This is a genomic window from Streptomyces sp. NPDC031274, from assembly GCF_055570235.1.
In genome coordinates this window covers 1-49,538 of record NZ_JBVIHP010000043.1, presented here as the reverse complement: position 1 = coordinate 49,538, position 49,538 = coordinate 1, and the positions used below count along the sequence as shown (strand labels likewise).

The following is a 49,538-nucleotide window of genomic DNA, read 5'->3' as shown; positions in this document are numbered from 1 at the left end:
AACGTCTACTACTGGGCCGACGGCACCCAGATGGTGAGTACCGGTGAGGTGAACCGGCAGAACGTACGGCTCTCCGAGATTCCCGATGCCGTCGAGAACGCCGTCATCGCCGCCGAGAACGACACCTTCTACAGCGACTCCGGCGTCTCGCCCAAGGGCCTCGCCCGCGCCGCCGTCAACATGGTCCGCGGCCAGGAGACGCAGGGCGGCTCCACCATCACCCAGCAGTACGTGAAGAACACGTACCTCTCCCAGGACCAGACGGTGACGCGGAAGGTCAAGGAGTTCGTCATCGCGTTGAAGGTGGACCGGAAGAAGAGCAAGGAGGAGATCCTCCAGGGGTACCTCAACACCAGTTGGTTCGGGCGTGGCGCCTACGGCATCGAAGCCGCCGCCCATGCCTATTACGGCATCCCGGCCAAGGAGTTGAATGCCAGTCAGGGGGCCGCTCTTGCCGCCCTGTTGAAAGGTGCCGAGCAGTACGATCCCTCCGCGAGCCGCGCCAATCACCGACGTTCCGTGGCCCGTTGGAAGTGGATTCTCGACCGGCAGGTCAAGGCCGGACTCATGGAGCGCGACGAGCGCGAGAAGTTCACGGACTACCCCGAGCCCCACAAGCAGTCCCGGGCCACCAGCCTCGGCGGGCAGACCGGCTATCTCGTCGACGTCGCGAACAGGTACATCAAGCAGAACACCTCGCTCACCGACAAGGACCTCGCCCACGGCGGATACAAGATCCACACCACCTTCGACAAGGACAGGATGCGGCGCCTGAAGGGCGCGGTCGAGCGCGTCCTGGACCGCGACATCGACCCCAAGAAGCGCGTCGCCGACAAGGGGGTGCAGGTGGGCGCCGCCTCCGTGCGGCCGACCGACGGCGCCATCGTCGCCCTGTATGGGGGCGCCGACGCCACCAAGCACTTCACCAACAACGCCGACACTTCCGGCGTCCCCGTCGGCTCCGCCTTCAAGCCCTTCGTCCTGGCCTCCGCCCTCGATCACGGCATCGGTACAGGGGCGTCGGGCGGGCGCGGCAAGTGGTGGCAGCCGGTGTCGGCGAGCAGTTTCTACGACGACAGCGGCCATCTGCTGGGTTCCGTGACGCCCAAGCGCGCTGTAGGCCCCGGCTCCGGCAGTGGCAGTGGCAGTGGCAGTGGCTCCGACGATGGCCGCCCGGACGGCACCAGTCACCCCACCCTGGGCCAGGCCCTGGCGAAGGGCGGCAACGCCACCTACACACGCCTCGGCAAGGAAGTCGGCTGGGAGCAGGTGCGGCGCACCGCCGTCTCCTCCGGGCTGCTCGACGCCAGCATGGCGCGCCTGGACAAGACCTTCCCCATCGGTACGTCGACACCCAGCGCGATCCGCATGGCAGGCGCCTACAGCACCTTCGCCAACCGCGGTCTGCGACACGACCCCTACTCGGTGACCAAGGTCGTCAAGGACGACGAGAACGTCGACGGGCTCGCGCGGCCTGGTGTGCGGCGCGCGTTGGATCCGGATACGGCCGATGAGGTCGCCGACGCGATGCGGGGTGTCGGCATGTCAGCGGTCGATCAGCCGGTCGTCGCCGGACGCACCGGCGATCAGGACCGTCTCCGCTCGGCCTGGTTCACCGCCACCACCGAACATTCGTCGACCGCCGTGACGATGTTCCGCACCACTCCGGACAAGCCGGAGCTGCTGCCCATGTCGGGCGTGGGCGGCAAGAGTTCGCAGCACGGGAACGTCTTTCCGGTACGGATCTGGCGGGACTACGTGAAGGACGAGCCAGCCGGGACGGCGACGGTGGCAGCGCGGGGGAAGGGGAAGGGGGAGAGGAAGGGGAATGAGTACCTGAAGGAGCCCGCCGTGCCCGGCAGTTAGCGTTCTTCGACCACGCCGACGAGGAAGCCCTGCGCGTTCGCCGCATGGGCCGCATGGGCCGCATGGGCCGCAAAGCCTGGCTGCCCGCCTTCAGGGACGCCACCTTGTTCAAGACCGCGTACGACGCCTACGGCCTGCGCCGCAACGAGACCCGGATGGTGGATCTCACCGACTTCGGCCGCAACCCGGAGGGACGGGAGTTCGGCGAGTACGGCGAGTACGGCGAGTACGGCACCGTGCTTGCCGGATCACTTGCGAAGTCGAGAACGGTACTCGCCCGGGGCCGCGCCTCGGGCACGTCTGAAGGCACGGCTGAAAGCGTGCGGAGATCCGTATCCGACCGCGCCGGAGATCGACTCGACCGGCTCATCGGTATCGCGGAGCCGGACGGACGCCAGGTCGATGCGCCACTGCGTCACGTACGCGCCCGGCGTCTGTCCGAGGGCGGACCGGAAACGCCTGGACAGCGTCGCCCGGGAGACGCTCGTCGCGGCGGCCAGGGTCTCCGTGGTCCAGGGGTGTTCCGGTTGGGCGTGGACACAGGCCAGAGCGTCGCGCACGACCGGATCACGCATCGCTCCCAGCCATGAGCCGGACTGCTCCTGCGGGTGGCGGGCCAGCCAGGCGCGTACGAACTGGACGAGCAGAAGGTCGACGATGCTGTTGATGGCGGCGGTGGTGCCGATCTGCGGCTGTGCGAGCTCAGCAGCGAGAAGTTCGACGGTCCTTCTGAGCTGCGCGTTCTCCCGGGCTGTGACGTGCATCGGCCGAGCCAGGGAAGTAAGCACCGGTGTGCGTACCTCCGGGTCCTGCTCATAGTGCAGGACGATCACTTCCGTCTGCACCGGCGCCGAGCCCAGCCGCAGGGCCCGGCCATCGCCAAAAGCCCGGGCCGCCGCCTCACGGTCGCAGGAACCCATCGTCACGCCGGCGCCGCCGGCTACCCCGTGTGCGGTGCCCGGCGACACCAGGACGGCGTCTCCGGCCTGCACCTGAAGAGGTTTCTCGCCTGGGACGTGGAGCCACATGGTGCCGCGGGACACCACGTGCAGTGCCGCTCCTGGATAGGAGTCCAGCCACAGGCCCCAGGTTCCTCCGGCCTTCAGCATGACCCCGAGCGCCCCACGCGCACCCGAAACACGCAAGACCTCCGCCAGCACATCCATGGGTCCATTCTCGTCCACCGCCGCGAACCGCCCACCGACGGACCACGGACCACAGCCCACAGCCCACAGCCGACGGACCACGGCCGACGGCGCATGTGTCCTCGTCCACAGCTTCAGGCCACGTCAAGAACGACCTTTCCGTGCACCTTCCGCGCGAACAGCGCCTGGACGGCGTCGTCCACGCCCTTCCAGTCGCCTCGCAGTCCGACCGGTGCCGAGAGCCTCCCGGCGGCCATGAGGCCCAGCAGGTCCGTCAGCTCCCCGCCGGTCGGTGTCATGTCGCCGTACGTGGCGATGCTGCGGGGCTCACCGAAGCCGAACAAGGCCCCTGCCGGGAAGGTGGTTTCCTGTCCCGAGGAGTAACCGACCAGGTGGATGGTGCCGCCCTCGGCGAGGGAACTCCACGCCTGGGCCACCAGCGGCCCGCCGACCGTGTCCAGCACGAGGTCGAACCGGTCCCCGGTCTCGGCCAGATCGGCCAGATCGGCCAGGTCGGCCAGGTCGGTCAGGACCCTGTCGGCGCCGAGTTCACGGAGTCCGGCGGCCCGCTCCGGCGAACCGACGAGTGCCGTCACCCGGGCACCCGCCAGCGCCGCCAGTTGGACGGCGAAGTGCCCCACGCCCCCGCTGGCGCCGGTGATCAGCACGTCGCGCGCCAGCAGGGAACGCTTGCGCAGCACCCGGAATGCGGTGACCCCGGCGATCCCCAGCGCGGCGGCGTCGGCCAGGTCCACGCCCTTGGGGACGGTGCCGAGCGAGGCGGGGCTGACTGCCACCCGCTCCGCCCACGCGTGGGGAGCCATTCCCACGGCGACGCGCGTACCTTCGGGCGGCCCCGAGCCGTCGGATGCGGCGCGCACCACGATGCCGGCCGCGTCGTGACCGTGCACAGCGCCGGCCGGCCACTGGTGCACGTAATTCAGCTCTCCGAAGTTGAGACCGATGTGCCGTATCTCCACCAGCGCCTCACCGGTGGACGGTACGGGCTCATCGACATCGGCGAACCGGATGGGCCCGGCCTCACTGTGATCCACCACAAGGGCGCGCATAGGGGGTGTGTTTCCTTCTCTCGTGGATGTGCCTGAACACTCGGCGCGGCAACAGATCGAGTGCGCGAATGCCGCACTGCCGCCTCCCTGGAACCCTTTCGCAGGACCAGGACAGCGACCAGCTCCGAGAGAATCAATCAGTTGACGATCTGTGTCAGTGCGGCTCTCGGCACGTCGGGCCCTGCGCCCACCCGGTGGATGACGTTGTGCCGGGCAGAAACCTGGAGCCCCGAGCAGCCGATGCTGAAACCGCTGCCCGAGGTTCACGAGACCAACAGAGGTTCAAAGGTGGGCTCCCAAGACTCATAGCCGCTCATCCTCAGGTCCCTTCCCCAACCACCGGCCTGCTGCCATCGTTCCGCTATGTATCCCTATGGGCCGCCGCCCGGGCCACCACCCCGCATCGACTCGGGGCAACTACGGCCCCGGGTGCGGTGGTTCGTCGTCGCGGGAGTCATCGCGGCGGTCTGCGTGGGCATCGGCATCGCCAGCTTCGTGCTGACGTTCACCGCGGCGGTGCACTCCGTCGACGACAGCGAGGCGTTCACGAGCGGGCAGTCCGTCACGCTGCGCATGGGACCCGATGACGACGCCGCCATCTACGTGCGCAATCCCGTCGTCGCTCGTGCGCACTGCGAAGTCGTCTTAGGGCCCTACGGTGCCGCGCCCCGCGTGACCACGCCCGACAGCAGCTTCAGCGTGACCAGGGGCAGCGTCGAGTGGGAGCGCGTGTTCGTGCTCAAGGCGGACACGGCCGCGGACTACCGCGTGAAGTGCGACGACCCGCGCGGCGCCCTCACCTTCGCGCCCGGCGACGACGCCGACTTCGCGTCCTTCGTCGGCGGCATCGTCGTGACCGTGGTCGTGCCGCTCCTCGGCCTCCTCGCGGGCAGCGGCATCGCGATCATCGTCTTCGTACGACGCGGCAGGCACCGCCGGTGGCTGGAGGCGCAGGCCTACTACGGCTGACGCCCGGCTGCCCTCGTCCTGCGCGCAGCTAGTGCCACAGCTAGCGCGCGCTCTCCCGCATCTCCTCCGGGCAGGCCGTGCCGCGTGGCAGTTGGTAGGGGGCGGCGAGGCGGTAGACCCCGGGGCCCGGGGCCAGGAGTTCGGTCCACTTGTCGCCCTCGGCGTCCTCCTCGGCCTCCATCAGGCAGCCGTTGAGGTTGTCGAACTTCTTGGGGGTGTTCTCGTCGAGCTCCCGCTGCCGCTTTGACGCGTCGGTCTCCTTCGGCCCCTCAAGGCCCTTGCCCTCGGCGTCGACGATGCTGAGCCACGGCGAGTACGGGACGCGGATCAGGACGCGGCCCGCCTTCTTCACCTCGATCGTCATCCCGCCCGCCTCGGCACGGTCGACGACCGCGGGCGGATCGGCCAGCGGAGTCGGGTCGGTGACCTCGTACAGCTGCCAGTTGGAGTCCACCCAGACCTGCTTCAGATACGGCAGGCCCCTCTCGACCAGCTTGGCCTCGCGCTTGCCGCCGTCGCCGTCGGGCTCGCCATTGGGCACCACGACGAAGTGCACGGACCAGCGCTGGAGCCACTCGTGGTAGTTCGCCGAGTTCAGGGTGTCGTCGTAGAAGAGGGGGTTGCGCTCCATGTCCGCCTGGCGGTTCCAGCCGCGGGCGAGGTTCACGTAGGGGGAGAGCGCGGAGGCCTCGCGGTGGCTGCGCGCGGGCACGACCTCGACGCGGCCCTTGTCCGCGCCGACCTCCTGCAGCTCGTTGACGAGCGGCGCGAGCTCACGCGTCCACGAGGCGACGGGCGTCGTGTGCACCGCGTCGTCGCCCGCCTTGAACCCGACCCAGCCGACGAATCCGGCGAGCCCCACGACGATCACGTACCACTTGCGGGTCTTCGGAACGGCGAACGGCAGGGCGGCGAGCAGCACGACCGCCGCGAAGGACATCGCGAGGCGGGTGATGTTGGAGCCGATCTGCGAGTTGATCAGCCAGACACCGAGCACGAAGAGCGCGTACACGACGGTGGTGATCCGCACGGTCTTCCACTGCTTCGGTACGACGTAGAAGATGAACGCGCAGAAGAGCAGGGGCAGCGAGGCCGACCCGAACGACATCGGCTGCGTACCGGAGAACGGGAAGAGCCACGCCGAGATGCCCACGACGACGGCGGGCGCGAGGCCGAGCGCGTACGCGCCGGGGTAGCGCTTGCTGAGGAAGAGCGCGACGGCGACCATGCCCACGAAGAGGCCTGCCACCGGGCTTCCCATGGTCGCGAGCGCGGCGAACGGCGCGGCGACCAGTGCCTTCGCCCACCGCTTGTAACGCCAGCGGTAGGGCCAGCAGAAGACAGCGGCGACGGCCATCAGCGCGAACATCTGGCCGAGGCCGTACGTCACGCGCCCCGACACCGCGTTGCAGAACAGCGCGAAGACACCCGCGAGCGCGGGCCACAGCGGCTGCTTCACCGCGCGGCTGCGGACCAGGATCATCGTGAGCATCGCCGCGGAGATCGTCCCGGCGATCATCATCGTGGTCCGGACGCCGAGCACGGACATCAGATACGGCGATACGACGCTGTACGACACCGGGTGCATCCCGCCGTACCAGGCGAGGTTGTACGCGGAGTCGGGGTGCCGTCCGACGAACTCGGCCCAGGCGTCCTGCGCGGCGAGGTCTCCGCCGCTGTTGGCGAAGATGAAGAACCACAGGACGTGCAGAACGGCCGCGGTGACCGTCGCGATGGTCACGGGGTGCCTCAGGAACCGCATCCACTTGGATTCCCGCTCGGGTACGACAGGTTCGTCCCCGCGCTGGGCAGGCAGCTTTATTCGCGCCCCGGTGCGGGTGCCGCCACCGGTGCCGGAATCAGGATCGGCGTCGTCGGCTCGCGTCGGCTCCGCTGTGGCCACTTGCGGCACTCCCCGTGTCGTTCTGTCCGTCCGGGGGCGTAGGTCGTGGTCGTGGGTCTTGCCGGAGGGTCCGTCCCGGAACACCCCGTCGCCCAGCCCCGGTGTACTGCCCCCGAGCTTGTGACGCTAGCACGCAGGGCCCGGAGGGAGCCGAGGGTGGGGCGCTCTCTCCGGGCCCTGCGTTGTGCTTGTACGTCCTGCTTTTACGTCCTGCTTTGTAGTCGTGCTCGTACTGCCGTGCTTGTACGTCCTGCTCGTACTGCCCTGCTTGTACGTCGGCCAGCGTATGTCTCAGCCGACGCGCTTCAGCTTGGCGCCGAAGCCCGGCTCGCTGAGGTCGCTCTGGAGCGCGACGGGCACCTCCACGGCGCCGTCCTTGCCGTCACCGACGCTCAGCACACCCACTTCGGTGCCTGCCTTCCCCGAGTGCGGAACCGTATCGCCCGCCTTGTCGCCGAGCTTCAGCTTCACGGTCAGGCCCGACCAGCCCGCGGCGGCGACGTCCTTGGTGGCGACGACCGGTGTCGTGCCGCCCAGACCGTCGTCGACGTGACCGACGACGTCGCCCTTCTTCACTATCGTCTTGGCCGTGAGCGCGCCCTGGCCGGCCTCGATGAGCTTGCGGGTGGCCCCGGTGACCTCGTCGATGTTCGCCGTGCCGTTACGCCCGTACTGGCCGAGGGCGGCACCGATGATCGTGCGGGTCTGGCCGCCGACCTTCTTCTCCGCGGCGAAGAGGATGTTGCCGCCCGCCGCGGTGGTGGTGCCGGTCTTGATGCCGATGGCGACCGTCGGGACGAGCCCGAAGAAGTTGTTCTGCTTGTCGCCGTTGAGGTCCTTGTAGCTGGGCTGGCGGGAGATCTCGTTGAAGACCGGGTCCTCCATCGCGGCCCGGCCCAGCTTCACGAGGTCCTCGGCGGTGGAGACGGTCGTCTTGTCGAGGCCGCTCGGGTCCGTGTAGTGGGTGTTCTTCATGCCGAGTTCCTTGGCGGTCTTGTTCATCTTCGCGACGAACTCGTCCTCGGAATCGCTCTTGGTGTCCCAGCGGGCGAGCAGCTTGGCGATGTTGTTCGCGGACGGCAGCATGACCGCCTGGAGCGCCTCGTACTGAGTGATCTTCTGGCCCTCGGAGACCTTGACGACCGACTCGTTCTCCGCCTTGCCCGTCTCGTAGTGCTTCTCCGCCGCGGCGTCGACCGGGATCTTCGGGCCGTTGTTGCCACTCTTCAGCGGGTGGTCACGCAGGACCAGGTAGACCGTCATGACCTTGGCGATGCTCGCGATCGGCACGGGCTTCTGGTCGCCCGACGTCCCGAACGTCCCGATGCCGTTGACGTCCATCGCCGCCTGGCCCTGACTCGGCCACGGCATGGACGGCTTGCCTCCGTCGAAGGAGACGGTCTCCTTCGTGGTCAGCGCGAGGGTCGGCGTCGGCAGCGGGCGCACAGCCTGTACGACCGCAAAGACGATCACCAGGAGCAGCACCAGCGGCGTCCACACCTTGACGCGCCGCACGGTGGTGCGGACCCGGGTCTCGGGCGGCGGCGGGGTGTTGGTCAGCTCGGCGAGAAGGTCGAGCGGGGGCCTCGGCGGCAGGGGCTGCTGGGTGGTGCGCTCGGGGCCCGCATTGCCCGGCGCCTTCGGGGGCGTGGCCGCCTCAGGTGCGGGGGTGGTCGGCTTGGCCGGGGGCTGCGCGCCGCCGCTGGGCGAGGCGCCGTCGAGGGGCTTGAGCGCGACGAACTTGCTGGTGCGCTCGGCTTCACCCTCCGGCTTAGCGGTGGGCTTTGCGGTGGGCTTTGCGCTCGGCTTTGCAGTTGGCTCTGCGGTCGGCTTCGCGGTCGGCTTCGCTTCGGGCTTGGCCTTGTCGGCGGGCTTGTCCTGCGGCTTGTCCTGCGGCTTGTCTTCCGGCTCGGCGGTGCCCTTGCCCTCGGGCTTCTTCGCTCCGGGCTTGTGGTCGCCCAGCTTGAGCATGGTGGTCGGCTGGTCGACGGACTTCGGGGGCGGCGGCGCCTTGAAGACGGCGGTGGCCTGGTCGACTCCGCCGGTGGGGGGTTCGGGGTCCTCGGTCGCGGACTTGCCGTCGGCCGTGTCGGCCGAGTCCTTGGTCTCGGTCGAGTCCTTGGTGTCGGCCGAGGCCTTGGTGTCGCCCTCGGTGGAGTCTGAGTCCTTGGGCTCGTCGGAGTCCTTGGCGGGGCTCTTCGCAGAGTCCTTCGCCGCGCCCCCGCCGACGGCGGGCTTGGCAACGTCGTCAGGCACGGCGTCCTCGGGGCTGTCCGCCACGTCGGCTTCACCGGCGTCACCGGCGTCACCGGCGTCACCGGCGGAAGCGTCCGTGCCCGCAGGCTCGTCGGCCGCACCAGAGCTGTCGGTGCCGTCGGCGCTGTCGGCCGAAGCCGCGTCCCCGTCGTCAGCGTCGTCTGCGTCGCCCGCCGCGCCCGAGTCGCCCGAGTCGCCCGAGTCGCCCGAGCGAACCTCTGCGTCGGCCGGTGCGTCGTCGTCGGAGGAACTGTTCCCGTCGGCAGGCTCCTCGGAGTCGCCGGACCCAGCCGAGCCGTCAGCGTCACCCGCGGCATCGGCATCGGCCTCGCCGGAAGAGCCGCCCTCAGCGTCCTCGTCCGCCGAGGCCACCCACGCCGCCACAGCGGCCCTCAGACGCGCGTCGCCGTTCTTCCCGCCCTTGGGCTCGCTCTCGGCGCTTTCGGCGCTCTCAGCGCCCTGGGAGCCTTCCGCGCCCTCGGTGGAATCCCCGTCCCCGGAATCCCTGGAAGCCTCGGACTCCCCGGAACCGGTGGATTCCCCGGAACCGGCGGCCCCACTCGCCGCCGCCGACGGCGCCGATGACGATGACGACGCCGATGACGACGCCTCCGACACCGCCTTCGTCGAGAAGACCGCCGTCGCCGTGTCCTCCCGCGCCGCGGGGACCTCGCGGGCCACCGCAAGGCGGGGGTCGCGTCCCTCCGGCGTCGGCGCCGGCACTGACGGTTCTGCCCCCGTCGGTTTCCCCGACGACTTCCGTTGCTTCGACCTGTCGGGGGTCTCGCCCGCCACCGATGCCTCCTCGTACGCCATGCCGCTCGCGTTGCCGTTGCGCCAAAACATGGCCGGACCCGCTGTCCGAACCATGTACCAGTGTCCTGTGTGGGGGCTTAACCCCCGTGGTAGACGAGAACGACATACCTACTGGTTCCCGTACTTACCGGTCACGCACTCTCGACAGACCAATGTGAGAGGGGTCACCCTGTCATTCATCCACGCGGGGAGGCATGGATGGGCAGGAGCCGCAGAACAATTCCGGAGGAGCTTCTGCTGCTCGCTTTGGACCCGGCCACGGGTACCACAGCGCAGCCGCAGTCGCTCGACCTCGGTCTGGCCGGAGCACAGCTAGTGGAGCTGGCGCTGGCCGGACGGATAGCCCCAGACGGGGATCGTATCGCCGTGGTGATGCCACGGCCGACCGGAGATCCGACTCTGGACTCCGCACTGGAACTGCTGCGCAGGCGCGGCAGTCCGGTTCGGGCAGTCCACTGGATTGGCGGGCCCCGACTGGGGCTGCGCCAGATTTACCTCGCGCACCTGGAGCGGTGCGGCATGGTGCATGCCGTTTCGGGCCAGATGTGCGGAGTGCTGCCGACGACTCGCTACCAAGCGACGGACACGGCAATCAGCCGGGACATCAGGTCCCGACTGGACAGTGCGATCCGCACCGGCGTCCCGCCGGACCCGCGGACCGCGGCGCTCGCCGCGCTCGCTCACGCAGTGGGACTCGGCAAGCACCTGTACCCCGGCAACGAGGGGCGTTCATCGCGCTCCCGTCTCCGGGACCTGATCAGGCACGACCCGATGGGCGGCCTCGTGGCGCACGCCGTGATGGACGTCCAGAACGGTGTGGCCGCTCAGCCGCGCCGTAGCCCGGCCCCAGCGGGTCCGGGTGGGCCGGGTGGACCAGGCGGACCAGGTGGACCAGTCGGTGGCCGACAGCCGGCCAGGACCGCACCGGAACCCGGCGGGGTCCCGATGCAGCCACGCCGCGGGTCCATGGCACGCGCCGTGGCCTACTGAGCACGATCACGGCTGATCGACCGCAGTAAGAAGCAAGTGGCAAGCAGTAGGCAGTAGGCAGTAAGCAGTAAGCAGTCGACAGCAAGCAGTAGGCAGTCGGCAGCAAGCAGCAAAAGACTCACCGCAGTACGGCAACAGCAACGCCGCACCGCAGTCCCCCAGACCCGGTACGGGAGCCGCTGGGCCGCGCGGGGCACTGGCACCGGAACGTCCGGACGACGACACCGGTACCAACGCCCCGCGCGGCCACACACCTTGGCGCCCCGCAGCCGGGCCGCCCCCTTCACACCAGTCCTCAACGTTCGTCTTCGCGTCGCATCGCGCCTCGCACTTCTCGCGCTTCTCACACTTCACTTCGCACTTCACATCGGCTGTTTCCCAGCGGTACGCGACGCGTAGGTGGCACTCTGCTCAACAGCAGATACGCAAAGTAGAGGCATGTAGTCGGAGGTGCACGTCCCGTGGCGTCCAGTGTCAATCCCACCGTCAGGCGACGCCGTTTGGGCCAGGAGCTCCGCAGGCTCCGCGAGCTCAAGGGCATGACGGCCGAGGAGGTCGCCGAGCGCCTGCTGGTCTCGCAGTCGAAGATCAGCCGCCTCGAGAACGGCCGTCGTTCCATCAGCCAGCGCGATGTACGCGATCTCTGCGGGGTCTACGAGGTCGAGGACCACCGCATCGTCGACTCGCTCATGCAAATGGCCAAGGACTCGCGCCAGCAGGGCTGGTGGCACTCCTTCGGCGACATTCCGTACAGCGTCTACATCGGTCTCGAGACGGACGCGGCATCCCTGCGCGTGTACGACCCACAGGTCGTCCCCGGTCTGCTCCAGACCCGTGCGTACGCGGAGGCCCTCATCACCGGCGCGCTGCCGGAGACCACGCCGACGGACATCGAGAAGCGCGTCCAGGTCCGTGTCCGCCGCCAGGAGCGCATCAACGCCCCGGAGAACCCCCTGCGCCTGTGGACCGTCCTTGACGAGTCCGCGCTGCGCCGCGTGGTCGGCTCCCGGCATCTGATGCGCGAGCAGCTGGAACATCTCGTGGAGCAGTCCCAACTGCCGCACGTGACCGTCCAGGTGATTCCCTTCGAAATGGGCGCGCACCCGGGCCTCAACGGCCAGTACGCGATTCTCGAGTTCCCGGACGCCGCGGATTCCAGCGTGGTCTACATCGAGGGCGTCACGAGCGATCTTTATCTGGAGAAGGCGAACGACGTCCAGCAGTACAGCGTGATGTACGAGCATTTGCGGGCACAGGCCCTGAATGTGGATCAATCACGCCAACTCATCGCAGACATCGCGAAAGAGTACGCGCGCTAGGGCGTACACCGCGTACGCGACCGCCCGCCAGAAAAAAGTTTCGGCACGGTACACCTTTCCCTCGGCGAGGCGGAAGGCCCAGTGGAATATGCCATCCGGTCGAGTGAACGCTCCCTTCACTCGGCGATGTTGGCGAGTAGCGTCATTCACGCCATCAAGCACCACATGTTGGCACAGCCGCTCTCCGCGGTGACCGCAACTCACCCACTGGGCAAACCGGAGTAACCATGGCAATTCATCAGGGCGCTACGAATACATGGGTCAAGTCCTCGTATTCCACGGGAAACGGCGCTTGCGTCGAGGTCAAGTCCCCGATTGCAAGCGCAATTTCCGTCCGGGACTCGAAGGTCATCGCGGGGCCCGTCCTCGCCTTTCCCTCCGACTCATGGCGCGCGTTCGTCTCCGAGGTCGGCCGGGAGACATCACACCTCGGCTGATACGTATCTCCTGCGCGTTCCGCACCTCCTCGCACATCAGCCCCGTCAGCTCCATCAGATCCATCAGCTCCACGGGACCAGCGAGCGCTCAACAACCTCATAAGCAGAACCGATTGAGCCCTCTCGACTGGCCCGCCGTCCCGGCCGAGGGGGCTCGGCCCTACCCATCTCACCCGGATCATCAGCTACCGCAATTGATCGCTAACGCAATTGATCGACGTACAGGTCAGTTCCCGGGACCGTGGGAATGAACGGCGCCACCAGTTCCACCCGCCCGAGGCCGGACTCCGCCACCGCCTCCGCCCGCCCGGCGAAATGCTCCTGCCAGCACTCGCGCGGATCGGCCTGCAGGAACCAGAGCAGCGTAAGCCGCGTATCGACTCCCTCGACCTGCTTCACGTACGTCATACGGTCCCCCGGCAGCGGAGTCGGCCGGAAGATCGTCACCATCGCGGCGGGAGATCCGGCGAGGACGCGCGGCAACTGCTTGGCGCGCAGAAACTCCAGCAACTCAGCTCGCCGCTCACCGGAATAACCCGGATCCCCCGCACCACACGCACCACCGGAATCACCGGATCCGCTCGATTCGACGTCGATGACTTCGAGCACGAGGCCCTGGTAAGGGTGGTCGAGCGCGTGGAAGTCGCGGGGCCCCGCCGCCCCGTCCCGATAGACGGTGGCCTCGTGGTCCTGGAAGGCCGTGAACACGTGCGTGCGGTCCTGGTAGACGCGGCCGTCGCGGTTGAGGCGTTTGTTGATGCCGACGGTCCACTTCATGTGCTCGTCGTAGCGGCCTTCGGTGACCCAGTACGTGGAGAGGTAGCAGCCCGCGGTCACGGGCTGGGCGACCGCTGACTTCTCGGGGTAGCGCAGGAGTTGCAGCTCTCGGGGAGCGACCCAGCGGCGGCCCGCGTACATCCAGGGCATCGCCATCGCGCCGGCGTAGTAGTGGTCGTCCTCGTACCAGCGGTTGTACGCGTACTCGTGGCCCGGGTGCGGCTCGACCATGGTGATCAGGGCGTGGCCCGGACGCACGCCGTAGGGTCCGACGGCGGCCAGCTCGCCGTAGACCTCGCTGCGGGTGTCGTCGGGCGAGTGCTCGCGTGTGTTCTCGCGGGTGTCGTCACTCATGCCTCTCCCCTTCCTCCCTCTTCCTTCCTCCGGTGGACGCCCATACTCTGACGCCCCGTCAGCAAAACTGCCAGAGCCGGGAGGCGCCCCATGCCGTCGCTCCTCGAAGGAAAGACCGTCGTCGTGTCCGGGGTCGGTGCGGGCCTCGGCCATCAGGTGGCGGCGGCCGTGGTGCGCGACGGCGGGCGCGCCGTCCTCGGGGCGCGCACGGAGGCGAACCTCGCCAAGTCGGCCGAGGAGATCGACCCCGAGGGCTCGCGCACGGCGTACCGCGCGACCGACATCACCGACGAGTCCCAGTGCGAGGCCCTGGCGCTCTTGGCGCGCGAGCGCTTCGGCGGGATCGACGCGGTGGTCCATGTCGCCGCCTGGGACAGCCACTTCGGAGGCATCCAGGACGCGGACTTCGCGACCTGGCAGCAGGTCATCAACGTCAATCTGCTCGGCACGCTGCGCATGACCCGGGCCTGCATCCCCGCACTGAAGGAGCGCGGCGGCTCGGTGGTGTTCATCGGCACGCAGTCGGCCGTCGCGGCGCCCTCGCAGGTGCGGCAGGCGGCGTACGCGGCGTCGAAGGGCGCGCTGACGTCGGCGATGTACTCCCTCGCCCACGAGGTGGGTCCGGACCGGATCAGGGTCAACACGGTTCTGCCCGGCTGGATGTGGGGCCCGCCGGTCGAGGCGTACGTCCAGTTCACCGCGCACACCGAGAGCGTGCCGGAGGACGAGGTGCTGGGCCGCCTCGCGGAACGGATGGCGCTGCCGGAGCTGGCCACGGACGGGGATGTGGCGGACGCGGCGGTGTTCCTCGCGTCGGACAGGGCGCGGGCGATCACGGGCCAGTCGCTCCTGGTGAACGCGGGCGAGTTGATGCGGTAGGCGTCGCGCGGGGCGGAACGGTGCGCACGGCGTCGGTCCGCCCGTAGTACTGCGCAACCGGCGCGTCTGGTGGGCAGTCGGCCGGTGATCACCTCTGGTTGGCGGACAGTCGGCCGGTGATCACCTCCGGACGAGACCCGCCCCCCCTGCTTGATTGCGGAGCGGGTGCTCGCCCTCACTGTCAGTCGACGGGGCGGATGGGGATGTCGAGGTAGGACTCGGCGCCGGTCGGGGAGGTGATGTCGATGGTGAACACCGGGGCCGTGGTGGTGTCGTAGGCGAAGAAGGGGTCGTGGGTGTCGATGACCAGCTGGAGCTGGTGGCCCTTGGGCACGACGTAGTCGGCGGGCTGGAGGGGGATGGCCACGGTCACGGCCTCGCCCGTGTGCTCGGCGGTGAAGGAGTAGGGGGCGTGGGTGATGATGTGGGCCCTGCCGGTGGCCGGGTCGGTGTCGAGCAGGTAGGCGACGATCGTGGCGTCCGCCTGTTGCGACTTCACCGTCACCCGCAGTTCCAGCTCGCCGCGGACGCGCGAGGACTGCTCCAGCTGCGTGGTGGTGAAGACGGCGGCCAGGCCGCGGTCGATTTCGGCGGTCTTGTAGACGTGCGGCAGGCCCAGGCGTTCGGCCAGCCCGGTCTGTACGAGCTTGGGGGCGACGACGATGTCGGTGCCCTTGCCGGTGGCCTTCACCGAACGGGTCCATCCCGCCTGCGGGTCGCTCTCGGAAAGCTGCCCGTCGCGCTGTCCGGCGGGCGCGTCGGCGAGGTGGAACCGCTTCTTCGGCAGGGCGTAGTCGTCCCAGGAGGAGTGGCGGAGGTCGGAGAGGGGGTTGAACATGTACTCCGAGCGGACGTCGAACCGCGGAGCCGCTCCGTCGCCGGCGTTGCCGCCGAGGTGCTGGTCCATCCACCGGTAGGCCATGTCGGTGGGCTTGGCGGGGAGGCCTGCCAAGCCCGGGAGTTCGGCGTTGCCGTGGTCGCCGACCTGGACGAGGAGCGTCTTGGGCCCGGTCAGATGCTTGTGGAAGTCGATGACGGCGGGCACCGAGAAGATGGTCTCGTGCCAGGCGGTGGTCAGCAGGATGGGTGTCGCGGCGTCGTTGTAGGCGTCCAGGTGGTTCTTGGGCGACCGTTGCGCGGCGAACTCCCCGACCTGGTCGTCGATGGTGTTGGCGCGGATCTTCTGGATGACCTCGCGGAACTCCTGCGAGCACCGGTCCTCGCCGAAGAGCTGCACGAGCGCCTCGAACGCCTTGAGGTGGCGGGTGCCGTTCTCGTACAGCGAGGTGAAGAGGTCGGCCCAGGCGCTGGTGCCCGCGACGACCTTGATCCGCGGGTCCTTCGCGGCCGCGAGCAGGCTCGTCCCGGCGCCGTAGGAGGAACCGAAGAACCCGATCCGGTCCGCGTCGACACCGTCCTGCTGGATCAGCCAGTCGATGACCTCGGTGGCGTCGGCGACATCCTGCGGTCCGGCGACGTGGATCTCCCCCGTGGACCTGGCGAGGCCGCGTTGGCTGTAGGCCAGGACGACGTAGCCGCCCAGCGCCCAGCGGGAGATCATGCCGAGGTAGGCCCGGTGCCCGATATTGATCAGTGGGGCGGGCAGGACGACCGCCGGACAGGTCTGTCCGGGTGCGAGATCGCGCGGAACGCTCAATGACGCGTCCAGGACCGTCCCGTCCGGCATGGTGAGCGAGACCTCCGAGTACCGGGCGATCTCCGCGTACGTCTCGTACGTGTCGGCCAGGCCCCACTGGTCCATACGGCCGACCCGGCGCGGCGACGGGTCCAGCATCGCTTCCCGGATCGCGTCCAGCTTCACGAGGTCATCGGCGCCGAGCGCGAACGGGGTCTCCGCGGTTCCGTCAACAGACATGGCTTTACCCGCCTTCTGGGAAAGGGATGGCAACGAGGTATCGGACCCATGCTCACCCGGCCAAGATCACCCCTGAGAAGCGTTCCGCGCTGACCACTCGGACGGATGAATGGCGCCGAGCAAACCTCCTGACGGACAACAGGCCAGAGTTTGACCGAGAACTGCGGAGCTCAGCCGAAGACGTCGACGTCGGCCCAGGAGCCCGTGGAGGCCGCTCTCACAGGATCAAGTATGTGAACGCAGGTCAGCAAACAGAACGATTTTACGTTCTCTTGACCTCACGGGCGGTTGTCCGCGGCGTACGCCCGAACCCACGATGAGCGGGCACTTCAGGCCGCCCACGTCCGTACGTCACGAAACTGGCGAAGTGCACGGCATGTCAGCGCAGTTCACAAGGCGGACCCCTGGAGGGGGCACATGAACAGTCTCGACTGGGCCGTGCTCATCGGCTACTTCGGAATCATGGTCGCGATCGGCGTCTGGTCGCACAAGCGCGTGGACAACGTCAGCGACTTCTTCACCGCGGGCGGCAAGATGCCCTGGTGGCTCTCCGGCATCTCGCACCACATGTCGGGCTACAGCGCGGTGATGTTCACCGGGTACGCGGGCATCGCGTACACCTACGGCGTCACGTCCTTCATCACCTGGTCGTTCCCGATCGCGCTCGGCATCGCCATCGGTTCGAAGCTCTTCGCGCCCCGCATCAACCGGCTGCGCTCGCGACTGCATGTGGCATCGCCGCTCGAATACCTCAAGAACCGCTACAACCTGAAGACCCAACAGGCTCTGGCCTGGTCCGGCATGCTCCTGAAGATCGTGGACGTGGCCGCAAAGTGGGCCGCCATCTCCACACTGCTCTCCGTCTTCACCGGCATCTCGATCAACCAGGGCATCCTGATCACCGGCGTGATCACCGCCGTCTACTGCACCATCGGCGGCCTGTGGGCCGACGCGCTCACCGAGCTTGGCCAGTTCATCATCCAGCTCCTTGCCGGTGTCGCGATGTTCGTGGCGGTGGTCTCCAAGCTCGGCGACCACGGCGGCTTCTTCGGCGTCTGGGACGAGCCGGAACTCGCGGGCCACGGTGAGCCGTTGGTCGGCCCGTACGGAACGATCTTCCTGCTGGCGTTCCTCTTCATCAAGCTCTTCGAGTACAACGGCGGCATGCTCAACCAGGCCCAGCGCTACATGGCCACGTCGAGCCCCCGCGAGGCCACGCGCTCGGCCCGGCTCTCGGCGATCCTGTGGCTGGTGTGGCCGGTCGTCCTCTTCTTCCCCATGTGGATGTCCCCGCTCCTGGTGAAGGCGCAGAAGCCCGACGGCTCCGACTCGTACGCCCTGATGACCGAACAGCTCCTGCCACACGGCCTGTTGGGCTTGGTCATCGTCGGCTTCTTCTCGCACACGATGGCCATGTGCTCCTCGGACGCCAACGCGATCGCGGCGGTGTTCACGCGGGACGTGGCGCCCGTCATGTCCGAGAAGGCCAGGGCGTGGAACGACCGCAAGGGTCTGATCGCGGCGCGCCTGACGACGGTGATCTTCCTCGGCCTGTCGATGGCGGTGGCCACGCAGGTCAACTCCCCCGCGTTCAAGGACATCATCACGGTCGTCATCAAGTGGGTGGCGGGCCTCATGGGTCCGATCGCGATCCCGATGATGCTGGGTCTGCTGCGTACGTTCCGCAAGTCGGGACCGACGGCGGCGCTGACCAGCTGGTCGATGGGTCTGCTCGCCTTCTGGCTGGTCAACTACCCGATCAACTGGAACGTCGAGGGCGGAGTGCCCCTGGAGTACCAGGTCTCGATCCCGCTGGCGGTCTCGCTGATCCTCTACATCGCGGTCGGCTACATCAAGCCGGAGGACACTCCGGAGCGGGACGCGATCATCGAGAAGATCAATACGGATGACGACGGCTCCGCCGGGAGCGCCGCGGTTGTTCCGGCACCGGCGGGAGAGGCGGACGAAGCGGTCGCCCCTCGTGGCCGCTTGAAGTAATCACCGGCTCCGCCGAGTTCGTTCGTGCTCGAACGCCGGGCGGGCTGGACACCCTCCAGCCCGCCCGGCGGCGTATTGCTATCGCCTATTGCCTATTGCCTATTGCCTATTGCCTATTACGTACTACCTACCGCCTACCGCCTACGCCCGCGGGTACTTCGCCAACCACCCCGGCGACGACACCGCGGGCCCGTGCAGTGCGGGCCCCTGTGTCATCTCCATGGCGAAATCGTCCGCGAGCTCAAGAATCGTGGCCCGCCCCTCCAGCTCGGTGAGCCAGCCCGGAGGCAGCGCGGTCTCGCCGTGCAGCGCGCCGAGCAGCGCCCCGCAGAGTCCTCCGGCGGCAGCGGACGCGCCCCCGTGATTGACGGCGAGTCGCAGCCCGTGGCGGATGTCCTCGCCCACGAGAGCGCAGTAGACGGCGGCGGCGAGCGCGCCCTCCGCGCCGCCGTCGCCGACCAGCTCCTCCACCCGCGACGGGTTGGGCATCCCTTGCCGCACGGCCCCCAGGGCGTGCTTCAGGGCGTCGGTCACGGGCTGATGGCCTGGTCTCGCCGCAAGGAGCGCGAGCGTCCGCTGGATGGCGCCGTCCAGGGATTCCCCACGGGCGAGCCCGTGCACGATGACGGTGTGCGCGCCGGCCGCGAGGTAGGCCGTGGGGTGGCCGTGCGTCTGTACCGCGCACTCCACGGCCAGTTGCAGCACCAGCTGCGGCTCCCACCCGACCAGGAGCCCGAAGGGCGCGGACCGGGTGACGGCCTCTGCCCCCTTCTCCTCCGGGTTCTTGGGAGCCTCCAGCGTCCCCATTTTCTCGTCCCCGAACCCCAGCAGGCAGGAGCGGGCGGGCGACCGCCGCGAGTAGAGCCACTCCTCGCGGGCCAGCCACCCGTCTTCCTTGCGCCGCTCGTCGGGCCCCCAGTCGCTCTGGGTGGCCGCCCAGCGGCGGTAGGCGCGGTGCAGATCGGTGGGCGGATGCCAGGCGCCGGTGTCGCGCCGCACCTGGGCGCGTATGAGTCCGTCGACGGTGAAGAGGGTGAGCTGCGTGGCGGCGGTGACGGCGCCGCGCCTGCCGTGCGTGGGGGCGGGTTCGGTGAGCCCTTCGGCGCCGTGCGCCTCGCGTATCGCCTTGAGGCTCAGCGAGTCGACGGGTGCGCCGAGCGCGTCTCCGACGGCGCCCCCGAGCAGCGTGCCGCGCACCCGGCTGCGGAAGTCCTGCTGCTCGGCGCGACCCCAGACTCCGGTGGCTGCTGCGGTGCTCACGGCACCTCCTCTCCTGGCTCGCCCCCTGCGCTTCCCGCACTTCTGCGCAGCACTGTAATCGACCGGGAACAGTCGGTTCAGGGTCGATGCGATATCTAAGGAGACGCCCTTCAGATCACTTTTGACCGGCCTTCACCAGGGCTTTTCATGGATCTACACAGGGCTGTGGAAACGTCCATTCCATGACCACATGACCGTGGACACAGGGGACACAGGGGGGCGGTCTTGTCCGGCCGCTCGGCTCAGCCGTACCAGGTGACGTTGCAGAGGTAGACGCATGTGTGGCGCGGCACCGCGAGGAAGCTGATGAAGCCCCGCCCTCCCAGAAGGTCGAACTCGCGAAGGCCGCCTTCTCGGTCGACAGGCCTGCCGACTCTCACGGCGTCGCGCCCGAGCGCGGCCAGCTCAGTCGCGAGCCTTTCGACCTCGGCCACGACTCCGGGCGGCAACCCGTCAGTGACGTACTCGGCACTCGGGTTGTAGTCCCAGGACCAGTCCGTCACAGCCCTGCCTCTGCCTCTGCCGACTCGCGGATCGCACGGATCTCCGCGATGGCAGCCGTCGGGTCCTGCTCCCCGGCGTCCACGATCCGCTCAAGCGTACGCAGCCGGGCGGCACGCGCCGGATGCCGTTCGGTCGCGACGAACACGGCCCAGGAGTGCACGAAGGCCCGCAGCGGCGCAAGGCTCTGGGACTGCTGAGCGTTCGTCGTGGCCTCGAAGAGGTGCTCCGTGAGGGCGGGGATTCGACTGGGGGCGATGCGGGCGACGGCTGCCCGCAGCGCGTCCGGAGTGAGCTCAGGCATGGGGATCAGCGGCCCGTACGGGCCGTCGGGCTGGGCGCTCACGGTGACCTCCGGTGCGGATGCTTCGGTCCTCGTACGGTACCGGCGGAGTCGGCGGTGTGTTGCTGGGACAGCGCTGGTCACGGGATTCACTTCCGGTACTTCCTATGCTGCGGTCGCGCCGGAGTAGCTGCAGGCTCGGCACTGGCCCGGCTCAGGGGAGCGGAAGGCGCGGTCGCAGCCTTCGCAGGTCTGGAGCGGATCGGGGCGGGTCGCCCTCGGCGCACGGGGGACGGCTGGGGGCAGCAGGGCGGTGAGGCGGTGGGCGAGGAAGGCGGCCGGGTGGCGCAGGGGTTCCGGTGGCAGGTCGGTTGCGAGGACCCGCTGTACGTCGGCGGGGACCACCCCGCGCTCCAGCCAGGCGACGGCGGCCGGTACGAGACGGCATACGTCGCGCTCGGCGAGCAGCAGACGCGGCGAGAGCGCGCGGAGGCCGCTCAGGAGGTCGGCGGCGGCGGTGCGGTGGCGTGACCCCGTCGGCTGCGTCGGCTCCGTCGGCTTGGGGGCGGCCGGGTTGCCGGGTGCTTCGTAGGCCGGTGGTTCGGGCTCCCCTGGCGCCTCTGACTCCTCGGACTCCTCGGGCTCCTCGGGCTGCGGTGCCAGTTCGAGGTGGGGTGTGGGGGCCTGCGGGTGTTCCGGTCCTTCCGATGCTCCCGACCTCTGCGGGACGTTGTACGAGATCGTCCGGGTCACGATCTGCCCGGACGGCAGGCGCTCCTTGATCCGAGACAGGTAGCCGTGCGCCTCCAGCTCCCGCAGAGCGGAGGCGATGCGCGTCTCCCCTTCGGGGAACTTCGCCGCCAGCGCCTTGATGCTGACCGGGGTTCCGTCCGGGAGCGACTGGATATGGATCGCGAGGCCGATCGCCGTCAGGGAGAGCTCGGCGTGCTGGGCCAGAGCGTTGCCGACGACGGTGAACCGCTCGGTGTGCGGCTCGCACACGTGGCCGATGCCTGGCCGCGTTCGGCTGGATCGGCTGGATCGGCGGAAACGGTCGGAGGAGGGACGCGCAGGCGCGTTAGGGTGCTGCTCAGTCATCGGGAAGGGTCCTTGCTTCCTTGGTGGTCAGGCCCTCGTTCGGGATTGCAGTCCCGGCGGGGGCCGTCTCATGTCGCATTCGGTTGTGGGTCGAGGCAGGGCGGATCGCATCCAGTCGCGACAGCCCGGCAGCGCCGACAGTGGCCTAACAAGTTCCTTGATCGCCAGTCGAGTTGGCAATGATCACTCTTCTGAGTGACGGCGCGATACGGGCGGGGTGGGGCGAGGCGGGGTGGGGTTTCCCCCAAGCCCTTCGCCTGGTTCTTTTACCTGGTTCTTTGTCTTTGGCGTCGGGCGTTTCCGGGTCACGCCCGGCCACGACCCGGTTCCGGCGGCAGGCTCACTTCCGCCCAGACCGTCTTGCAGGGGCCGGGGCCCTCCTCGACACCCCAACGGTCCGCGAACGCCGCGACGATGACCAGACCCCGGCCTGTTTCCGCGTGGCCTCCGGCCGGGTCCGGGATACGGGGGTGCCGGTCGCCGAGGGCGTCGGTCACCGCGATGCGGAGAGTGCGGGTCGCGTCCAGTGCCAGGGTCAGGGTCAGGGCCAGCCGGAAGTCCCGCCCCGGCACTCGCCCGTGCAGGGCGGCGTTCGCCGCGAGTTCGGCGGTGATGTGTTCAGCGCGGTGCGCAGGCTCGGATGGCGCCTCCCAGTCCGCCAATTGACGCTCCGTGAGCAGCCGGGCCAGGCGGGCGCCTCTTCGCGTTGCGGTGAGCAGGACGGTGAACTTGTGGGTGGGGGCGCTGGTTTGGGTGAGTTCCTCGTTCATGTCACTCAGCGTGGCCGGGCGTGCGTACGCTGAACAGCGATGACGCCCATGCGTACGTGACTGTCCAGCGGCTGTCCTGACCTGTACAGCCTGTCCGGCGTGACGCTCCGTACGTAGGAACCGTTGGGGACGGGCGGCACGGCGGAGGTGGACGCGGTGAACACTGACGGTACGGATGAGCCCGGTTGGGACGTCGATCCGGAGGACGAGTCGGGGACGGTGGTCGCCGTCGGCCGCCAGATCAGGCTCTGGCGGGAAGCAGCGGGGCTGGGGGCTGCCGAATTCGGGCGCGCCGTTGGGTACGGCGAGAACCTGATCTACAAGATCGAGCGTGGGAAGCGGATTCCTCGGCCGGAGTTCCTGATCAAGGCGGATGAGGCACTCGGTGCGGGCGGGAAGATTGCCGCGATGCGGGAGGACTTGGCTGAGGCCCGCTATCCCAAGAAGGTTCGGGATCTGGCGAAGCTGGAGGCACAGGCCGTTGAGCTCGGGGCCTACAGCAATCACACGATCCACGCACTGTTGCAGACGGTGGACTACACCAGGGCGATCTTCGGCATGCGCCGACCGCTGCTCTCCGAGGAGATCATCGAGCGAGAGGTCGGAGCTCGAATGGCCCGGCAGCAGATCATCGACCAGGCGAAGCCCGAGCCCGTCTTCAGCTTCGTACAGGAAGAGGTGACGCTCCGGCGGCCGATCGGGGGAAGAATGGTCCACCGGAATCAGCTGGAACGGCTTCTGAACGTTGGCGAGTTGCGCAACGTCGAGATCCAGGTGATGCCCACCGACCGTGACGATCACGCGGGGCTAGGTGGCTCCTTCCGGCTCTTCAAGCTCAAGGGGGGCTCCACCCTTGGTTATGCGGAGGTGCAGCACATCAGCCGTCTCGTGACCACTCCCAAGGAGGTGCAGTACTTGGAGATGCAGTATGGAAGCATCCGGGCGCAAGCTCTCACTCCACGAGAGTCAGTTGCCTTCATCGCGAAACTGCTGGGAGAGGCATGAGCATCAACTCCATTACGGAAGACGGCTCCGAGCTGGAGTGGTTCAAGAGCAGCTACAGCAGCAACGAGCCGGGGTCCGACTGCGTCGAAGTGGCTTGGCGAAAGAGCAGCTACAGCGACAGCAGCGAGGCTGACTCCTGCGTAGAGGTGGCCTGGCGGAAGAGCAGCCATAGCGACAGCAGCGCGCCCGGCGACTGCGTCGAGATCTCCGCCCCCACCCCCCGCATCATCCACGTACGCGACTCCAAGAACACCCTCGGCCCCCGACTCGCCTTCGCGAACAGCAGCTGGGCCCCCTTCCTCGCGTACGCGGCAGTGCCCCCGCGCCCCGCTCGCTGACCTCCTCCCCGTATCGCTCCCGCAAGGCGCCCGCGCCCGTGCGGGAGATGAGGGGCATCGGCCCGCTCCCCTCCCCGTAGGGCGGGTGTTCGCCGACCCAGTTCACACCCCAGATCAAGGCCCCACCTTCCTCCCCGGCAGACGCCGAGCGGCCGGACGGGCACATCGTCCTGCCCGCAACAGTTGGCGCCCCTCGACAGCGGACCCCGCTTGACACCGGAACGCCCCTTCTCCAGTATTCAGCTAGTTAACTAGTGGACGGGTGGTGAGATGGATGCGGTACTACATCGAAAGACGCCGGGGCGTCGCGGCGTACCAGCAGATCGTCGAGCAGACCAAACGGGCCGTCAGAGCCGGTGCGTTGAAGCCCGGTGACCGATTGCCGACCGCTCGCGAAGTGGCCGAGACCTGTGCCGTGAACCCGAACACCACGCTCAAGGCCTATCGGGAGCTTGAGCGGGACGGCGTGGTGGAGCTGCGGCAGGGAGTGGGCACGTTCATCGCCGCCGCGGCCACGGAGGCGGACCGGAGTCACGCGCCCGACGTCGAGTCGCCGCTCTACGCCGAACTGGCGGAGTGGACCGGGCGGGCGCTGGCCGCGGGGCTTGCGGAGGAAGACGTGCGGGATCTGGTCGAACTGGCGCTTCAGGAGCGTCAGCAGACGGCGGCGGGCACTTCCCGCGGCAGTACGGACGAGCAGAACGGGAGTCGGGGATGAGCGGGGCGGCAGGAGAGGCGGCCGTGCGGAACAAGGGGCGGACCGCCCTGGAGGTGCGCGGCCTCGGGCGGCAGTACGGGCGCCGCTGGGTGCTGCGCGACGCGACGTTCCGGCTGCCCGCAGGGCGCGTGTGCGGACTCGTGGGTCCGAACGGCGCGGGCAAGACGACGATGCTGGAGATCTTCGCGGGACTGCGCGACGCGTCGGCGGGCGAGGCGACAGTCTTCGGCGAGCCCGCCGGTGGGGCTCAGGCTCGGCAGCGGGTCGCGTTCCTGCCGCAGGAGAAGCCACTGTTCGCGCGCTTCACCGTCGCCGAGACACTGCGGGCGGGCCACGAGCTGAACCCGCACTGGGAGCAGGAGTTGGCCGAGGACTTCGTGCGGGCCGGTTCCATTCCGCTCGACGCCAAGGTGGGCAAGCTGTCCGGCGGCCAGCGCACCCGGGTCGCCCTCGCGGTGGCCCTGGGCAAGCGCCCCGACCTCCTCCTCCTCGACGAGCCGCTCGCCGACCTGGACCCGCTGGTGCGCAGACAGACCGTCGCCGCACTCCTCGGCGAGGTGGCCGAGCGCGGTATCACCGTTCTGCTCTCCAGCCACCTGGTGGCCGAACTGGACACGCTGTGCGACTACTTGCTGCTCGTGGCCGAGGGCGGGCTGCGTCTTGCCGGTGACGTGGACGAGATCATCAGCGTCCACCGGGTGCTGTCCGCGCCCACCGACCGGGTGCCGACCGGGCCCGGCGGGCTGCCCGGGGGGCTTGAGCACCACACGGTCGTGGAGACCCACGGCGACCAGCGGTACACCACCGCCCTTGTCCGCCCCGGCGGTCCGGTCGCCGACTTCTGGGACGCCACCGCGCCGACCCTGGAGGAAGTGGTGCTCGCCTACCTGGAGCAGAGCCACTCCGCTCGACTCATCAGCCCCAACTCCTATGTTGTCGGCGCCGGTTCGGAGGCAGTGAAGTGAGTACGACGACACAGGCGCTCCGGACGGACGGCGGCTCTCCCGGGCTGCCGGGACGGCAGGCGCGGGCGCGGGCGCGCCGCTTCGGCCCGAGCGGAATGGTCTGGCTGGTGTGGCGCCAGCACCGGGTGGCGTTCCTCCTGCTGCTCGCGACGGCGGCCGTCACGACAGCGGCTCTGGCGTGGCTCGCCCAGGATGCGAGCAGCGCCGTGGCGGCCGTCGAAGGGTCGAATCCGTCTCCCGCGGCGGCCGCGGCCCTCGACACCGCTTACCAGCGGTTCGACATGCTGGGCCTCGCCCTTGCCGGTCTGCCGGTGGTCATCGGGGTGTTCATCGGCGCTCCCCTCTTCGCGGGGGACCTGGAGACCGGCACCGCCAAGTTCGTGTGCGTCCAGTCGCGCAGCCGCCAGAACTGGGTGGCGACGAAGCTCGGCATGGCCGCCCTGTTCGCGGCCGTGGCGGCGCTCTCCACCGGCATCGCCATGAAGGCCGTGTTGACGCCGCTGGCGAACCACATGGCCATCAACGCGGACTTCACCAGCACAAACGGGTTCGACACCACGGGGCCGGTCACGGTGGCCATGGCCGTGCTCGGGCTGCTGATCGGCGCCGCCGCCGGGCTCCTGACGCGGCGTACGCTGCCCGCGATGGTGGTGACGTTCGTCGCCCTGCTGGTGATGAAGCTCCTCTGGACGCCGATGCGCATGATGTTCGCGCCCACGGTCACGAAGACCACGGGCGACGGCCGGTTCGCCGAAGGCTACGCTCCGAAGATCCCCGACAACGCCCTGGAGATCGACACCTCCTACGTGACCGGTGACGGCGCACTGCGCGGCTGGGGCACCTGCGTGGAAGCGAGCGACAGGCCCGCCTGTCTGCGGCGCGAGGGGGTGGTCGGCTGGTCGAAGGAGTACCTCCCCTTCTCCCACATGGACGCCATGCAGTGGGCGGCGAGCGGCGCGCTGGCCGGGGCGATCCTGGTGATGGCGGGCGTCCTGGTCTACGCGGCGCGGCGCACTCTGCGCTGACCTCGCGCCGTCCTCGCGCCGTCCTCGCGCTGACCTCCCGCCGCCCTCGTCACCCCGCCGCACACAGCCAAGGGAGAGGGCTTCTGTCCGGGTAAGTACCAAGCTCTGTAACAGAGATACCGATCTCTGTAACGAGAATGTCAGGCAACGTAACAGTGAACCTGTAGCGCACAACCATCGACGTAGGGCCCTGGTCTCCCTTACGTCACAGCAGTTTCCCCACAGGAGGATCAGTGCGACGTTCACTCATAGCCGCAGTCGCCGTCACCGCGCTCGCGACACCGTTCGCCATCGCGATGACGACCGGTTCCGCGACCGCCGCCCCCACCGCGGCCAGCAAGCCGGTGACCGACTTCAACCATGACGGATACGCCGACCTCGCCATCTCCGCACCCGGCGGCGCCGTCGACGGCGTGGCCGGCGCGGGCTACGTCTCCATCGTGTACGGATCGGCGTCGGGCGCCGACACCGCGCACGCCAAGCAGATCAACCGCACCACCGCCGGTGTCCCCGGCGACCCCGAGGAGAACGGCCGCTTCGGTGGAAGCACCGAGGCCGCCGACCTCGACGGCGACGGATACACCGACCTCACCGTGAGCAACGACAAGACCGACGCGGTGCTCTGGGGTTCCGCGAACGGACTGACCCAGGCCTCCGAGCTGCAGGGCGGGTACACGGACCAGGTGAAGGCCGGTGACTTCAACGGCGACGGCAAGGCCGACCTCGTCACCAACAATCAGTCCACCATGGAAGTTCGCTACGGCCCGTTCACCCGTGACGGGAAGCCCGCCTCCACCTCGTCCGTCCAGAACGGCGACGACGGCCCCCAGGACCTCATGGTGGGCGATGTCACGGGTGACGGCGCCGACGACCTCGTGACCGGTCACGCCATGGAGGAGATGCAGCACTCCTCGCGCCTGTGGAAGGGCAGCAAGGACGGCCTCTCCAAGACGTCGACGCCGACCAAGAAGTTCACGACGAACGGCGTCATCGCCGACGTGGACAAGGACGGTTACGGCGACCTGGTGGCCCGCGAGGTCGACGAGGTCTCCGAGACCCAGGTGTACGACGCGGGCGCGGTCCGGGTCATCTACGGCTCCAAGTCCGGCTTCTCCAGCCGTACCGCGAAGATCGACCAGGACACCGCGGGCGTCCCCGGCGCCAGCGAGGCGGCGGAGATCAACGGCCCCGAGTGGGGCGACCAGTTCGGCGCCTCCCTCACCGCGGGCGACGTCAACGGCGACGGCTACGCCGACATCGCGGTGGGCGTGCCCGGCGAGAACCTCGGCGACGCCGACGACACCGGCGCGATCGTCCTGCTCAAGGGCGGCGCGAACGGCCTGACCGGCTCCGGCTCCCAGGCCTTCAACCAGTCCACGGCGGGCGTCCCCGGCGTCTCGGAGAAGGGCGACAACTTCGGTGAGTCGGTCCAGCTCACCGACGTCAACAAGGACGGCCTCGCCGACCTGACCGTGGGCGTGCCCCAGGAAGACGGCACGACCAAGGACTCCGGCGCCGCCTGGCTGTTCCGCGGCGCGAAGACCGGCCTGACCACGACCGGCATCACGTCGTTCAGCCCGTCCACCCTTGGCACCCCCGAGGCCGGCGCCCACTTCGGCTCCGACCTCACCGGCTGATCCCCTAGCTCCTCAAGCGGGTCACTCCAGGACCGGGAGCAACTCCGGGAGGTGGCCGTCCGAAGCGGCGGCCGCCTCCTGGCGTTCCTGGGGCACCTCTCCGTACAGCGTCGTCCGCGCCTTCGCCGGACGCCCGGCCTCCTCCGCGATCGCGACGAGGTCCTTCACCGAGCGGTACGAGCCGTAACTGGAGCCCGCCATCCGGGAGATGGTCTCCTCCATCAGCGTGCCGCCCAGGTCGTTCGCGCCCGAGCGCAGCATCTCCGCCGCCCCCTCCGTGCCCAGCTTCACCCAGCTGGTCTGGATGTTCGGGATGTGCGGGTGCAGTAGGAGCCGCGCCATCGCTACCACCGCGCGGTTGTCGCGGGTCGTCGGGCCTGGGCGCGCGATGCCCGCCAGGTACACCGGCGCGTTCGTGTGGATGAAGGGGAGCGTCACGAACTCCGTGAACCCCTCGACCCCCTTGGCCAGCGCCTCCTCCTGCATGGCGGCCAGCGTGCGGAAGTGACCGAGCCAGTGCCTGGGCTGGTCCACATGCCCGTACATCATCGTGGACGACGAGCGGATGCCCAGTTCGTGGGCCGTCTTCACGACCTCGATCCAGGTGGCCGTGGGCAGCTTGCCCTTCGTCAGGACCCAGCGCACCTCGTCGTCGAGGATCTCCGCCGCCGTGCCGGGGATCGAGTCGAGGCCCGCGTCCTTCGCCGCGCTGAGCCAGTCCCGTATCGACAGACCGGTCCGCGTCGCGCCGTTCACGACCTCCATCGGCGAGAAGGCGTGCACATGCATGCCCGGCACGCGCTCCTTCACGGCGCGCGCGATGTCGAAGTACGCGCTGCCGGGCAGGTCGGGGTGGATGCCGCCCTGCATGCACACCTCGGTGGCGCCCACCTCCCACGCCTGCTGGGCCCGGTCGGCGACCTGGTCGAGGGAGAGCGTGTACGCGTCCGCGTCGGTCCTGCGCTGGGCGAAGGCGCAGAAGCGGCAGCCGGTGTAACAGACGTTCGTGAAGTTGATGTTCCGCGTGACGATGTACGTGACGTCGTCGCCGACCATCGTTTTGCGGACGTCGTCAGCGATGCCGCACAGCGCGTCGAGCGCGGGCCCGTCCGCGTGCAGCAGGGCCAGGGCCTGCTCGTCCGTCAGGCGCGTCGGGTCGTCGGCGGCCGTCTTGAGCGCCGCCCGCACGTCGCCGTCGATGCGGGACGGCACCATGCCGGGCGCGGCCTGCTCGCGCAGGGCCTCCCAGTCGCCGTACACCTCGTCGAAGTCGTCGCGGCGGTCGGACGTACGTCCCGTCGTGTCGATCGTGCGGTGCAGGTCCGTGCGGCCGGATGAGGCGACGTACCCCTCGTCGGGCTCCTGCCAGGGCAGACCGCTCGGCCGGGCGTCGGGGTTCGCCAGGCCCGTGTCCGGGTCGACGAGCGCGCGCACGTGCGGAAGGAGACGCGGGTCCAGCCAGGGTTCGCCGCGCTCGATGAACTCCGGGTAGATCGTGAGCCGCTCGCGCAGCTCGAAGCCCGCCTCCGCGGTTTTGGACGCCAGCTCGTCGATGTGCGGCCAGGGGCGCTCGGGGTTCACGTGGTCGGGCGTGAGGGGCGAGACGCCGCCCCAGTCGTCGATGCCCGCGCCGATCAGGAGCGCGTACTCGGCGTCGACGAGGTTCGGCGGGGCCTGGATGCGGGCGCTCGGGCCGAGGATGTGCCGGGCCACCGCGATGCACGCGGCCAGCTCCTCCAGCTCGGCGTCCGGCATGCCGCGCATCGCCGTGTCGGGCTTGGCGCGGAAGTTCTGGACGATGACTTCCTGGATGCCGTGGTACGAACGCTGCGTCGAGCGGAGCCGGAAGAGCGCGTCCGCCCGCTCCTCGTACGTCTCGCCGATCCCGATGAGGACCCCGGTGGTGAAGGGGACGTTCGAGCGTCCCGCGTCCTCAAGGACCCGCAGCCTGACCGCGGGCTCCTTGTCGGGCGAACCGTGGTGCGGGCCGCCCGGCTCGCTCCACAGCCGGGTCGCCGTCGTCTCCAGCATCATGCCCATGGACGGCGCGACGGGCTTGAGCCGCTGGAGGTCGGTCCAGGTCATGACGCCCGGGTTGAGGTGCGGGAGCAGGCCCGTCTCCTCCAGAACGCGGATCGCCATCGCGCGGACGTAGGCGAGCGTGTCGTCGTAGCCCTCCGCCTCCAGCCACTCGCGCGCCTCCGGCCAGCGGTCCTCGGGCCGGTCGCCGAGCGTGAACAGGGCTTCCTTGCAGCCCATTTCCGCGCCGCGCCGGGCGATGTCGACGACCTCGTCCGGTGAGAGGAACATCCCGTGCCCCTCGCGCCGCAGCTTGCCGGGCACGGTCACGAAGGTGCAGTAGTGGCACTTGTCGCGGCACAGCCGCGTCAGCGGGATGAAGACCTTCTTCGAGTACGTGATGACGCCCGGCCGCCCCGCCGCCGCGAGCCCCGCGTCCCGCACCCGCGCGGCGGACGCGGCCACGTCCTTGAGGTCGTCGCCGCGCGCCTGGAGCAGTACGGCGGCTTCGGCGGTGTCGAGCGCGACGCCGTCCCTGGCGCGTTTGAGTGCGCGCCGCATGGCGTTGGCGGTGGGCCGTGCCGGCGCGGGGGTCGGCCCCTCGGGTGCTGAGTCCTGTGGCGCGCTGTTGGTCATGCGTCCGAGCATACGAGCGACCTCGCACAGAAACACCTACAGGTCAGTGCCGGTTGCGGGGTGGTCGCGGGCGGCGGGTGCGAGGGGCACGTATCGCTTGCTCGTATCGCCTTCTCGTGCCGCTTTCTCGTATCGCCTTCTCGTGCCGCCTTCTCGTGCCGCTTTCTCGTACCGCCTTCTCACATCGCTTCCTCATACTGCTCGCACGTATCGCTTGCACGTATCGCTGAAACCGTCGAGCGTGCGCAGCGCCTCCGCCTCCCCGCGCGCCGGAAGCTGCACGATGACCTCGTCGATGCCGAGCTCTTCGTAGTGGGCGAGCTTGCCCTCGGTCGGCTCGACGGCGGAGAGCGCCACGTACAGGTCGCCGGGTTTCCGGCCCGCGTCGGCCCAGGCGGCGCGCAGCGCGGGGAGCGCGTCGCGAAGACCGGCCCCGCCGATGGGCAGCCAGCCGTCGGCGTACTCCGCGATCCGCGCGAACAGCTTGGGGCCCGCCGCTCCCCCGATGAGCGTGCGGGGCACGCGCACCGGCTTCGGGTGGGCCTCGCTGGCCCGCACGCTCGCGAACTCACCTTCGTACGCGGTTGGTTGCTCGGCCCACAGCGCCCGCATGACCGCCATCCGGTCCCGCACGAGCGCGTGCCGCGTGCGCCACTCGACGCCGTGGTCGGCGGCCTCCTCCCTGTTCCAGCCGTAGCCGATGCCGAGGGTGAGACGGCCACCGGAGAGGTGGTCGAGGGTCGCGATCTGCTTGGCGAGGTCGATGGGGTCGTGCTGCCCGACGAGCGTGATGTTCGTGCCGAGCCCGAGCCTGCTCGTGACGGCGGCGGCCTGGGCGAGGGCCACGAAGGGGTTGAGCATGCGAGCGCACTCGGGCGGGAGTTCACCGCCGGGGTAGGGGGTCTCGCGGGACACCGGGATGTGGGAGTGCTCGGGGAGGTAGAGCGCCGCGAAGCCTCGCTGCTCCAGTTCCCGGGCCAGGCGGACGGGCGTGATGGTCTCGTCGGTGAGGTAGAGGGTGGCGGCAACGCGCATGTGGTGGCCTCCGGTCACGTCGTCGTACGGAGCGGCGGGCTCACTTACTAGCCGTCGGCGGCGCAGGAGTCCATGCCGTGTCCGTGTCTGTGCCTGTGTCCGTGCCTGTGTCCGTGCCTGTGTCTGTGTGCAGCGGGTGCGAGCGCTAGGCGCGGGGCCCCGCGTGGCCTAGGATCCGCCCGAATCAACGAAATCGACGGACTCGACGTAATGACGTAATCGACGGAATCGGGGGGTTCCTCATGCGGCTTCGTTTCGCGACCGTACTGCTGCTGCTCGGAGCGCTGCTGGGAGGTACGGCTTCCGCGGGCGCGTACGCGGTCGCTCCGCGGACCGCGGCGGCCACGGCGACAGGCGCGTCCGCGTCGACCACGTACGCGGCGAGCACCACCGCCACCAGGACGGGCACCAAGGCGGCCGACGAGTCGCAGTCCAAGCCCTGGAAGACGAAAAAGAAGAAGAAGTCCAAGGGCGGGATCGGGCTGATCATCGCGATCATCGCCGTCATCGCGGTCATCATCATCGTCATGATCGCTCTCCGCCGCGTGCGCAAGGCTCGTCACCGCCCGTAAGTCTGTCAATCGCCTTCCCTTGCGCCTCAGTTCACGGCTCAATACCAGGGTTGCCCTGCAGTCCCTTCCGACACCCTGGGGAGCCGACACATGTGCGAGGACGAACACCGCCCGGCCAGATCAGCCAACACGCCCCTGAACCGGCGCGGTCTGCTCGTGACGGGAGCCGCCGCCGCGCTTACGTTGAACAGCGTGAGCTTCGCGAGCGCCTCGGGGCGCGCATCCGGAAGTGACGACGAGACCAAGGTGGTGCGCGGGACGCTGCCCACCGGGTCACCCGACTTCGTGTATCTCCCGGTCGAAGTACCGGAGGGGGTACGCGAGATCCACGTCGCCTACACCTACGAGAAGGTCACCGTCCCGGCGGGCACGCAGGGCAACGCGCTCGACATCGGCGTCTTCGACCAGCGCGGCACGGCACTCGGCGGCAAGGGCTTCCGGGGCTGGTCGGGCGGCGCGCGCACGGAGTTCTTCATCCGCGCCGACGACGCCACCCCCGGCTACATCCCGGGCCCGGTCAAGGCGGGCACCTGGAACATCGCGCTCGGCCCGTACACCGTCGCACCTGAGGGCCTGCCCTACGAGGTCACGATCACGCTCAAGTACGGGGCGCCCGGCAGGACGCCCCGGCCCGTCTACCCGCCGGAGCGGGCGAAGGGGCGTGGCCGTGCCTGGTACCGCGGCGACTGCCACCTCCACTCCTGGCACTCGGACGGCAGGCGCACCCCGGCCGAGATCGCGGCCCTCGCTCGCGCGGCGGGCCTGGACTTCATCAACACCTCCGACCACAACACGTACGCCTCGCACCCCCACTGGGCCGACCAGGCCGGTGACGACCTGCTGATCATGCTGGGCGAGGAGGTGACCACGCGCAACGGCCACGTGGTCGCCCTCGGCACGGACCCCGGCACGTTCATCGACTGGCGTTACCGCGCCCGCGACAACCGCTTCGGCAAGTTCGCCCGCGAGGTCCGCGACGCGGGCGGCCTCGTCGTCCCCGCCCATCCGCACGGCACCTGCATCGGCTGCAACTGGAAGTTCGGCTTCGGGGAAGCGGACGCGGTGGAGGTGTGGAACGGCTCTTACACACCGGACGACGAGGTGTCCCTCGCCGAGTGGGACGGCACGCTCGTCGCGTCCGTGCGCGGCCGGAAGCCGTGGATCCCGGCCATGGGCAACAGCGACGCCCACCGCGACCCGGACCCCGTCGGCACCCCGCAGACGGTGGTCCTCGCGGATTCCCTGTCCCGCGACGCCATCCAGGCGGGCATCCGCGCGGGCCACAGCTATGTCGCCGAGTCCAAGAACGTCGCGGTCACCTTCACGGCCACCGGCGGCAAGGGCAAGCAGGCGGGCATCGGCGACCGCCTCTACGTCGAGCAGGACGCCCCGGTGACCGTCCGCCTCGACGTCACCGGCTCGCCCGGCTGCACGATCCACTTCGTGACGGACCAGGGCACCCTCTTCACGGGCCCCGCGCTGCCCGCGTCCGGTTCCGGTACGGCGCAGTGGCGGACGACGCCTTCGTACGCGGCGTACGTACGGGCCGAGGTCCGCCACGCGCCGACGGTGCCGGGTCTGCCGGGCGCGCTGGCGGCGTTCACGAACCCGGTGTTCCTGGGTCGCGGGTAGCTCCGGGCAGCCGGGGAGGGTTCTGGAGCGGGTAGCTCCGGACAGCCGGGGAGGGTTCTGGAGCGGGTAGCTCCGGACAGCCGGGGAGAGTTCTGGAGCGGGTCAGTCCGCGACGACCAGCGTCGGAGTGTCCCGCTTCAGGACCTCGCCCCGGAAGAACGCCGGGCTCGTGCGGCCCATCACCAGCATGATCACCACGCCGAGCAGCAGCAGGCCCACGCCGATCACGAAGACCGAGCCGACGCCGAGGACGGAGGAGCCGCTGCCGTAGGCGGGGTCCCACATGTCGATGAGGGTCTTGGTGAAGACGCCGGTGAGGAGGACGCCGCCGAGGACCGGGAGCAGGCCCTTGAAGACGAAGTCACGTACGGAGCCGAAGAGCTCGTGGCGGAAGTACCAGACGCAGGCGAAGGCCGTGAGCGCGTAGTAGAAGCAGATCATGAGGCCGAGCGCGTAGATCGTGTCGACCAGGACGTGCTCGGAGACCAGCGTCATGACCGTGTAGAAGACGGCGGTCGCGACGCCCGCGGTGACCGTCGCGCGGCCTGGCGTCCTGAAGCGCGGGTGCACGCGTGCGAACGACGGCGGGAGTGCCTCGTACGCGGACATGGCCAGGACCGTGCGGGCCACCGGGATGAACGTCGTCTGCAGGCTCGCCGCCGCCGACGCGAGGACCGCGACGAAGAGCAGGATGCCGAGGGTCGGGCCCATCACGGGGCCCGCGAGGACGGCGAAGACGTTGTCGGAGGTGTCGGGGTTGGCGAGGCCGAGGCCCTTGGTGCCCGCGCCCACCACCATCTGCGCGGCGACGGCCGTCGCGAGGTAGGAGCCGACCAGGACGACCATCGCGATCAGCGCGGCGCGGCCGGGGGTCTTGTCGCTGCCGGTCGTCTCCTCGTTGGCCGCAAGGCAGGCGTCCCAGCCCCAGTAGATGAAGATCGCGAGCGAGAGGCCCGCGGTGAAGGAGGAGAACGACTTCACGGCGAACGGGTTCAGCCACGACCAGGAGAAGTCCTGCGACAGCGGGAACTGTGCGCTGCCCGCCTTCTGGAACGCCATCACGACGAAGATCGCGAGGACGGCGAGCTGTAGCCCCACCAGCGCGTACTGCACGCCCTTGGTGGCCGTCATCCCCCGATAGCTGATGGCCGTCGCGGCCGCGATCAGGGCGAGGCAGGTGAGGATGTGGACGGCCTTGTCGTCGTCCAGGGCCGCCACGGAGCCGTTGCCCGTGATCTCACCGGCCAGGAGCCAGAAGTACGAGGTCGCCACGCCCGCCAGATTGGACAGGACGATGATCGTGGCGATGACCAGGCCCCAGCCGCACATCCAGCCGATCCGGGGGCCGAAGGCCTTGACCGTCCAGGTGAACGAGGTGCCGCAGTCCGGCATGGCCTTGTTGAGCTCACGGTAGGCGAAGGCCACCAGGAGCATCGGCAGGAAGCCCGCGAGGAAGACCGCGGGCATGGCGAGGCCGACCTCGCCGGCCGTGGAGCCGAGGGTCGACGTCAGGCAGTAGACGGGGGCGACGGTGGAGATGCCGATGACGGCGCTGCCCATGAGGCCGACGGAGTTCCCGCCGAGGCCTTTGGCGCGCACGCCCCCGTCGGGGGCGCCGCCTGCCGTGTCTCCGGCCCGGGGTGCCTGGAGCCGATCGTCCAACTGGGTCATGAACAGGACGTTAAGGGCTGCGGTTTCCACATGCGGAGGATCAGCGTCCGGATCGATTGGCTTGCAATCGATGGATGAATTGGGGCAACTGTCATTGATTGATTGAGTCGATCGCCGGGAAGGTCGCTCATCGGCAGGCAAACGTCAGACCGTCCGCTATGCGGGAACCGCAGCACTGTCCGCTTTGCCCTGGTTCAAAATTTTCCCGGGCGTCCTCTCGCGTTCCACATGACGGACATCAGCCGCGCTCGCATCAACCCGCTCGCATGACCCGTGCCGCATCAGCCCGCTCGCCTCACCCGTGCCGCATCACCCCGGCCACACGATCGACTGCAACTCGCTGTACGCGTGCAGCGCGTACGAACCCACGTCCCGGCCGACCCCGCTCCTCTTGAACCCTCCGAACGGCGCCTCCATGTTCCGGCCGATCGTGTTCACGCCGACCCCGCCCGCGCGCAGCCGCCGCGCGACCCGGAAGGCGCGGGCCACGTCGCCCGACCAGACGTAGTCGATGAGGCCGTAGTCGCTGTCGTTGGCCAGCGCGATGCCCTCCTCTTCCTCCTCGAAGGGGACCACCACGACGACCGGGCCGAAGATCTCCTCACGGACCACCCGCATGTCGTTCGTGCAGTCCGCGAGCAGCGTCGGGGCCACGTAGAAGCCGCGGTCGAGGCCGGGGCCCGCCGGGCGCTCGCCGCCCGCGACGACCCGCGCGCCTTCCTTCCGGCCGAGCTCCACGTACGACTCGACGCGATCACGGTGCGCCGCCGAGATCACCGGGCCGACGACCGTCCCCTTCTCCAGCGGATCGCCGACCTTCATGAAGCCGATGTAGCCCTTCAGCTTCTCGATCAGGTCGTCGTAGATCGCGCGGTGCGCGATCACCCGCGTCGGGGCGGTGCAGATCTGTCCGCTGTAGAAGGCGTACGTCGTCCCGATCCCCGCCACCGCCGAGTCCAGGTCCGCGTCCTCGAAGACGAGCGCCGCGCCCTTGCCGCCCAGCTCCATCAGCTGGCGTTTCATGTCGCGGCCGCACACCTCGGCGATCCGCTGCCCCACCGACGTCGAGCCCGTGAAGCTCACCATGTCGACGTCGGGCGAGTCCACAGCCGCCTCGCCCACCTCCGGGCGCGCGCCGCTCACCACGTTCACCACGCCCGGCGGCGCCCCGGCCTCCTCAAGGGCCGCCGCCATCCGGTACACCGACAGCGGGTCCTGCGGGGCGGGCTTCACGACGACCGTGTTGCCCATGGCCAGGGCCGGTGCCACCTTGCCCGCCGGGTTGGCCCAGGGGTTGTTGTACGAGGTGACGCAGGTGACGACGCCCACCGGCTGGCGGACGGCGAGCGCACCGAGGACACCCGCCTTCCCCATCGGGCCCGCCTCGCTGATCTGCGGCGGGAGGGCGGACTCGACGGGCTCAAGGGCACCCTTCGCGTACCGCTTGAAGCGCGCCACCGACACCGCGACCTGCATCCCGCGCGCCGTCCCGGCCGTCGCGCCGCTCTCCGCCTGTGCGAGTTCCGCGTACGCGGCGAAGTCGCGCCGCATGATCTCCGCCGCCCGGTCCAGGACGGTGGCCCGCTCCTCGGGTGCCGTACGCGACCAGGTACGGAAGGCATCGCGGGCCGCTCCCGCCGCCGCGTGCACCTGCTCGCGGCTCGCCTCGGGCGCGAGTCCGACGACACCCTCGGTGGCCGGGTTGATCACTTCATAGTGACCGCCGTCGGGCTCGACCCACTCGCCGCCGATGAACAACCGCTGCTCGTACGGGAGTTCAGGACTCACTTGGTGCTCACCGTCCTGGTGTCCCGGCCCGAACGCAGCACCGTGCCGGGCGTCGCGCCCGTCACCCGGTCCTCGCGGATGGTCTCGACTCCGTTGACCCAGACGGCGTTGACGCCGATCGCCTTCGAGTCCAGGCGCGGGCTGTCGCCCGGCAGGTCGTGCACCAGCGTGGCCTTGCCCGCGTCGATGCGCTCGGGGTCGAAGAGGACGAGGTCGGCGTGGAAGCCCTCCTCGATACGGCCCCGCTCCCGAAGGCCGAAGAGCCGCGCGGGGTCGTCGGTGAGCATCTTGACCGCCTGTTCGAGGCCGACCAGCTTCCGTCCGCGCAGGCAGTCCCCGATGAACCGGGTCGTGTACGGGGCTCCGCACATCCGGTCCAGGTGCGCGCCCGCGTCGGAGCCGCCCAGCATCACGTCCTCGTGCTGCCACGTCTCCTGGCGCAGGGCCCATGAGTCGGGGTCGTTGTCGGAGGGCATGGGCCACAGGACCGTACGCAGATCGTCGTTGGCGCAGATCTCGACGAGGCACTGGAAGGCCTCCTGGCCGCGCTCGGCGGCGATGTCGCCGACGACGCGCCCGGTGAGGCCCTCGTTCTCCTTGGAGTAGGTGTCCCCGATGACGTACCGGTCGAAGTTCGCGAGGCGCCGGAAGACTCCGGCCTCCTTGCTCGCGGCGTGCCGCAGCATCTCGCCCCTGACGTCCGGGTCGCGCAGCTTGGCGATGCGCTCGGGAACGGGGAGTCCGAGCACGTCGCCCCAGCCGGGTATCAGGTTCAGCGCGCAGAAGGTGCCCAGCGACATGTTCATGGGGGTGAGGATCGGCATCGTGAGGGCCACGATCCGGCCACCGGCCTTGCGGGCGCGGTCACTCGCGGTCAGCTGGCGCGGTACGCGTTCGGGGACGGCGGAGTCGATGGTCAGGACGTTCCAGTTGAGCGGGCGTCCGGCGGCGGCGCTCATCTCCACGAAGAGGTCGATCTCGTCGTCGCTGAACTGATCGAGGCACCCGGCGACGATGGCCTCAAGCTGCGTGCCCTCGTGCTCGGCCACGGCCCGGCTGAGCGCGATCAGCTCGTCGGGCTTCGCGTGCCGGGAGGCCACGGGCTGCCCGTCGCCGTCCGAGTGCGTGGACGACTGCGTGGTGGAGAGCCCCCAGGCGCCGGCGTCCATCGCGTCGTGGAAGAGCCGCAGCATCTGGTCGAGCTGCTCGGGGGTCGGCTGCCCGCCGACCGCGTCCGCGCCCATGACGTACCGCCGCAGTGCGCAATGCCCCACCATGAAGCCCGCGTTGACGGCGACGCGCCCGTCCAGGGCGTCCAGATACTCGCCGAACGAGCTCCACGACCAGGGCGCCCCCTCTTCCAGGGCCACCAGTGACATGCCCTCGACCTTGGACATCATCCGCCGCGTGTAGTCGGCGTCCTCGGGCCGGTCGGCGTTCAACGGGGCGAGCGTGAAGCCGCAGTTGCCGCCCGCGACGGTGGTGACGCCGTGGTTCAGGGACGGGGTCGCGTACGGGTCCCAGAAGAGCTGGGCGTCGTAGTGGGTGTGCGGGTCGACGAACCCGGGGGCGAGGACGCGTCCCTGGGCGTCTTCGCTGGTCGTGGCCTGCTCGGTGAGGGTTCCGGGGTCGGCGATGACGGCTATGCGGCCGTCCCGGATGCCTACGTCGGCGATACGGGCGGGGGCGCCGGTTCCGTCGACTACGGTCGCGCCCTTGATGAGGTGGTCGAGCATGACGTGGACGTCCCCCTTCGGGGCAATCGGGTGGGTGGGTGGGAGAGAACTCGCCCGAAGGGCGAAAAGGGGTGCCCCGACCTCCGTCCGGGAAGGGAAGGCCGGGGCAGCGAGTGGGGCGGCTCAACCGCCGGAGGCACCCGCACCGCGCATACGCGTGGTGCGGTGCACGGGATCCGTGTCGATCTTCGGAATCACATGCTCACCGATCAGCTTGATCGTGTTCTTCGTGTCCTCGGGCGAGATCCCGATCGGAAGCCCGAAGCTGAGCTGATCGGCACCGGCCTGCTCCCAGCGCTTGCACTGCGTGAGCACCTCGTCCGGGTCGCCGCAGATCATCAGCTCCTCGGCGATGAGCAGCTCGATGATCTCCTCGCTGTACTCGGGGAGCAGCTCGGGCCACTCGGGGATGCCCTCGGGGCGCGGGAAGGTGTCGTGGTAGCGGAAGAGCAGCGACTGGAGGTAGTTGAGCCCGCCGCCGACGGCGATCTCGACGGCCTTCTTGTGCGTCTCCGCGCAGATCGCCGTCGAGGTCACCATGACGTTGTCGTTGACGAAGGCACCGACGGGTTCGGCGTCCTTCACGGCCGTCTTGTACGACTCGAGGACCCACTCCATGTCGGAGACCTTCTGCACACTGAAGCCCAGTACCCCGAGTCCCTTCTTGCCCGCCATCGCGTACGAGGGCGGGGACCCGGCGGCGTACCACATGGCCGGGTGCGCCTTCCCGTACGGCTTGGGCAGGATCTTGCGGGGCGGCAGCGACCAGTGCTTGCCCTGGAAGCCGACGTACTCGTCCTGGAGCCACATCTTGGGGAACTCGGCGATGGTCTCTTCCCAGAGTTCCTTGGTGTGGTTCATGTCGGTGATGCCCGGCATGAAGCCCAATATCTCGTGCGACCCGGCGCCGCGCCCCGACCCGAACTCGAAGCGTCCTTCGGAGAGATGGTCGAGCATGGCGACCTTCTCGGCGACCTTGACCGGATGGTTCACCGGGGCGAGCGGGTTGAAGATGCCGGAGCCCAGGTGGATGCGGTCAGTCGCGTGGGCGAGGTAGCCGAGGAAGACGTCGTTGGCGGAGAGGTGCGAGTACTCCTCCAGGAAGTGGTGCTCGGACGCCCAGGCGTACTTGAAGCCGGACTTGTCCGCCTGGATGACGTACTCGGTCTCCTCGATGAGCGCCTTGTGCTCCGCTTCGGGGTCGACCTTGGCCCGCTTGGCGGGCACGTATCCCTGTACAAAGAGACCGAATTCCAAGGAGGTTCACCATCCTCGTGAGTATCTGCGAGTTTCTGACGAACCGTCAGATTGCGATGCGACGACTGTTCCACCGGCCGCGATGACCGTCAATACCCGGGGCAGCCCTTACTGACGCTGCGTCAGACGATGCTGACGCCCGCGAGCCAGCCCCCGTCTATGACGAACGGCTGCCCGGTGATGTAGGCCGAGTCGCCGCCGGTCAGGAAGAGGGCGAGGGCGGCCACCTCCTCGGGCCTGCCGATCCGCCCGAGCGGCACGAGCTTCTTGTAGAGCTCGGCGACAGCCTCCCCCGCCTCGGTGGGGTCGGCGCTCGGGTCGAGCTGCGCGGGGTTGGTCATCGGGGTGTCGACGGCCCCCGGGCAGACGGCGTTGACGCGGATGTTCCTGTCGGCGAGCTCAAGGGCGGCGACGCGCGTGAGCCCGAGGATGGCGTGCTTGGTCGCGGCGTACGCGCCGACGTACGCCATGCCCGTCAGCGCCGTGTACGAGGCGGTGTTCACGATGGTCCCGCCGCCGGCCGCCCCGATCTCGGGCGCCACGGTGCGGATGCCGAGGAAGCAGCCGATCTGGTTGACCTGGATGACCTGCTGGAACTCTTCGAGCGGGGTGCTGAGGAGTTCGTTGAAACGCAGGATCCCGGCGTTGTTGACCAGGCCGTCGATCTTCCCGAAGGCGTCCTTCGCGGCGCCGACCGCCGCCTCCCAGTCGGCTTCCTGACTGACGTCGAGGTGCACGAACCTGGCCACGTCGCCGCCTAGCTCCTCGGCGAGCGCCTCGCCCTGCTCGTCGAGCACGTCGGCGATGACGACCCGCGCCCCCTCGGCGGCGAAGAGCCGCGCCTCCTGTTCGCCCTGCCCGCGCGCCGCACCGGTGACGATGACGACGCGCCCGTCCAGCTTGCCCATGCGGGTCTCCTTGAGTGAGGGCTTCAGAGAGGTCTCAGATGGAGAGGTCTCGGTTAGAGAGGTCTCAGTTGAGGTGCGGGGCGACTTCGGCGGCGAACGCCGCCATCTGGTCGGTGAGTTCGGTGCGACTGCGGCTGCGGAACCGCACCTGTATCTGCTGCACCCCCATCGCCCCGTACGCGCGCAGCGACTCCGCGAGGGCGTCCGGCTTCCCGCTGAGGGTGCGCCGCCCCACGGACCAGCCGGGCTCCCCCACGTACAGGGGCTCGGCGATCGCCCCCACGACGATCGGCTCCCGCACGCCCGCCTCCTCGCGGAGCCGCTTGAGCCGGGCGATCTGCGCGGGCAGCTTGTCGCGCGGGTCGCCCTGCGGCAGCCATCCGTCACCGCGGACTGCGGCCCTGCGGACGGCGGCGGGCGACGAGCCGCCCACCCAGATGGGGACGCGTTCCTGCGCGGGGCGGGGCCGCTGGCCAAGGCCGCTGAAGTCGTAGTGCTCGCCGTGGTGTTCGGGGTACTCCTCGGGGCCGAGCGACGCGATGAGCGCGTCGACGGTCTCGTCGAGCACGGACCCGCGCCGCTCGAAGTCGGCCCCGACGGCGTCGAACTCCTCCTGCACATGCCCGGCCCCGACCCCGAGGATCAGCCGCCCGCCGCTGAGCCGGTCCAAGGTGGCGTACTGCTTGGCGCTGACGAGCGGATGCCGGAGGCCGACGACGGCGACATGGCTCATGAGCCGTACGTTCTCGGTGATCCCGGCGAGGAAGGAGAGGGTGGCCACCGGGTCGTACCAGACGGTGCTCATGGTGTCGGCGAGCCGCCGCGGAATGGCCACGTGATCACAGCTCGCGATGTACGCGAAGCCGCTCCGGTCCGCGGTGCGGGCGATCTCGGCGAGGTCGTCGGTGGTGGCGTCCGCCTCCCACGCCTCCGCGTAGATGACGCTCTGCGACTGGATCGGGAGCTGCATCCCGTAGACCAGTCGCCCTTGCGGGAAGATGTGCGCCAGCGCGTTGGCAGCCATGGGAACCACCCGACCCCTCACCTTGGTCTGGTCTGGTCTGATTCGACTTGATCTGATCCGAACTGATCTGACGGTCTGTCATGTACGGCGACGGCACTCATCGTCTTAGCTGACGCATCGTCAGGCAAGGGGGCGGGGGTGACTGGACGATTGAGCGGGTGGGCGGCTGGGCGGCCGGGCGGGCTGACTAAGCCCCAGGCCCCGCCCACAACCCCTCACCCGTGAGCCCCAGCAGATCGATCGCGTTGCCCCGTACGATCCGGTCGACCACGTCCGGTGCCAGGTGCCCCATCTGCTCCTCGCCGACCTCCCTGGACTTGGGCCAGGTCGAGTCGGAGTGCGGGTAGTCGGTCTCGTACAGGACGTTGCCGACGCCGATCGAGTCGAGGTTCTTCAGTCCGAAGGCGTCATCGAAGAAGCACCCGTAGACGTGCTCGGTGAAGAGCTCGGACGGCGGCCGGTGCACCTTGTCGGCGACCCCGCCCCAGCCCCGGTTCTCCTCCCAGACCACGTCCGCGCGCTCCAGGATGTACGGAATCCACCCGATCTGCCCCTCGGCGTACATGATCTTGAGGTTCGGGAAGCGCTCGAACTTGCCGCTCATCAGCCAGTCGACCATCGAGAAGCAGCAGTTGGCGAAGGTGATGGTGGACCCGACGGCGGGCGGCGCGTCGGCGGAGGTCGACGGCATCTTGCTGCTCGACCCGATGTGCATGGCGATGACGGTGCCGGTCTCGTCGCAGGCCCGCAGGAAGGGGTCCCACTCGTCCGTGTGGATGGAAGGGAGGCCCAGGTGGGGTGGTATCTCGGAGAAGGCGACGGCACGTACGCCGCGGGCGGCGTTGCGGCGGACCTCGGCGGCGGCCAGCTCCGCGTCCCAGAGCGGAATGAGGGTGAGGGGGATGAGACGGCCGTGCGCCTCGGGCCCGCACCACTCGTCCACCATCCAGTCGTTGTAGGCCTGTACGCCGAGCAGGCCGAGTTCGCGGTCCTTCGCCTCGGTGAACGTCTGCCCGCAGAAGCGGGGGAAGGTGGGGAAGCAGAGGGCGGACTGGACGTGGTTGACGTCCATGTCGGCGAGGCGGTCGGGCACGCTGAAGGACCCCGGGCGCATCTGCTCGTACGTGATGACCTCGAGCTTGATCTCGTCCCTGTCGTACCCGACGGAGGTGTCGAGGCGGGTGAGGGGCCGGTGCAGATCCTCATAGATCCACCAGTCACCTATGGGCCCATCGTCCCCCTTCGCCCCCATCACGGGGGCGAACTTACCGCCCAGAAAGGTCATTTCCTTCAGAGGTGCACGGACGACGCGCGGCCCGCTGTCGCGGTACTTCGACGGGAGCCGGTCCCGCCAGACGTTGGCGGGCTCGACGGTGTGGTCGTCCACCGAGATGATCCTCGGGAACGTCGGCAAGGTCTCAGTGGTCTCCATGTGCTCCACGGTAGCGCCGATCTGACGACCCGTCAGCTATACGTCAGCTACTCGTCGGCAACTCATGAACTGTCCGTCGGCGCCGCTCCGGCCGTCCGCGCACGGGCCGATCCCGGGCGCCAGAGTGCGTGGACCCTGTGAGAGCCGTCTCCCACTGCTGACGCATCCGCCAGGAACAAGGCAAACTGGCGGGCAGCAAGTGCCGGTGGAATACGGAATCCAGGCAAAGAGCGAAAATCGCGGGAAGGGCAGACCCGCGACGCAGGACCAGGCACGGCGCGACGGCCGCGCACGGCAGGGCAGCAGGGGGAGCGATGGACGGTGTACCGCGAGTACCGGACCAGCGGCGTCCGGCCCCGGGGAACGCCCCCGAGGGATCGAGACCGCACTTCAGCGTGCTCGGCCCCGTACGCGCATGGCACGGCGCCGAGCAGCTGCCCATGGGCTCTCCGCAGCAGCGCGCCCTGCTCGCGGCGCTCCTCCTGCGGGCAGGGCGCACGGCGACGTCACACGAACTGATCGACGCCCTCTGGGGCGACGAACCGCCCTCGCAGGCCCTCGCCGCAGTGCGTACGTACGCGTCACGGCTGCGCAAGGTCCTGCCCGCCGGAGTCCTGGTCAGCGAGTCGGGCGGGTACTCGATCGCGGTGGCCGACGGCGCCCTCGACCTGGCGCTCGCGGAGGACCTGTCGGCGGAGGCGGAGAAGGCGCGCGGAGTCGGCGACCTCTGCCAGGCGCGCTCCCTGGTCAACAAGGCACTGAGCCTCTGGGACGGCGAGCCCCTGGCCAACGTCCCCGGCCCGTACGCGGAGACGGAGCGCACCCGCCTTGACGAGTGGCGCCTCCAGCTCCTCGAATCCCGCCTGGACATGGACCTGGAGGTCGGCTGCCACGCGGAGGCCGTATCGGAACTCACGGCCCTCACGGCGGCGCATCCCCTGCGTGAACGCCTGCGCGAGCTGCTGATGCTGGCGCTCTACCGCAGCGGGCGCCAAGCGGAAGCCCTCGCGGTCTACGCCGACACCCGCCGCCTGCTCGACGACGAACTGGGCGTGGACCCGCGCCCCGGCCTGAAGGAACTCCAGCAGCGCATCCTCCAGGCGGACCCGGCGCTCGCCGAGCCGTCGGCGGCGGCTCCGGAACCGGCCGCGGCGGTGGTGCGCCCCGCGCAGCTCCCGGCGACGGTCCCGGACTTCACGGGCCGCGCCTCCTTCGTATCCGAACTGAGCGACATCCTGTCGGCGGCGGAGGGCCGGGTGATGGCGGTCTCGGCGCTCGCGGGCATCGGGGGCGTGGGCAAGACGACGCTCGCCGTCCATGTGGCGCATGTGGCACGGACGCACTTCCCCGACGGCCAGCTGTACGTGGACCTGCAAGGAGCGGGCGCGCGTGCGGCGGAACCGGAGACGGTCCTCGGCGCGTTCCTGCGGGCCCTGGGCACGGCGGACTCGGCGATCCCGGACTCCCTGGAGGAGAGGGCGGCCCTCTACCGCTCGGTCCTGGACGGCCGCAGGGTCCTCGTCGTCCTGGACAACGCGCGTGACGCGGCCCAGGTACGTCCCCTGCTCCCCGGCATGGAGGGCTGCGCGGCGCTCGTGACGAGCCGCATCCGGATGGTGGACCTCGCCGGGGCGCACCTGGTGGACCTGGACGTGATGTCCCCCGAGGAGGCGCTGCTCCTCTTCACCCGGATCGTCGGCGAGGAGCGGGTCCAGTCGGAGCGCAAGGCCGCGCTCGACGTGGTGGCGGCGTGCGGCTTCCTGCCCCTCGCCATCCGCATCGCGGCATCACGCCTCGCGGCCCGCCGTACGTGGACGGTCTCGACCCTGGCCGCCAAGCTCGCGGACGAGCGACGCCGCCTGGACGAACTCCAGGCGGGCGACCTCGCGGTCAAGGCGACGTTCGAACTGGGCTACGGCCAACTGGAGCCCGGCCAGGCACGGGCGTTCCGCCTCCTAGGCCTCGCGGACGGCCCGGACCTCTCCCTGGCCGCGGCGGCCGCGGTACTGGACCTCCCCGTCGAGGAGACGGAGGACCTGCTGGAGATGCTGGTCGACACGTCCCTGGTCGAGTCGGCGGCACCCGGCCGCTACCGCTACCACGACCTCGTCCGGCTCTACGCGCGTGCGTGCGCCGAGCGGGAGCTGCCGACCGTCGAGCGGGAAGAAGCCCTGTCGCGGTTGCTGGACTTCTACTTGGCGACGGCGGCGGGGGTGTACGCCCTTGAGCGGCCGGGTGATCGTCTCGTGGATCACCTGGCCCCCACCGCGTACGCCGGTCTCTCGTTCGACGACCGGCACAAAGCACTGGGCTGGCTCTACACCGAGGCGAACTGCCTGCTGGCCTGTGCGCAGCAGGCTGCGAAGGGCACGAGCCTGCGGCGCGCGGTCGACCTACTCTGGGCCTCGCAGGACCTCGCGGAGTCCGGTGCCAACTCCAAGCAGTACGAGGCTGTCGCGCTGTCCGCGCGTGACGCGGCCCATACGGCCGGTGACAGCTGCACAGAGGCGCGCGCCCGCACGACGATCACCAACGTCCATCTGGTGGCCGGACGTTATGACGACGCGGACGAGGAAGCCCGCCTGGCCGCGCTGCTCGCGACGGCGGCGGGCGACCCGACTCCGGTCTACTGGGCATCGAACGACCGAGGCATCATCGCCCTCAACCAGGGGCGGTACGCGGACGCGGAAGAGCATCTTCTCCGGGCGATAGACGGCGCCCGGGCGGACGAGAGCCGCCCGAACGAGGCGAGTGCCCTGTGCAATCTCTCCCGCATGCACCTGTTCATGGGGCACACCTCACGCGCCATCGACCTCGCCCAGCAGGGCATCGACATCTACGACCGCATAGGACACACCCTGCGTCTGGCCAACGCCCAGTACGCACTGGGAATCGCGCTGACCCAGGCCGGACGCCACTCCGAGGCGATGGAACAGCTCGCCGAGGCCCTGCACAAGTTCGAGACGAACAGGCAGCGCCTCTGGGAGGGCACAGCGCACTTCCGCATCGCCCAGGCCCACCTGACGGCCGAGAGCGCGGCGCAGGCGGCCCAGCACGCGGAACAGGCCCTCGCCATCGGCTGCATCGGCGGCGACCGGACGCGAGCTCACGTCCTGACGACGCTGGGCAAGGCGCTGAGCCGCCTCGGCCAGACGGATCGTGCGCGGGCGTGCTGGCACGAGTCCCTGTCACTGTACGAACAGTGCGGAGCAGCCGAAGCGGACGCGGTACGAAAGCTCTTGGCGCCGCTCCCCGCGGTCTGATCGAACGCAGCGGAGGCGCATCGGCGGTACATCGGAGGTGCGTCAGCGGTGCCTGGGCGTCGCGTCGGAGGCGTATAAGCGGTGCCTGGGCGACGTTCATCAATCGTTTATGCCCACCCTGCATTCTGAGTGCAGTCGATCCGTCGCGTCGGGGGGCAGACGGGTTGCCGGGAGCATCACCTCTCGGGTGATGCTCCGCTCGCCCCCTTTCCGGCGGTCTTCGGGGGAGTCGCCGGACGGGGGGCGTTCTATATAGTTGCCCGCCGCCGACATCTCAGGAGTTGACAGCATGAGCGACGCAGCGAAGAAGAAGAAGGACGGCATAACCACGCAGGGCGACCACCACAGCCCCGCCCCGCCCGCCGACGGCGCCATCACCACGATGGGCGACCACCACAGCCCGGCGCCGCCCGCCGACGGCACGGTCACCACGCAGGGCGACCACCACAGCCCCGCCCCGCCGGCGAAGGACTGAAGGACTGAAGGACTTAAAGGCTTACATCCTGACGGGGGGTCGACCGCGGTGGCGCGGAGGGGAAGCCACCGCGGTCGGCGCATGTCTGGAGCCCGGTTCAAGCAGAACGGCGGCGGAATGGTGCGGAATCGTTCGAAGAGGCCTCGGACATTGGCTCTGTTCACGTCGCAGAGCAGCGTTTCGACAGCAGTTCGGGAGGCACCCTGCGCGCGGAGTGTTCACGAGAACGGGCAGTGCCTCGCCCCTCAAAAAGGACGTTCGTATCCGGACCAGGACGGACACGGCGCAGGGTGGACACAGCGCAGGAGTTCGAAAACAGCCACGTGGTCCCGGCTTGAAGGAGCCGTTGTTGGAGAGGGGAGGGGGCTCCGCCGAACACGACAGGCCAGGTCGGGATCAGCAGGACGGCGCGCAGTGTCGTGTCGCCTGCGGACCGGCCAGGACGTCGAAGCCGTATCCGAAGGCGGCGAGCCCCGCTACGGCCGCCGCGAGGACGAGGGCGGACCGCCACCGGCCCCGTATGGCGGCAAACACGGCCAAGGCGGCGGTTGTCCCGGCCAGCACCAGGACCGGCAGGCCCAGCCAGAGCAGGTCCTGATTGGTCTCGCCTTCGAAGTCGCCGAAGAGGCCCCTCCGACCGTACGGGAGCCAGACCGCGGAGCCCGCCATGGCGCCGAGCACGGCGATGAGGCACCCTGCGGCTCCGGTGACGGCCCTGTGCCGAGTCGTCTGTTCGGTATCCACGTAGTGACGGACGCCTCGCCAGGGGCGCGCAGTTCCGCCGCTGACAGCGAGTGCCTCCCGTTCTCGTGAACATCGATCCCACCGGCCTGCGGGTGCCTCCCGAAGTCATCGACATCTGCCGTCGGAACTTGTGAACAAAGCCAGGACATGACGCACGAACGTTCCCCGCCCTGTCACTCACCAGCGTCACGTACCGTCCGCATCCGCACGCCACATCTTTCTCAGGAGCCGCAATGACTCGCGCCAACAAAGTTCTCGTCACTCTGGCCATCGCGGCCGCCGCCACAGCCGGCACCGCGAGCCCGGTGCTCGCCGACAGCCACACCCCGGTCGGCCCGCTCGGCGACCACCACGCCCCCGGCAGCCCGATCGGCGACCACGACACCCCGATCAGCCCGCTCGGCGACCACCACGCTCCGGGCAGCCCGCAGGACTGACCGGGGCTGGCAGGCGCGGCAAGCGACCGAGGGGGGTGGCAGTAAAGGTGGGCTATTCGTCCTTGCTGACATCCGCGGGCGCCGAAAGAATCGGCGCATGCAGATCGCGATCCTTCTCTACGACAAGTTCACCGTCCTCGACGCGGTAGGCCCCTTCCAGACCCTCGCCGGTCTCCCCGGCGCCGAAGTCGTGTTCGTGGCCGAGCAGGCCGGTCCCGTCCTCGACGACACCCGCGCGCTCTCCCTCGTCGCCACGAAGTCGCTCGCCGAGGTCAGCAGCCCGGACATCGTCGTCGTACCCGGCAGCCCAGAGCCCGACCTGGCGAACGAGGCCGTACTCGGCTGGCTCCGCGCCGTCGACGCGCACACCACCTGGACGACGTCCGTCTGCACCGGCTCGCTCCTCCTCGCGGCGGCCGGTCTCCTCAAGGGCCGCCGCGCCACGTCCCATTGGCTGGCGCTGGAGCAGATCAAGCAGTTCGGCGTCGAGTCGACGGGGCAGCGCGTCGTCTTCGACGGCAAGTACGTCACCGGGGCGGGCGTCTCCGCCGGTATCGACATGGGCCTCACCCTCGCCGGGAAGATCGCGGGCGACGAGCACGCGCAGACCGTACAACTGCTCATCGAGTACGACCCCCAGCCGCCGTACGACGC

The 49,538-nt window shown here is 69.3% G+C and carries 40 protein-coding genes; 19 read left to right on the top strand and 21 right to left on the bottom strand.

What is annotated here, in order from left to right; translation table 11 throughout:
* Positions 1-1,866 (top strand): transglycosylase domain-containing protein (locus ACZ5CR_RS41455; RefSeq protein WP_468867731.1); only part of this gene is annotated, 1,866 nt, incomplete at its 5' end.
* 248 nt (positions 1,867-2,114) lie between these two features.
* Here the strand turns inward: ACZ5CR_RS41455 and ACZ5CR_RS41450 are convergent.
* Both ACZ5CR_RS41450 and ACZ5CR_RS41445 read right to left on the bottom strand, forming a co-directional pair.
* The gene (locus ACZ5CR_RS41450) at positions 2,115-3,032 is read right to left on the bottom strand and encodes an AraC family transcriptional regulator (protein ID WP_468867729.1); all 918 of its coding nucleotides are present in this window, start codon (positions 3,030-3,032) and stop codon (positions 2,115-2,117) included.
* A 113-nt stretch (positions 3,033-3,145) separates the two neighbouring features.
* Positions 3,146-4,081: a zinc-binding dehydrogenase gene (locus ACZ5CR_RS41445; RefSeq protein ID WP_468867728.1), complete on the bottom strand. Its 936-nt coding sequence runs from the start codon at positions 4,079-4,081 to the stop codon at positions 3,146-3,148.
* A 363-nt stretch (positions 4,082-4,444) separates the two neighbouring features.
* Here ACZ5CR_RS41445 and ACZ5CR_RS41440 point away from each other — a divergent pair, with 363 nt between their 5' ends.
* The gene (locus tag ACZ5CR_RS41440) at positions 4,445-5,050 is read left to right on the top strand and encodes a hypothetical protein (protein WP_468867726.1); all 606 of its coding nucleotides are present in this window, start codon (positions 4,445-4,447) and stop codon (positions 5,048-5,050) included.
* 40 nt (positions 5,051-5,090) lie between these two features.
* Here the strand turns inward: ACZ5CR_RS41440 and ACZ5CR_RS41435 are convergent, their stop codons facing one another.
* Together ACZ5CR_RS41435 and ACZ5CR_RS41430 are read right to left on the bottom strand one after the other, a co-directional pair.
* Positions 5,091-6,953: an MFS transporter gene (locus ACZ5CR_RS41435; protein WP_468867724.1), complete on the bottom strand. Its 1,863-nt coding sequence runs from the start codon at positions 6,951-6,953 to the stop codon at positions 5,091-5,093.
* Positions 6,954-7,244: 291 nt separating this feature from the next.
* Positions 7,245-10,079, bottom strand: a complete 2,835-nt coding sequence (locus ACZ5CR_RS41430) for a D-alanyl-D-alanine carboxypeptidase (RefSeq protein ID WP_468867722.1) — start codon at positions 10,077-10,079, stop codon at positions 7,245-7,247.
* Between the two features lie 144 nt (positions 10,080-10,223).
* Between ACZ5CR_RS41430 and ACZ5CR_RS41425 the strand changes: the two genes are divergently transcribed.
* The 3 genes from ACZ5CR_RS41425 to ACZ5CR_RS41415 all read left to right on the top strand — a co-directional run bounded on the left by ACZ5CR_RS41425 (position 10,224) and on the right by ACZ5CR_RS41415 (position 12,771).
* The gene (locus ACZ5CR_RS41425) at positions 10,224-11,015 is read left to right on the top strand and encodes a GOLPH3/VPS74 family protein (protein WP_468867721.1); all 792 of its coding nucleotides are present in this window, start codon (positions 10,224-10,226) and stop codon (positions 11,013-11,015) included.
* 461 nt (positions 11,016-11,476) lie between these two features.
* Positions 11,477-12,334, top strand: a complete 858-nt coding sequence (locus ACZ5CR_RS41420) for a helix-turn-helix domain-containing protein (protein WP_389904897.1) — start codon at positions 11,477-11,479, stop codon at positions 12,332-12,334.
* Between the two features lie 227 nt (positions 12,335-12,561).
* A complete protein-coding gene (locus ACZ5CR_RS41415) occupies positions 12,562-12,771 on the top strand; it encodes a DUF397 domain-containing protein (RefSeq protein WP_468867719.1) in 210 nt (69 codons plus the stop codon).
* A 201-nt stretch (positions 12,772-12,972) separates the two neighbouring features.
* Here ACZ5CR_RS41415 and ACZ5CR_RS41410 read toward each other — a convergent pair whose 3' ends face one another.
* A complete protein-coding gene (locus ACZ5CR_RS41410; RefSeq protein WP_468867717.1) occupies positions 12,973-13,902 on the bottom strand; it encodes a hypothetical protein in 930 nt (309 codons plus the stop codon).
* 90 nt (positions 13,903-13,992) lie between these two features.
* Here ACZ5CR_RS41410 and ACZ5CR_RS41405 point away from each other — a divergent pair, with 90 nt between their 5' ends.
* Positions 13,993-14,781 carry an SDR family oxidoreductase gene (locus ACZ5CR_RS41405; protein ID WP_468867715.1) on the top strand — a complete coding sequence of 263 codons (789 nt, stop codon included), beginning with the start codon at positions 13,993-13,995 and terminating at the stop codon, positions 14,779-14,781.
* A gap of 181 nt (positions 14,782-14,962) precedes the next feature.
* Here ACZ5CR_RS41405 and ACZ5CR_RS41400 read toward each other — a convergent pair whose 3' ends face one another.
* Positions 14,963-16,657 (bottom strand): CocE/NonD family hydrolase, encoded by a 1,695-nt coding sequence (locus tag ACZ5CR_RS41400; protein ID WP_468867713.1) that lies wholly within the window; start codon positions 16,655-16,657, stop codon positions 14,963-14,965.
* 417 nt (positions 16,658-17,074) lie between these two features.
* Between ACZ5CR_RS41400 and ACZ5CR_RS41395 the strand changes: the two genes are divergently transcribed.
* Positions 17,075-18,655, top strand: a complete 1,581-nt coding sequence (locus ACZ5CR_RS41395; RefSeq protein WP_468867711.1) for a sodium:solute symporter family protein — start codon at positions 17,075-17,077, stop codon at positions 18,653-18,655.
* A 141-nt stretch (positions 18,656-18,796) separates the two neighbouring features.
* Here the strand turns inward: ACZ5CR_RS41395 and ACZ5CR_RS41390 are convergent, their stop codons facing one another.
* The 5 genes from ACZ5CR_RS41390 to ACZ5CR_RS41370 form a co-directional block, all read right to left on the bottom strand.
* Positions 18,797-19,915 carry an ADP-ribosylglycohydrolase family protein gene (locus tag ACZ5CR_RS41390; RefSeq protein ID WP_468867708.1) on the bottom strand — a complete coding sequence of 373 codons (1,119 nt, stop codon included), beginning with the start codon at positions 19,913-19,915 and terminating at the stop codon, positions 18,797-18,799.
* A 242-nt stretch (positions 19,916-20,157) separates the two neighbouring features.
* Positions 20,158-20,418: a hypothetical protein gene (locus ACZ5CR_RS41385; protein ID WP_468867706.1), complete on the bottom strand. Its 261-nt coding sequence runs from the start codon at positions 20,416-20,418 to the stop codon at positions 20,158-20,160.
* Positions 20,415-20,762: a DUF6247 family protein gene (locus tag ACZ5CR_RS41380; RefSeq protein WP_468867704.1), complete on the bottom strand. Its 348-nt coding sequence runs from the start codon at positions 20,760-20,762 to the stop codon at positions 20,415-20,417. The genes ACZ5CR_RS41385 and ACZ5CR_RS41380 overlap by 4 nt, the downstream gene beginning before the upstream one ends.
* 102 nt (positions 20,763-20,864) lie before the next feature.
* Positions 20,865-21,701 (bottom strand): helix-turn-helix domain-containing protein, encoded by an 837-nt coding sequence (locus tag ACZ5CR_RS41375; protein WP_468867702.1) that lies wholly within the window; start codon positions 21,699-21,701, stop codon positions 20,865-20,867.
* A gap of 401 nt (positions 21,702-22,102) precedes the next feature.
* Positions 22,103-22,567 carry an ATP-binding protein gene (locus ACZ5CR_RS41370; protein WP_468867700.1) on the bottom strand — a complete coding sequence of 155 codons (465 nt, stop codon included), beginning with the start codon at positions 22,565-22,567 and terminating at the stop codon, positions 22,103-22,105.
* 156 nt (positions 22,568-22,723) lie between these two features.
* On the opposite strand from ACZ5CR_RS41370, the gene ACZ5CR_RS41365 reads away from it, so the two are divergent.
* The 6 genes from ACZ5CR_RS41365 (at position 22,724) to ACZ5CR_RS41340 (ending at position 28,255) form a co-directional block, all read left to right on the top strand.
* Positions 22,724-23,572: a helix-turn-helix domain-containing protein gene (locus ACZ5CR_RS41365; protein ID WP_468867698.1), complete on the top strand. Its 849-nt coding sequence runs from the start codon at positions 22,724-22,726 to the stop codon at positions 23,570-23,572.
* Positions 23,569-23,910: a DUF397 domain-containing protein gene (locus ACZ5CR_RS41360; RefSeq protein ID WP_468867695.1), complete on the top strand. Its 342-nt coding sequence runs from the start codon at positions 23,569-23,571 to the stop codon at positions 23,908-23,910. The genes ACZ5CR_RS41365 and ACZ5CR_RS41360 overlap by 4 nt, the downstream gene beginning before the upstream one ends.
* Before the next feature lie 274 nt (positions 23,911-24,184).
* Positions 24,185-24,628: a GntR family transcriptional regulator gene (locus ACZ5CR_RS41355; protein WP_468867692.1), complete on the top strand. Its 444-nt coding sequence runs from the start codon at positions 24,185-24,187 to the stop codon at positions 24,626-24,628.
* Positions 24,625-25,593: an ATP-binding cassette domain-containing protein gene (locus tag ACZ5CR_RS41350; RefSeq protein WP_468867690.1), complete on the top strand. Its 969-nt coding sequence runs from the start codon at positions 24,625-24,627 to the stop codon at positions 25,591-25,593. The genes ACZ5CR_RS41355 and ACZ5CR_RS41350 overlap by 4 nt, the downstream gene beginning before the upstream one ends.
* The gene (locus ACZ5CR_RS41345) at positions 25,590-26,618 is read left to right on the top strand and encodes an ABC transporter permease (protein ID WP_468867688.1); all 1,029 of its coding nucleotides are present in this window, start codon (positions 25,590-25,592) and stop codon (positions 26,616-26,618) included. Before ACZ5CR_RS41350 ends, ACZ5CR_RS41345 begins: the two co-directional genes overlap by 4 nt.
* Before the next feature lie 233 nt (positions 26,619-26,851).
* On the top strand, positions 26,852-28,255 hold the full coding sequence (locus ACZ5CR_RS41340; RefSeq protein WP_468867687.1) for an FG-GAP-like repeat-containing protein: 1,404 nt from the start codon (positions 26,852-26,854) through the stop codon (positions 28,253-28,255).
* A 21-nt stretch (positions 28,256-28,276) separates the two neighbouring features.
* Here ACZ5CR_RS41340 and ACZ5CR_RS41335 read toward each other — a convergent pair whose 3' ends face one another.
* On the bottom strand, positions 28,277-30,835 hold the full coding sequence (locus ACZ5CR_RS41335) for a bifunctional FO biosynthesis protein CofGH (RefSeq protein WP_468867735.1): 2,559 nt from the start codon (positions 30,833-30,835) through the stop codon (positions 28,277-28,279).
* Positions 30,836-31,102: 267 nt separating this feature from the next.
* Complete coding sequence (locus ACZ5CR_RS41330) at positions 31,103-31,945, bottom strand: LLM class F420-dependent oxidoreductase (protein ID WP_468867684.1); 843 nt, start codon at positions 31,943-31,945, stop codon at positions 31,103-31,105.
* A 242-nt stretch (positions 31,946-32,187) separates the two neighbouring features.
* Between ACZ5CR_RS41330 and ACZ5CR_RS41325 the strand changes: the two genes are divergently transcribed.
* On the top strand, positions 32,188-32,517 hold the full coding sequence (locus ACZ5CR_RS41325) for a hypothetical protein (protein WP_468867682.1): 330 nt from the start codon (positions 32,188-32,190) through the stop codon (positions 32,515-32,517).
* 90 nt (positions 32,518-32,607) lie between these two features.
* Positions 32,608-34,149, top strand: a complete 1,542-nt coding sequence (locus ACZ5CR_RS41320; protein ID WP_468867680.1) for a CehA/McbA family metallohydrolase — start codon at positions 32,608-32,610, stop codon at positions 34,147-34,149.
* A 102-nt stretch (positions 34,150-34,251) separates the two neighbouring features.
* On the opposite strand, the gene ACZ5CR_RS41315 is transcribed toward ACZ5CR_RS41320, so the two are convergent.
* The 7 genes from ACZ5CR_RS41315 to ACZ5CR_RS41285 all read right to left on the bottom strand — a co-directional run bounded on the left by ACZ5CR_RS41315 (position 34,252) and on the right by ACZ5CR_RS41285 (position 43,947).
* Positions 34,252-35,820, bottom strand: coding sequence for an APC family permease (locus tag ACZ5CR_RS41315; protein ID WP_468867678.1), 1,569 nt, complete (start codon positions 35,818-35,820; stop codon positions 34,252-34,254).
* A 309-nt stretch (positions 35,821-36,129) separates the two neighbouring features.
* Entirely contained in the window at positions 36,130-37,608 is a 1,479-nt protein-coding gene (locus ACZ5CR_RS41310; RefSeq protein ID WP_468867677.1) for an aldehyde dehydrogenase family protein, read from the bottom strand.
* Entirely contained in the window at positions 37,605-39,344 is a 1,740-nt protein-coding gene (locus ACZ5CR_RS41305; RefSeq protein ID WP_468867674.1) for an N-acyl-D-amino-acid deacylase family protein, read from the bottom strand. The genes ACZ5CR_RS41310 and ACZ5CR_RS41305 overlap by 4 nt, the downstream gene beginning before the upstream one ends.
* 123 nt (positions 39,345-39,467) lie before the next feature.
* Positions 39,468-40,601, bottom strand: coding sequence for an LLM class flavin-dependent oxidoreductase (locus ACZ5CR_RS41300; RefSeq protein WP_468867671.1), 1,134 nt, complete (start codon positions 40,599-40,601; stop codon positions 39,468-39,470).
* 122 nt (positions 40,602-40,723) lie between these two features.
* A complete protein-coding gene (locus tag ACZ5CR_RS41295) occupies positions 40,724-41,509 on the bottom strand; it encodes an SDR family NAD(P)-dependent oxidoreductase (RefSeq protein ID WP_468867669.1) in 786 nt (261 codons plus the stop codon).
* A gap of 64 nt (positions 41,510-41,573) precedes the next feature.
* The gene (locus ACZ5CR_RS41290; RefSeq protein ID WP_468867667.1) at positions 41,574-42,533 is read right to left on the bottom strand and encodes an LLM class F420-dependent oxidoreductase; all 960 of its coding nucleotides are present in this window, start codon (positions 42,531-42,533) and stop codon (positions 41,574-41,576) included.
* Positions 42,534-42,720: 187 nt separating this feature from the next.
* Complete coding sequence (locus tag ACZ5CR_RS41285; RefSeq protein ID WP_468867733.1) at positions 42,721-43,947, bottom strand: amidohydrolase family protein; 1,227 nt, start codon at positions 43,945-43,947, stop codon at positions 42,721-42,723.
* Positions 43,948-44,279: 332 nt separating this feature from the next.
* Between ACZ5CR_RS41285 and afsR the strand changes: the two genes are divergently transcribed.
* Positions 44,280-47,228, top strand: coding sequence for an SARP-family global regulator AfsR (gene afsR / locus ACZ5CR_RS41280; protein WP_468867665.1), 2,949 nt, complete (start codon positions 44,280-44,282; stop codon positions 47,226-47,228).
* Positions 47,229-47,517: 289 nt separating this feature from the next.
* On the top strand, positions 47,518-47,703 hold the full coding sequence (locus ACZ5CR_RS41275) for a sigma-like protein (protein WP_468867663.1): 186 nt from the start codon (positions 47,518-47,520) through the stop codon (positions 47,701-47,703).
* A 396-nt stretch (positions 47,704-48,099) separates the two neighbouring features.
* On the opposite strand, the gene ACZ5CR_RS41270 is transcribed toward ACZ5CR_RS41275, so the two are convergent.
* Entirely contained in the window at positions 48,100-48,447 is a 348-nt protein-coding gene (locus ACZ5CR_RS41270; protein ID WP_468867661.1) for a hypothetical protein, read from the bottom strand.
* A 233-nt stretch (positions 48,448-48,680) separates the two neighbouring features.
* Here ACZ5CR_RS41270 and ACZ5CR_RS41265 point away from each other — a divergent pair, with 233 nt between their 5' ends.
* Both ACZ5CR_RS41265 and ACZ5CR_RS41260 read left to right on the top strand, forming a co-directional pair.
* Entirely contained in the window at positions 48,681-48,884 is a 204-nt protein-coding gene (locus ACZ5CR_RS41265; protein ID WP_468867659.1) for a hypothetical protein, read from the top strand.
* Positions 48,885-48,981: 97 nt separating this feature from the next.
* Positions 48,982-49,538: DJ-1/PfpI family protein (locus ACZ5CR_RS41260; RefSeq protein ID WP_468867657.1), on the top strand; the 557-nt coding region annotated here is incomplete at its 3' end.

Excerpts from the sequence above, each read along its gene's own strand:
- ACZ5CR_RS41450 (WP_468867729.1), bottom strand. The coding sequence starts at position 3,032 with ATGGATGTGCTGGCGGAGGTCTTGCGTGTTTCGGGTGCGCGTGGGGCG.
- ACZ5CR_RS41445 (WP_468867728.1), bottom strand. The coding sequence starts at position 4,081 with ATGCGCGCCCTTGTGGTGGATCACAGTGAGGCCGGGCCCATCCGGTTC.
- ACZ5CR_RS41440 (WP_468867726.1), top strand. The coding sequence starts at position 4,445 with ATGTATCCCTATGGGCCGCCGCCCGGGCCACCACCCCGCATCGACTCG.
- ACZ5CR_RS41430 (WP_468867722.1), bottom strand. The coding sequence starts at position 10,079 with ATGGTTCGGACAGCGGGTCCGGCCATGTTTTGGCGCAACGGCAACGCG.
- ACZ5CR_RS41425 (WP_468867721.1), top strand. The coding sequence starts at position 10,224 with ATGGGCAGGAGCCGCAGAACAATTCCGGAGGAGCTTCTGCTGCTCGCT.
- ACZ5CR_RS41415 (WP_468867719.1), top strand. The coding sequence starts at position 12,562 with ATGGCAATTCATCAGGGCGCTACGAATACATGGGTCAAGTCCTCGTAT.
- ACZ5CR_RS41410 (WP_468867717.1), bottom strand. The coding sequence starts at position 13,902 with ATGAGTGACGACACCCGCGAGAACACACGCGAGCACTCGCCCGACGAC.
- ACZ5CR_RS41405 (WP_468867715.1), top strand. The coding sequence starts at position 13,993 with ATGCCGTCGCTCCTCGAAGGAAAGACCGTCGTCGTGTCCGGGGTCGGT.
- ACZ5CR_RS41400 (WP_468867713.1), bottom strand. The coding sequence starts at position 16,657 with ATGTCTGTTGACGGAACCGCGGAGACCCCGTTCGCGCTCGGCGCCGAT.
- ACZ5CR_RS41395 (WP_468867711.1), top strand. The coding sequence starts at position 17,075 with ATGAACAGTCTCGACTGGGCCGTGCTCATCGGCTACTTCGGAATCATG.
- ACZ5CR_RS41370 (WP_468867700.1), bottom strand. The coding sequence starts at position 22,567 with ATGAACGAGGAACTCACCCAAACCAGCGCCCCCACCCACAAGTTCACC.
- ACZ5CR_RS41360 (WP_468867695.1), top strand. The coding sequence starts at position 23,569 with ATGAGCATCAACTCCATTACGGAAGACGGCTCCGAGCTGGAGTGGTTC.
- ACZ5CR_RS41355 (WP_468867692.1), top strand. The coding sequence starts at position 24,185 with ATGCGGTACTACATCGAAAGACGCCGGGGCGTCGCGGCGTACCAGCAG.
- ACZ5CR_RS41350 (WP_468867690.1), top strand. The coding sequence starts at position 24,625 with ATGAGCGGGGCGGCAGGAGAGGCGGCCGTGCGGAACAAGGGGCGGACC.
- ACZ5CR_RS41335 (WP_468867735.1), bottom strand. The coding sequence starts at position 30,835 with ATGCGGCGCGCACTCAAACGCGCCAGGGACGGCGTCGCGCTCGACACC.
- ACZ5CR_RS41330 (WP_468867684.1), bottom strand. The coding sequence starts at position 31,945 with ATGCGCGTTGCCGCCACCCTCTACCTCACCGACGAGACCATCACGCCC.
- ACZ5CR_RS41325 (WP_468867682.1), top strand. The coding sequence starts at position 32,188 with ATGCGGCTTCGTTTCGCGACCGTACTGCTGCTGCTCGGAGCGCTGCTG.
- ACZ5CR_RS41320 (WP_468867680.1), top strand. The coding sequence starts at position 32,608 with ATGTGCGAGGACGAACACCGCCCGGCCAGATCAGCCAACACGCCCCTG.
- ACZ5CR_RS41315 (WP_468867678.1), bottom strand. The coding sequence starts at position 35,820 with ATGACCCAGTTGGACGATCGGCTCCAGGCACCCCGGGCCGGAGACACG.
- ACZ5CR_RS41305 (WP_468867674.1), bottom strand. The coding sequence starts at position 39,344 with ATGCTCGACCACCTCATCAAGGGCGCGACCGTAGTCGACGGAACCGGC.
- ACZ5CR_RS41295 (WP_468867669.1), bottom strand. The coding sequence starts at position 41,509 with ATGGGCAAGCTGGACGGGCGCGTCGTCATCGTCACCGGTGCGGCGCGC.
- ACZ5CR_RS41290 (WP_468867667.1), bottom strand. The coding sequence starts at position 42,533 with ATGGCTGCCAACGCGCTGGCGCACATCTTCCCGCAAGGGCGACTGGTC.
- afsR (WP_468867665.1), top strand. The coding sequence starts at position 44,280 with ATGGACGGTGTACCGCGAGTACCGGACCAGCGGCGTCCGGCCCCGGGG.
- ACZ5CR_RS41275 (WP_468867663.1), top strand. The coding sequence starts at position 47,518 with ATGAGCGACGCAGCGAAGAAGAAGAAGGACGGCATAACCACGCAGGGC.
- ACZ5CR_RS41265 (WP_468867659.1), top strand. The coding sequence starts at position 48,681 with ATGACTCGCGCCAACAAAGTTCTCGTCACTCTGGCCATCGCGGCCGCC.